The 57671-nt window shown below is 41.1% G+C and carries 41 protein-coding genes and 1 tRNA gene (2 of these 42 cut by a window edge); 25 read left to right on the forward strand and 17 right to left on the reverse strand.

The features are described 5' to 3' along the window. Positions 1-1708, reverse strand: the 5' end (the start) of a protein-coding gene (locus FHT21_RS00530) for a two-component regulator propeller domain-containing protein (protein ID WP_167292860.1). 2357 nt of this gene lie to the left of the window's left edge; only the first 1708 of its 4065 coding nucleotides appear in the window; the start codon lies at positions 1706-1708; its stop codon lies off the left edge, out of view. 316 nt (positions 1709-2024) lie between these two features. Here FHT21_RS00530 and FHT21_RS00535 point away from each other — a divergent pair, with 316 nt between their 5' ends. The 6 genes from FHT21_RS00535 (at position 2025) to FHT21_RS00560 (ending at position 13043) form a co-directional block, all read left to right on the forward strand. Beyond that, a complete protein-coding gene (locus FHT21_RS00535) occupies positions 2025-3293 on the forward strand; it encodes a glycoside hydrolase family 88 protein (protein WP_167292861.1) in 1269 nt (422 codons plus the stop codon). 127 nt (positions 3294-3420) lie between these two features. Beyond that, a complete protein-coding gene (locus FHT21_RS00540; RefSeq protein WP_167292862.1) occupies positions 3421-6570 on the forward strand; it encodes a TonB-dependent receptor in 3150 nt (1049 codons plus the stop codon). Positions 6571-6589: 19 nt separating this feature from the next. Next, the gene (locus FHT21_RS00545; protein WP_167292863.1) at positions 6590-8281 is read left to right on the forward strand and encodes a RagB/SusD family nutrient uptake outer membrane protein; all 1692 of its coding nucleotides are present in this window, start codon (positions 6590-6592) and stop codon (positions 8279-8281) included. Between the two features lie 68 nt (positions 8282-8349). Then, on the forward strand, positions 8350-9939 hold the full coding sequence (locus tag FHT21_RS00550) for a DUF4955 domain-containing protein (RefSeq protein ID WP_167292864.1): 1590 nt from the start codon (positions 8350-8352) through the stop codon (positions 9937-9939). 74 nt (positions 9940-10013) lie between these two features. Beyond that, positions 10014-11489 carry a sulfatase gene (locus FHT21_RS00555; protein WP_208398846.1) on the forward strand — a complete coding sequence of 492 codons (1476 nt, stop codon included), beginning with the start codon at positions 10014-10016 and terminating at the stop codon, positions 11487-11489. Between the two features lie 30 nt (positions 11490-11519). After that, positions 11520-13043 (forward strand): alpha-L-fucosidase, encoded by a 1524-nt coding sequence (locus tag FHT21_RS00560; protein ID WP_167292865.1) that lies wholly within the window; start codon positions 11520-11522, stop codon positions 13041-13043. A gap of 68 nt (positions 13044-13111) precedes the next feature. Here the strand turns inward: FHT21_RS00560 and FHT21_RS00565 are convergent, their stop codons facing one another. The 5 genes from FHT21_RS00565 to FHT21_RS00585 all read right to left on the reverse strand — a co-directional run bounded on the left by FHT21_RS00565 (position 13112) and on the right by FHT21_RS00585 (position 17525). Next, positions 13112-13915 (reverse strand): AraC family transcriptional regulator, encoded by an 804-nt coding sequence (locus FHT21_RS00565; RefSeq protein ID WP_167292866.1) that lies wholly within the window; start codon positions 13913-13915, stop codon positions 13112-13114. Between the two features lie 6 nt (positions 13916-13921). Continuing rightward, on the reverse strand, positions 13922-14569 hold the full coding sequence (locus FHT21_RS00570) for an NAD-dependent epimerase/dehydratase family protein (protein WP_167292867.1): 648 nt from the start codon (positions 14567-14569) through the stop codon (positions 13922-13924). A gap of 4 nt (positions 14570-14573) precedes the next feature. Beyond that, the gene (locus FHT21_RS00575; protein ID WP_167292868.1) at positions 14574-15617 is read right to left on the reverse strand and encodes an aldehyde reductase; all 1044 of its coding nucleotides are present in this window, start codon (positions 15615-15617) and stop codon (positions 14574-14576) included. 537 nt (positions 15618-16154) lie between these two features. After that, a complete protein-coding gene (locus FHT21_RS00580; RefSeq protein WP_167292869.1) occupies positions 16155-16916 on the reverse strand; it encodes a leucine-rich repeat domain-containing protein in 762 nt (253 codons plus the stop codon). A gap of 12 nt (positions 16917-16928) precedes the next feature. Then, positions 16929-17525 carry a prealbumin-like fold domain-containing protein gene (locus FHT21_RS00585; RefSeq protein ID WP_167292870.1) on the reverse strand — a complete coding sequence of 199 codons (597 nt, stop codon included), beginning with the start codon at positions 17523-17525 and terminating at the stop codon, positions 16929-16931. A gap of 231 nt (positions 17526-17756) precedes the next feature. Here FHT21_RS00585 and FHT21_RS24900 point away from each other — a divergent pair, with 231 nt between their 5' ends. Beyond that, positions 17757-17903 (forward strand): SDR family oxidoreductase, encoded by a 147-nt coding sequence (locus FHT21_RS24900; RefSeq protein WP_243853813.1) that lies wholly within the window; start codon positions 17757-17759, stop codon positions 17901-17903. 27 nt (positions 17904-17930) lie between these two features. Here the strand turns inward: FHT21_RS24900 and FHT21_RS00595 are convergent, their stop codons facing one another. Beyond that, on the reverse strand, positions 17931-18278 hold the full coding sequence (locus FHT21_RS00595) for a helix-turn-helix domain-containing protein (RefSeq protein WP_167292871.1): 348 nt from the start codon (positions 18276-18278) through the stop codon (positions 17931-17933). Positions 18279-18374: 96 nt separating this feature from the next. Here FHT21_RS00595 and FHT21_RS00600 point away from each other — a divergent pair, with 96 nt between their 5' ends. Further along, positions 18375-18761, forward strand: a complete 387-nt coding sequence (locus tag FHT21_RS00600) for a DoxX family protein (RefSeq protein ID WP_167292872.1) — start codon at positions 18375-18377, stop codon at positions 18759-18761. Further along, a complete protein-coding gene (locus tag FHT21_RS00605) occupies positions 18758-18979 on the forward strand; it encodes a hypothetical protein (protein WP_208398847.1) in 222 nt (73 codons plus the stop codon). The genes FHT21_RS00600 and FHT21_RS00605 overlap by 4 nt, the downstream gene beginning before the upstream one ends. 1147 nt (positions 18980-20126) lie before the next feature. Here the strand turns inward: FHT21_RS00605 and FHT21_RS00610 are convergent. After that, positions 20127-20203, reverse strand: a tRNA-Met gene (locus tag FHT21_RS00610). Between the two features lie 1102 nt (positions 20204-21305). Here FHT21_RS00610 and FHT21_RS00615 point away from each other — a divergent pair. The 3 genes from FHT21_RS00615 (at position 21306) to FHT21_RS00625 (ending at position 24492) form a co-directional block, all read left to right on the forward strand. Continuing rightward, the gene (locus FHT21_RS00615) at positions 21306-21686 is read left to right on the forward strand and encodes an START-like domain-containing protein (RefSeq protein ID WP_147226470.1); all 381 of its coding nucleotides are present in this window, start codon (positions 21306-21308) and stop codon (positions 21684-21686) included. A 30-nt stretch (positions 21687-21716) separates the two neighbouring features. Then, entirely contained in the window at positions 21717-23141 is a 1425-nt protein-coding gene (locus FHT21_RS00620; protein WP_167292873.1) for an LptF/LptG family permease, read from the forward strand. Positions 23142-23280: 139 nt separating this feature from the next. Next, complete coding sequence (locus FHT21_RS00625; protein ID WP_167292874.1) at positions 23281-24492, forward strand: bifunctional 3,4-dihydroxy-2-butanone-4-phosphate synthase/GTP cyclohydrolase II; 1212 nt, start codon at positions 23281-23283, stop codon at positions 24490-24492. Positions 24493-25140: 648 nt separating this feature from the next. Here FHT21_RS00625 and FHT21_RS00630 read toward each other — a convergent pair. Continuing rightward, positions 25141-29571 (reverse strand): translocation/assembly module TamB domain-containing protein, encoded by a 4431-nt coding sequence (locus FHT21_RS00630; protein ID WP_167292875.1) that lies wholly within the window; start codon positions 29569-29571, stop codon positions 25141-25143. A 74-nt stretch (positions 29572-29645) separates the two neighbouring features. Here FHT21_RS00630 and tsaD point away from each other — a divergent pair, with 74 nt between their 5' ends. The 3 genes from tsaD to FHT21_RS00645 all read left to right on the forward strand — a co-directional run bounded on the left by tsaD (position 29646) and on the right by FHT21_RS00645 (position 33555). Continuing rightward, positions 29646-30647 carry a tRNA (adenosine(37)-N6)-threonylcarbamoyltransferase complex transferase subunit TsaD gene (gene tsaD / locus FHT21_RS00635; RefSeq protein WP_167292876.1) on the forward strand — a complete coding sequence of 334 codons (1002 nt, stop codon included), beginning with the start codon at positions 29646-29648 and terminating at the stop codon, positions 30645-30647. A gap of 277 nt (positions 30648-30924) precedes the next feature. Beyond that, positions 30925-31122, forward strand: coding sequence for a hypothetical protein (locus FHT21_RS00640; protein WP_167292877.1), 198 nt, complete (start codon positions 30925-30927; stop codon positions 31120-31122). A gap of 78 nt (positions 31123-31200) precedes the next feature. Next, the gene (locus FHT21_RS00645; protein ID WP_167292878.1) at positions 31201-33555 is read left to right on the forward strand and encodes a TonB-dependent receptor; all 2355 of its coding nucleotides are present in this window, start codon (positions 31201-31203) and stop codon (positions 33553-33555) included. A 75-nt stretch (positions 33556-33630) separates the two neighbouring features. On the opposite strand, the gene recA is transcribed toward FHT21_RS00645, so the two are convergent. Together recA and nth are read right to left on the reverse strand one after the other, a co-directional pair. After that, positions 33631-34644: a recombinase RecA gene (gene recA / locus FHT21_RS00650; RefSeq protein WP_113950465.1), complete on the reverse strand. Its 1014-nt coding sequence runs from the start codon at positions 34642-34644 to the stop codon at positions 33631-33633. A gap of 135 nt (positions 34645-34779) precedes the next feature. Continuing rightward, on the reverse strand, positions 34780-35445 hold the full coding sequence (gene nth / locus FHT21_RS00655; RefSeq protein WP_029280284.1) for an endonuclease III: 666 nt from the start codon (positions 35443-35445) through the stop codon (positions 34780-34782). Between the two features lie 1630 nt (positions 35446-37075). Here nth and FHT21_RS00660 point away from each other — a divergent pair. Continuing rightward, positions 37076-37552: a DUF3347 domain-containing protein gene (locus tag FHT21_RS00660; protein WP_167292879.1), complete on the forward strand. Its 477-nt coding sequence runs from the start codon at positions 37076-37078 to the stop codon at positions 37550-37552. 16 nt (positions 37553-37568) lie between these two features. Next, the gene (locus FHT21_RS00665; RefSeq protein ID WP_167292880.1) at positions 37569-39860 is read left to right on the forward strand and encodes a multicopper oxidase domain-containing protein; all 2292 of its coding nucleotides are present in this window, start codon (positions 37569-37571) and stop codon (positions 39858-39860) included. A 1-nt stretch (position 39861) separates the two neighbouring features. On the opposite strand, the gene FHT21_RS00670 is transcribed toward FHT21_RS00665, so the two are convergent. Next, the gene (locus FHT21_RS00670) at positions 39862-40821 is read right to left on the reverse strand and encodes a hypothetical protein (RefSeq protein ID WP_167292881.1); all 960 of its coding nucleotides are present in this window, start codon (positions 40819-40821) and stop codon (positions 39862-39864) included. Positions 40822-41028: 207 nt separating this feature from the next. On the opposite strand from FHT21_RS00670, the gene FHT21_RS00675 reads away from it, so the two are divergent. Genes FHT21_RS00675 through FHT21_RS00685 form a run of 3 tightly spaced genes read left to right on the forward strand, consistent with a single transcriptional unit; the run spans position 41029 to position 43830 of the window. Further along, positions 41029-41676, forward strand: coding sequence for a hypothetical protein (locus tag FHT21_RS00675; protein ID WP_167292882.1), 648 nt, complete (start codon positions 41029-41031; stop codon positions 41674-41676). A gap of 8 nt (positions 41677-41684) precedes the next feature. Then, a complete protein-coding gene (locus FHT21_RS00680) occupies positions 41685-42782 on the forward strand; it encodes a fatty acid desaturase (RefSeq protein ID WP_167292883.1) in 1098 nt (365 codons plus the stop codon). Further along, positions 42772-43830, forward strand: a complete 1059-nt coding sequence (locus FHT21_RS00685) for a fatty acid desaturase (protein WP_167292884.1) — start codon at positions 42772-42774, stop codon at positions 43828-43830. Before FHT21_RS00680 ends, FHT21_RS00685 begins: the two co-directional genes overlap by 11 nt. Positions 43831-44000: 170 nt before the next feature. Here FHT21_RS00685 and FHT21_RS00690 read toward each other — a convergent pair whose 3' ends face one another. The 3 genes from FHT21_RS00690 to FHT21_RS00700 all read right to left on the reverse strand — a co-directional run bounded on the left by FHT21_RS00690 (position 44001) and on the right by FHT21_RS00700 (position 47343). Further along, on the reverse strand, positions 44001-45185 hold the full coding sequence (locus FHT21_RS00690) for an MFS transporter (protein ID WP_167292885.1): 1185 nt from the start codon (positions 45183-45185) through the stop codon (positions 44001-44003). 1290 nt (positions 45186-46475) lie between these two features. Beyond that, positions 46476-46670 carry a hypothetical protein gene (locus FHT21_RS00695; protein WP_167292886.1) on the reverse strand — a complete coding sequence of 65 codons (195 nt, stop codon included), beginning with the start codon at positions 46668-46670 and terminating at the stop codon, positions 46476-46478. 88 nt (positions 46671-46758) lie between these two features. Continuing rightward, a complete protein-coding gene (locus tag FHT21_RS00700) occupies positions 46759-47343 on the reverse strand; it encodes a sigma-70 family RNA polymerase sigma factor (RefSeq protein WP_057933765.1) in 585 nt (194 codons plus the stop codon). Positions 47344-47603: 260 nt separating this feature from the next. Here FHT21_RS00700 and uvrA point away from each other — a divergent pair, with 260 nt between their 5' ends. The 5 genes from uvrA (at position 47604) to FHT21_RS00725 (ending at position 55693) form a co-directional block, all read left to right on the forward strand. Then, positions 47604-50417, forward strand: coding sequence for an excinuclease ABC subunit UvrA (gene uvrA / locus FHT21_RS00705; RefSeq protein WP_167292887.1), 2814 nt, complete (start codon positions 47604-47606; stop codon positions 50415-50417). A gap of 8 nt (positions 50418-50425) precedes the next feature. Next, on the forward strand, positions 50426-51079 hold the full coding sequence (locus FHT21_RS00710) for a LysE family transporter (RefSeq protein ID WP_167292888.1): 654 nt from the start codon (positions 50426-50428) through the stop codon (positions 51077-51079). A gap of 449 nt (positions 51080-51528) precedes the next feature. Continuing rightward, entirely contained in the window at positions 51529-52371 is an 843-nt protein-coding gene (locus FHT21_RS00715; RefSeq protein WP_167292889.1) for a metallophosphoesterase, read from the forward strand. Between the two features lie 16 nt (positions 52372-52387). Beyond that, positions 52388-53227, forward strand: a complete 840-nt coding sequence (locus tag FHT21_RS00720) for a hypothetical protein (RefSeq protein ID WP_167292890.1) — start codon at positions 52388-52390, stop codon at positions 53225-53227. Between the two features lie 24 nt (positions 53228-53251). Then, on the forward strand, positions 53252-55693 hold the full coding sequence (locus FHT21_RS00725) for a bifunctional YncE family protein/alkaline phosphatase family protein (RefSeq protein ID WP_167292891.1): 2442 nt from the start codon (positions 53252-53254) through the stop codon (positions 55691-55693). A gap of 254 nt (positions 55694-55947) precedes the next feature. Here the strand turns inward: FHT21_RS00725 and msrA are convergent, their stop codons facing one another. Together msrA and FHT21_RS00735 are read right to left on the reverse strand one after the other, a co-directional pair. Continuing rightward, complete coding sequence (gene msrA, locus FHT21_RS00730) at positions 55948-56436, reverse strand: peptide-methionine (S)-S-oxide reductase MsrA (protein ID WP_167292892.1); 489 nt, start codon at positions 56434-56436, stop codon at positions 55948-55950. A gap of 1153 nt (positions 56437-57589) precedes the next feature. Then, positions 57590-57671, reverse strand: partial view of a hypothetical protein gene (locus FHT21_RS00735; RefSeq protein ID WP_167292893.1) — the end only. The gene runs 794 nt beyond the window's last position; 82 of the gene's 876 nt are visible here — the last part of the coding sequence; the start codon falls outside the window, past its right edge; its stop codon occupies positions 57590-57592.

Here is a 57671-nt window from a genome sequence, read left to right on the forward strand (position 1 = left end):
GGGCTAAACCTTTGTGGTAGGTGCCTAGCCAGATATTCCCTTCACTATCCTGCTGAATGCAATTAATATTCAATTTAAGTGCATGATCTGGTTCACCTTTGTAATTTTCAGGCTGTATGGTCAGGTTAGGCGAGAGGCTATATAAACCTGCTGGTGTACCGATCCAGATCTTGTTCTGACGATCCTGAAACAGTGCCGTAATTTTTTTATTAAACCCGGTGTTGCTCCCCGCTAAATTTAACAGCTGAAAACGTTTGGTTAAAGGATCAAAAAGATTTAACCCTTCATTGGTACCAATCAGTGCCTGCTGCTCACGGCTCACCAGCAAACAGTTCACCTCGTCTGATGCGATATTGTTACTGTTATTTCCGATCCCCTTGCGCTTGTACACTGTGAATTTTCCGGTTTGGGGTTCAAAATAACTCAAGCCTCCAATCGATGTTCCGATCAATAGGTGCTGATATTGATCAATTGCTATCGCCTTAACCAAATTTGAGCTGAGGCTGTTTGGATTGGATGGCGAATTCTTATAGCTGGTAAATTGATTGCGCTGCCTGTTGAAATAGTTTAAACCACCTGCTTCCGTACCGATCCACAGATTGTGCTGCTTATCTTCAACTATAGCGCTTACTATACTGCTGCTGATGCTATTTGGCGAGCGGTTATTTTGATAGCTTTTAAAAGGAGTGTTAACCGCATACACGACATTTACGCCGCCAAAAAAAGTACCTATCCAAACCGAGCCGTCTTTATCCTGAAAAATATCATGAATGGAGTTTTGGCTTAAACTGCTTGCATCGGTAACATCGTGCTGGTAATGCTGAAAAGTAAACGAATCCGGATCACCGATAGAAAGGCCATCCTGTGTGCCAATCCACATCATGCCATTTTTAACTGAAATGATTTTCCGGACGTTATTGTTGATCAGGTTTCTTTTATCAGGACCGTTTTTGGCAAAGTGACTAATCTTTTTGGTGGCCGTATTCAGGATTTGTATGCCATTGCTTTTAGTGCCAAACCACAAATTGGCATTTTTATCCTGTGCAATGGTTTTAACCTGGTTGCCATAAAATACATCAAACGCAGCCTCCTGATGAAACAGCACCTTTAACTTTTTGTTGCTAAAGAAAAGCTCGAATAAACCAATCGAAGTACCCACCCAGATATGCTGATCCTTGTCTTCAAAAATCTCGCTAATCTCGGTATTGCCTTTACCCAGTTGGATGGGAATAATTTTTTTACTGTTTGCTGCAATAAATTTTAATCCGGTTAAGGTGGCTATCCAATATTGCTTTTTTGTATCTGCTACAATTTTGGTTATACCCGTACCTATTGGCATAATATGCTCAAAAGATTCGTTAGCGGGGTTGTAGAGGTCTAAACCACTATTTACCACCCACATATGCTGGTCGTTCCTTATGACCAGGCTTTTAATGAAATCGTTAGAGGAGATTGACCGGGTATTTTGCGGATCGTTTTTGAAAATCCTGAATGCACGTCCATCAAAGCGGTTTAAACCATATTTTGTGCCCAACCAGATATAGCCCGTAGTATCCTGATTAATGGATAACACAGAGTTGTTAGATAAGCCGTTGCTGATATTTAAATGGTTAAAAATGAGCGGGCTGCTTTGGTCCTGGCTTTTAGCGGCATTTAAAAAAATGCTGCAAAGCCCTATCAATACCAATGAAAATCGAAGCGCCTTCAAATTTTTGTCGTTAAGTTCTGCTTGTTATTTGGTTTAAATGCTATTGGGTAGCGCTATTATTACTGGCAATCTTTCCTAATATCTAACCGGGATGAAGCGATTTGCATTAGCTATAATCAAATTTAGGAATGAAAAGGAAATATTTAACCTTTTTAAGGAAAAAAATCACCCTTCAACTGGCAGAACTACAGCAATTTCGAATAAGACAAAGGGCTGGGTAAATCGTTCCGATAAAGGTTTACCGCATTTATACCCCTTTTACAAAACGAAATGACCGGATACACCTGGAAACAGGCATGCACTAACCAAATTAAAAATGATAAAGAGAAATTTACTGATCGCCGCTTTTACTTTTGCTTCGTTAAGCACTTTAACCAGCACAACCAAAGCCCAAACCGAAGAAAAGTTTATTACGTATAACCTGGCCCGGTGCCAAAAACAGGTAAAAGAAATGTTGGCCAGCAAAAGCCTTTCTGCTACAGCGTTTCCGCAAACAACCGATAAAGAGGGGAAACTGCGTAGTGGCGGCCTTTACGAATGGACTACCGGCTTTTTCCCAGGCAACCTGTGGCATGCTTACGAGGCCAAGAAAGATGACGCACTTAAGGCACAGGCCATCCAGTGGACAGAAAAGTTAGCGCCACTGCAAAACTTTACCGAACACCACGACCTGGGATTTATGATGTACTGCAGCTATGGCAATGCCTACAGGCTTACCCGGAACGAAAATTATAAGCAGGTTTTAATTAATTCGGCCAAAGCATTAAGCACCCGCTTTAATCCGGTTACCGGTTGTATTAAATCGTGGAATGTGTTTAAATCGTGGCATGGTAAAGAGAGCTATAATTTCCCCGTAATTATCGATAATATGATTAACCTCGAGTTGTTGTTCTTTGCCTCAAAAGTTTCGGGCGATACCAGTTTCAGGCATATTGCCATTACGCATGCACTTACTACAATGAAAAACCAGTTCAGGCCCGATAATAGTTCGTACCATGTGGTTTGTTACGACGATAAAACAGGGAAGGTACTGACACGCGAAACCGCACAAGGCTACGCCGATAATTCTACCTGGGCGCGCGGACAAGCCTGGTCTATATATGGTTATACCATGACCTATCGCGAAACTAAAGATGTTCGCTTTTTAAAAATGGCACAGGGTTTAGCCAATTATTTTATCGACAGTAAAAACCTGCCTGCGGATTTGGTTCCTTACTGGGATTTTAATGCCAACCAGGCCGGTTATAAGCCGGGTGTAAACTCCAATGCCAATAACATTAACGTAAAATACCGCGATGCTTCGGCAGCAGCCGTTACCGCATCGGCCTTGTTAGAGCTGAGTACCTACACTACCGGCAAAACTGCCAAAAAGTATAAAGATGCAGCCGTAAAAATGCTTCACTCGCTGGCCTCACCAGCATACTTTGCCGTAACAGGTACCAATGCCGATTTTATTTTAAAACACAACGTAGGCTCCATTCCGCACAATAGCCAGATCGATGTGCCATTGGTGTATGCCGATTATTATTTCATGGAGGCATTACTCAGATACAAGAAGCTAAACGCAGGATTAAAACTGTTTTAAAAAAAGCAGCGCAGTGGAAAAGGATAAATTTCACCTTTAAAAGGAAAAAAATACCCCTTAAAGTTAACTTTGAGGGATACATTTGATACCAAACAACCAAGTATAAACAATTTATTGAATGAGTGTTATGAGAAGAATTCTATTATTTTCAGTCTTTCTATTGACTGTTTTTTCGAGTTCTGCCCAGCAGAGTAAGATAATAACCGGAACTGTTACCGATCAAAAAACCGGCGAAACCCTGGCCGGTGTTAGTATAAGTATTAAAGGCACGGCAAAAGGTGGCGTTACCACCAGGGCACAGGGCGAGTACAGCATCAGTGTACCCGCCGATCAACCAGCTGTTCTGGTATTCAGATACGTAGGTTACCATGCCAAAGAGGTAACTGTAAACCAGCAAAAAACGATAAATGTAGCCTTGACCGAGCAGAACAACGACCTGGATCAGGTGGTGGTAGTAGGTTATGGTTCGGTAGCCAAAAAAGACCTTACAGGTTCGGTAAGCTCAGTTAAAATGGCCGAGCTGAACAAAGCCCCTGTACGTTCTTTCGATGAGGCTTTAGCAGGTCGTGTAGCCGGGGTGCAGGTCACCTCAGCCGATGGCCGTCCTGGTTCGGGAGTTGATATTGTGATCCGTGGCAATAATTCGGTTACCCAGGCCAACAGCCCTTTATATGTGGTAGATGGGTTTCCGATCGAAGATCCCAATAACAATGTGGTTAATCCGGCCGATATCGAGTCGATAGATATTTTAAAGGATGCATCGGCAACTGCCATTTATGGTGCCCGGGGTGCCAACGGGGTAGTGGTTATTACAACCAAAAAAGGTAAACAGGACAAACCGGTATTCAGTTTTTCCAGTACGCTGGGCGTACAGCGCATGACCAAAAAAATGGAAATGATGAGCCCTTATGAGTATGTAAAATATCAGCTCGAACTTACCCCTGCTCTGACCGGAACACCAGCTACACCAACGCAGATTTATCTTGCAGATGGAAAAACCCTTGATTATTATAATGGTGTTAACGCGATTGACTGGCAGGATCTGGTTTCGCGTACAGCTTTGTACAACAACAACGATTTTGCGGTAAGAGGTGGAACTAAAAAACTGAAATATGCCATTTCTACTTCAACAGTTAATCAAAACGGTATTTTATTAAATTCAAACTATCAGCGTTATACCGGTCGTGCTGTGCTCGATTATGCCATTACCGATAAGTTAAAGATAGGTGTCAACGCCAATTACAGCTTCCTTAAACAAAAAGGGATTGACCCAACCAGGGGCGAAAATGGTGCTACCACCAACGTAATGACTTCTATTCTGGGCATGAGGCCAGTTCCTTCCGAATTGTTTGATCTGGAAGATGCCTTTCAGGATCCGGACATGAACGCCGCCAACGATTACCGTATCAACCCGGTTATCAACCTGCAGAATTCCTACAATGTGACCAATACACATAATATTACGGCCAATGGTTATGCAGAATATGCAATCCTTAAAGATTTAAAGTTGAGATCATCTTTTGGTATTGTCGAAAATAAAGCTGAAAATGATGTGTTTAACAACACCAAAACCTCTACAGGCCGCCCGGGAGGTACAAACGGGGTAAACGGAAAAATTACCAATAATAACTACAGTAACTGGTTAAACGAAAACACGCTGACCTGGGATAAAAAAATAAGTAAAAAATCAAAATTAAACCTGTTGGGCGGATTTACACTTCAAAAAAGACACACCTGGAGCAATGGACGGTCGGTAACCCAATTGCCCAATGAAGACCTAATGTTTGATGGTTTTGACCAGGGCGTACAGCAAAGGGTCGATCCTTCTGCATCCGACTGGACCATGGCTTCTTTTTTGGGCCGTATCAATTATAATTACGATTCTAAATACTTGTTTACCGTCTCTTACAGGGCCGATGGATCTTCTAAATTCCCAAGCCAAAACCACTGGGGGTATTTTCCTTCGGCGGCTATTGCCTGGAGGTTTGATCAGGAAAATTTCCTCAAAAAATCTAAAATATTATCAGAAGGTAAATTGCGTGTGAGTTACGGACAAACCGGTAACAACCGCGTAGGCGATTTTGATTACCTGACCAATTACTTCAATCCGATTGTAAATACCTACACTTTCAACAACGAATATGTGCCGGGGGTAATCCCTACCAAACTGGGTAACTCCGATTTGAAATGGGAAACTACCGAACAGGTAGACGCCGGGATTGATTTAGGCTTTTTTAAACAAAGAATTAGCTTCAGTGCCGATGTATATAGAAAAACAACCAAAGATTTATTGTTAAATACCCAATTGCCACCATCGGCAGGTTTTGGTACTGCATTAAAAAACATTGGTAGTGTAGAAAACAGGGGCTTGGAGTTAACCTTAACTACTCAAAACATCGTTACCAAGGATTTTACCTGGAGTACCAATGCCAACATTGCCTTTAACCGCAATAAACTAATTTCGCTTGCCGAAGGTCAGAAGACCCTCGAGAGTACCATTAACTGGGATGCCGCCTGGCGTAACGTAAGTGCTTATGTTGCAGAAGTTGGTCAGCCTTTAGGTTCTATGTACGGCTACGAGTGGTTGGGTACTTATAAATATGCCGATTTTAATACATCCGTTAATGGCAGCGGCGTTACTGTTTATACCTTAAAACCAGAGGTAGCAACCAATGGCAATACCAGGACAGCCATACAGCCCGGCGATATTAAATATAAAGACCAAAATGGTGATGGCGTGGTAAATGCCCAGGATTATGTTAAAATCGGAAATGGTTTACCTGCGCATACGGGAGGTTTTTCCAATAACTTTACCTATAAAGGTTTTGATCTGAACATTTTCTTCCAGTGGTCGTACGGCAATGATCTTTTAAATGTCAATAAAATGCTGTTCGAAGGCAATTCAAATAACCTGGGTAATTTTAATCAATATGCGAGCTATGAAAACCGCTGGACGCCGCAGAATTCAGAAGCTGAGATGTTCCGCACCAGGGGCTTTTTTGGTGGCGGATATTCATCCAACTACGTTGAAGATGGTTCTTACCTAAGGCTAAAAACCGTTTCGCTGGGCTATAACTTAGATCCGAAAGTTCTCAAAAAAGTATACCTTAAAACATTAAGATTCTTTGTATCGGCACAGAATTTAGCCACCTGGACCAAGTATTCGGGAGCAGACCCTGAGGTGAATACCTACCGTTCGGTATTAACACCTGGCTTTGATTTTTCTGCTTATCCGCGTGCCCGTACTGTAGTTTTTGGTACAAACCTTACATTTTAATCAAATAAATTATTTCAAGATGAAAAAGATATATGTATTATTAGTTTTGGTGGCCATTGCCAGCAGCTCTTGTAAGAAATTCTTAGATACTGAACCAACCGATAAAATTGCACTTGAACAATATTATACGGATGAAACCGGTTTAACCCAGGCTTTGGCAGGGGTGTACGATCCGCTGGGTTCGGGTAATGTTTACGGCAATTTACCAAACGGTTTCGAAGCCTGTACCGATGAGGGTTATTATGCCCGTTCTGGTCAGGTAACCGGTATACAGGTATTTAATTTTGATCCTTCGAACACCAACGTAACCAATTTATGGACCGATCTTTATACCGGAATTAACCGCGCCAACGATTTGATTGCACACATAGACATACCTCAAATGGATGAAGGAAAGCGGCAGATCATATTGGGTGAGGCTTTATTTTTAAGGGGCTACTACTATTTTATGCTGGTTACCCGCTTTGGCGATGTGCCGCTAAGGTTAGCGCCAACAACAAGCCCCAACGGTGTGCAACTAGCCAGAAGTAAAACTGCTGATGTTTATGCCCAGATATTGAAAGATATGACTACGGCTGAAACAAAGGTAGCAACCTCTACGGCAATCGGTTATCCCAGCCGTGTATCCAAAACAGTAGTGCAGGGTATTCTGGCCAGGGTCTGTTTGCAAATGGCGGGTTATCCGTTAAACGATACCGGCAAATATGCGGATGCACTTGCCTGGACGAAAAAAGTGATCAGCTCAGGAGAACATGCCTTAAACACAACTTTTAGTTCAGATGCTACATTTAACGGTTTCAATGAAACCCTGCCATCGGTACCGGCCAACTCCAATAATGCCTACCGCCAGATATTTATCAATGCTGCGCAAGAAGTTTACAACACCAAAGAGAGCATGTGGGAAATTGAATTTAAGGGCAACCGTGCTGATGGTTATTTCGATCTTGGCCCCTTAGGAAGCCAGGTGGGGATTACCATGACACCATCGGCAGCCAATTCGCCATTGTATAACTATCCGGGTTATTGCTATGGTTTTATAAAGGGAACAGCACGTTTATTTAATAAGTACGATGCAACCGGAAAAGATCTACGCCGCGATTGGGTACTCACCACCTATACCTGGACGGTCAACAATACCGCCAATACCGCTACCAAAACGGCCATCGCCAAAACTGTTCAGTATGGCAGGGATATGGCCAAATGGAGAAGGGAGTACGAACTGCTTACGCCTAAAGATAAAAACCAGACCGGAATTAACTTCCCGGTGCTGCGGTATGCCGATATCCTTTTAATGTTTGCTGAAGCCGAAAACCAGGTGAACGGCCCGACAGCCGAGGCTTTCGATGCCATTAACCAGGTACGCCGCAGGGGCTATGGGCTACCTGTTGCTGCAGCTAGTGCAGTGGCCGATTTGACGGGGCTTAACAAAACTACTTTTCAACAGGCTATAGAGGACGAGCGCATGCGCGAATTGTGTTTCGAGGGGTTACGCCGCATGGACCTGATCCGCTGGAATAAATTTGTATCGACTATGAATTCAGTTGGTGCCGAAATGGGTGCTGCGCCTACCAGTGGTGCACTTACTTCAGGCAACCAGCAGTACGGTGGCTTGGGCGGTAAAAATGTAACCGCAAGAAACTTATTGTTTCCCATCCCTTCTTTGGAAATGGCATCTAATAAACTCATTACAGAAAATAACCCAGGCTGGTAACAAGCTGCAAATAAATGAAACCTGCCGGGCTTAAACGGCAGGTTTTAGTGCATCGTAATCATAAATGTATGGCTATAAAAAGAATTATTTTAGGTTTAATCACCATCAGCAGCTTATCGCTACAGGCGCAGGAAAGCGCGATATGGCAGGATTTTAAAACCGCAAAAAGTACAGGTGCTACACCTGTTTTGCCCGATTTCTCCTATGCCGGTTACCGCTACAGCGAAGAAGCCATACCCACGGTAAATTATAAAGTTTTCGATGTAACCAGCTTTGGGGCTGTTCCAAATGATAACCTGTCTGATAAAAAAGCATTTATCCGTGCCATTGCTGCGGCAGAGGCCAATGGCGAGGGGATTATTTATTTTCCCAAAGGACGATACGTTTTTAATACCGGCAACGACGACCAGGAGGTTATCCGCATCTCGGGATCAAAGATTGTGTTAAGGGGGGAAGGAAGAGGTAATGGCGGTACCGTTTTGTTTTTTGATAAAGATTTGCCACCTGCCAATCCTCTGGAAATGTGGTCGGTACCTATGGCGATAAACATTGGTGCAAAAGGTGCGAATAAAAAACTGGCTGATGTGACCGCTAACGCTCCGCGAGAAAGTCATATCATCGAAGTGAACGATGCCTCAAAAATTAAGGCTGGCGACTGGATTATCCTGGGGGTAATCAATAACAGTCCTGAACTGATTGACTATGATTTGAGGGGCATAAAACCCGATACCAGCTGGACTTCCCTGGTTAAAAAAGGGGTGCAGGTTAATGAACGCCACCAGGTGGCCAAAGTAAAAGGTAACAAACTTACGCTGGTAGAGCCTATTCACTATGACGTGCAGGCCAAACACCATTGGACTATTTTAAGCTTTGTCCATTTAAGCGAGGTCGGGGTCGAGAATATCGCATTCGAGGGCAATTGGCTAAAGAAATTTGTGCACCACCGCTCTGCACAGGACGATAGCGGCTGGAGTATCCTGAGTTTAAACAAATCGGTAAACTCCTGGGTGCGAAACTGCAGCTTCCGCAATGTAAATAACGGTTTAACCATCGGCGCATCGGCAGCCTGTACTGCTATTGATTTGGTTTTTGAGGGCAACATGGGGCATAACTCTGTGGATGCCGCCGGTGGTTCTACTGGTGTTCTGCTGGCCAATATTACCGATCTAACCGGAATGCACCATGCTGTAGGCGTAGGTGGCGGAAGTACTACAGCTACGGTAATCTGGCGTTCAAGCTACCCTGAAAATACCTGTTTCGAATCGCATTCCTCGCAACCCCGCTGTACCCTGCTCGATCAGGTAACCGGAGGCCTGTCTGACGGAAGGGCAGGAGGGGCCATTTTTAATATGCCCAACCATGGCCGTAATCTGGTGTTGTGGAACTACAAGCAGTTAGGCGCTGCCAGAAAGAATTTCGAGTTCTGGCCGGCCAAATCAATCTGGTGGAAAATAGTGCCACCCATTATTGTGGGATATCATGGTGCCGGGACTACCTTTAATAAAGACCAGGTACAGGTATTGGAGAGCCAGGGCAAAGCCGTACAACCCGAATCGTTATTCGAGGCACAATTGGAATTGAGATTAGGTAAATTACCCGAGTGGATAGCCGAAGAGAAAAAGAAAATTAAGGCACAGGATATTTTGGCCGAAAAATAAGATGCGCAATACAAAGGAATGAGCTATACCAGGCACGGCTGTCTATAATGAAAACTTATAAAAACCCAAGGCGAATGAGCAATAAAAAATATCACCCTTATATCCTGTTTTTTCTTTCCCTGTTTGCTGCGTTTCCGGTCATGGCACAAAAGGGCATGAAGGCTAAAACCACTCCAAATTTATTAATTATCATGGCCGATCAGTGGAGAGGGCAGGCCATGGGTTTCGAAGGCCGGGAGCCCGTAATGACCCCGTATTTGGATCAGTATGCCAAAGAGAGTTTGGTGCTGAGCCAGATGGTAAGTAATTACCCGGTTTGTTCGCCAGCCAGGGCCATGCTCATGACGGGGCAATATCCACTCAAAAACCATGTGTACAGCAATGTAAATTCCAGTTCGGCCCCTTTCGGCATCGAACTTAAAAAAGATGCCGTATGCTGGTCGGATGTATTGAAACAGAACGGTTATTCGAACGGTTACATCGGTAAATGGCATCTCGATTCGCCGTACCAACCTTACATCCCTACATCAAACAACACCGAGAAATTAGCCTGGAACGAATGGACTGCGCCCGACCGCAGGCACGGATTCGATTACTGGTATGCCTATGGTACCTACGATGAGCACAACAAGCCCATGTACTGGGACACCAACGATAAACGCGATGATTTTAAGTATGTAAACCAATGGGGGCCAGAGCATGAAGCCGATAAAGCATTGGCTTACTTTAAAAATGAAAAGGGAAAAATCCGTAAAAGCGGGGCCCCTTTCTCTTTGGTGGTTTCCATGAATCCGCCGCACTCTAATTACAAAACTGTTCCGCAGAAATATTATAACCTGTATAAAGATATCCCTTTAACCGATCTGGTAAAAGATCCCAATATACCGCCAGCGGGCACCCCATTTGGCGATCAGTACCGCAAGGATGTGCGTTATTATTATGCCAATATTACGGGCGTAGACGAACAGATTGGCCGCATTTTGCAGGGCTTAAAAGATCAGCAGCTGGCCCAAAATACCATTGTAGTCATCATGGCCGACCATGGCAACTGTTTAGGCAAACATGCAGAAGAATCGAAAAACAATATTTACGAAGAGTCGCTGAGGATTCCGTTTATCGTAAACTGGAAAGGCCATATTTTACCGCGTAAGGATGATACCTTTCTGGGGAGTGTGCCCGATATTTATCCAACGCTTTTAGAACTGATGGGGCTGAAAAACAAAACGCCTCAAAATGTAGATGGTAAAAGTTACGCGCAATACTACCTCAACGGCAAAGGCGAAAAACCTGCCGAACAATATATTTTAGGTGCCATTGGCAGCAACAATGTAAATATCAATACCGGTTTTAGGGGCATCCGCACAAAAGATTATAAGCTGGCTTTTGTGAAGAAAAAAGGAAAAGCAGCCTACGAACTTTACGATTTAAAAGCCGATCCTTTTGAACTGAATAACATTTACCGGGCCGATTTGCCTATTGTTAAAAAGCTGCAACCCGTTTTACTGCAGTGGCTCGAAAAAACAAAAGATGCCTTTGTGCCGGGCCAATAATGGTGTTTGTAATTAACGATTGAAGAAAAAATGAAGAAAAGAAGTTTAATATATGCATTAGTGGCTCACCTGCCCTTGTTATGTGGTCTTAACCGGGTTTTTGCACAAAATAAAGAAACCGATAAAGTAAAAATGGAGCACGCCCAGATTGGTATTGTAGAAGATACCAAATCGGGCTATAAACATACTATCCACCCGGGCGCACAGTGGTTTCCGCAGGCTGGTTTGGGTATGTTTATCCACTGGAGCATTGCTTCTATCAAACAAATAGACCTATCGTGGCCCATGATGGCCGGTACACAGATTGGCTGGCGTTCGCCAAAAATGGATTCGGCATCGGTAAAAAGGATTATGGATTCGGGCAATTATTTTGCCGGTAATGCCTGCGAAAAAACAAACAGCTGTATTACACCGGTTGAATACTGGGCATTGGCCAAAGACTTTAATCCCCAAAACTACGATCCCGAAAAGTGGATTAAAGCAGCAAAGGAAGCCGGTATGACTTATGCCGTGCTTACTGCCAGGCACCATGATGGTTTTGCCATGTGGCCAAGTGCCTATGGTAATTTCAGTACCAAAAATTATATGGGTGGCCGCGATCTGGTAAAAGATTATGTAGCAGCCTGTAGAAAATATGGCTTAAAGGTGGGGATCTATTATTCAGGCCCAGACTGGTACCAAAATGGCGATTTTCAGGATTTTATGTATTATGGTGTAGGTAGAAATTATCCTAATATCCCCGTTCTCGACCAAAATTTAAGGCCACGCACAACGGTAAAAACCGAAGCAGAAAAACAGCAACATTATCATGAAATGGCTGCCTACGTAAAAGGACAGGTTACCGAACTGCTCAGCAATTACGGCCAGATTGATATGATCTGGTTTGATGGCTCGGCTGATATTCCGCGCGGAAACAAAGCCTGGAGCGAATGCATTACTATGGCTGAGATCCATAAATTGCAGCCCGGTATTGTGGTAAGTCCCCGGTTTTATGGTTACGGCGATTATAAAACCTTTGAGTCGGATAAAGCACTGCCCACTACCAAACAAGATGGCTGGGCCGAACTTTGTACCACCATTACCGAGGGTGGCTGGGGTTATACCAGCAGGCCCATGAAACCCGTTTCGCTGGTATTAAACAACCTGATTAAATGCCGGGCCAACAATACCAATATGCTGTTAAATTACGGGCCAACCAAAGAAGGGGTGCTTACTCCCGCCATGTACAGCAGTCTGGCCGAAATTGCCGGCTGGATGAAGGTAAATGCTAGTGCCATAAAAGACGCACAGGCGCTCGACGCCAGCGAATCGGCATCGGTACCCGCTACCTCGGCAGCTAAACACCGCTACCTGTTTTTACTGGCACCTAAAAAAGGCGAAAAAGTAGTTGATGAACAGGTAACTTTTACCACAAAAGGCAGCATTAAAAATGTAAGCCTTGCCGGAAACAGAACTGCCCTTAAATATAGCTTTGAAAACGGACAGCTTAGCGTGCAGGTACCTGCCGCATTGAGAACAGCATTGCCCGATGTAATTGAGCTGGAAATGAAATAAGCATCAAACTGGCTAATTTTTAATAACGATCTAAACTAAAAAAGCGGTTGCCTCATACGGTAATCCCATTAGCGGCTTGTGTTCTTTGATTCGGTCAGTTTTGTTGGCGAATGTCCGAACAGCTTTTTAAATGCAAATGAAAAATGTGATAAGTCCTCAAAGCCTAAGTCAAGGTAAATCTCAGATGGCTTTTTGTTTTTTTTATCAATTAAATGGTAGGCTTCTTCCAACCTTTTTTGCACCAGCCAATGGCTTGGTGTCGCATTAAATATTTTTTCGAAATCCCGTTTAAAAGCGGATAAACTACGTCCGGTCAAATAGGCAAAGCGTTCTATCCTTACATTGAATTTGTAATTGCGGTTCATATATGCTTCAAGGTCTATTTTTTCAGGGGTGCTAAAATCAAATAAAATATTTGCCAGTTCCGGATTGTTTTTCAGCAATACTAAAAGCAATTCGCTGCGCTTTACGTTCAAAAATTGTTCGTCAATTGTTCCGTGTTCATTGAAATAAGGTGTAAGCGATTGGATGAAATTTTTGACTAATGCATTTTTTTTTAACGGTATAATACCACCAGGTGTCTTTTTATCTTCTACCTTAAATTTATAAGTTTCTTGAAATTCTTTCAAAAAATCCTGTTCAAACAAAATGTAGATTTTTTTAAACGCTCCGTTATCAGGCTGTTTAGTGTATTTTGCTAAATGATTTCGCCTTGCCAAGCCATAATCCCCACCCTTTATTTTATATTCTTTACTTCCGTCATAAGCAAGCATGGTGCCTGCAATGAGGTACATAAAACAATGATCGGGAACAAACTGTTCCGTTGATAGTGAGGGGCTTACATAGCAGGCGGATATAGCAGTTTCTTTCATTTTAAATCAATTTTTTGCCAATTGTATGATATCATCCACTTCAAGAATTTGCTTTGGGTATCCTTTTAATACAGCATTAATCATCGCCTGCCCAACTTGTTTAAGTTTTAAAGTTTTTGCAGGGAAAAATGGCGCTATTAAGGGGCCCAATATTTTATAAATCGTCTTTACATTTTTTTGTCCTTTGCTTCCCGTCATTATCGCAGGTCGGAAATTATATTGACCTTTAAAAGGTATTTTCATTAGCGCATTTTCGGTTCGTCCTTTTACCCTTGCCCACATTACTTTTCCTTTTTCCGTACTGTCAGTGCGGTTTCCCGATACATAAATAAAGACCATTGCCGGATTAATTTGAAATAATGATGTGGCAAATGGGACTACAAAGTCGTAGGTCTTTTTGGTAAAACTCTCTTCGTTTTCACCAACTGAACTTACGCCTGCACAAAAAAAACAGCCATCATAATTTTTTAATAGTTTTGAATGATTGCTGATTTCCGAAAAATCTTTTACAATTAGCTCATTTAGTTTTGGATGGATTAAATCATAGGATTTTCTGCCTATAATCAGCACTTCTGTTACTGCTGGATTATCTAAACATTCAAACAAAACGCCCTCACCCACCATTCCAGTTGCACCTGTTATGATTGTTTTCATTTCTTTATTTTTTGATTAGCCCTAATTTCAACAAACTTTCAGCCGTTGCCACTATCGCCTCTTCATTTGTGCGGGGAGACCAATTTAGTAATTTTTTTGCCTTGTCGCCGCTGGCTTGCATATATTGACCCAATAAAGCGACCAGCATTTTTAAATCGGGCTTGCGCCATGCGGCAATGCGTAATACAAAATTTGGAATTTCTTTGGTTGGAACTTTTGTTGCATCATCACCCAATCTTCGTTTAAGTATTTTTGCGACATCTAACATTGATAGGGCATCGCCAGATGTTGCCAAGAATCTTTCGCCGTTTGCTTTTGGATGTGCCATTGCCAGCAAGTGTAAATCGGCAACATCACGGACATCAACATAACAAGAAGTAATTTTTGGACAAGCCTTAATTTCGCCTTCCAGCATCTGTCTTATGGATTGATTGGAATGTGAATAATCCGTTCCTAAAACCGGCCCCATAACACCAACCGGGTTTATAACAGAAAGTTCAAGATTGCCTCCTTCATTTTTTATAAATTCCCAGGCAGCTTTCTCTGCAATGGTTTTAGATTTTTGGTAAGGAGGGATGTTACTGTTTATGTTTGTCCAATCGTTTTCAGTGTATGGCGTAGTGCGGTTTGTATGTCCCATTCCAATTGCACCGAAAGCAGAAGTCAGCACAACTCGTTTTACATTGGCATCTCTCGAGGCGCTCAAAACCCTTAGTACACCATCCTTTGCAGGGATGATTAATTCATCTTCGTGCTTAAATTTAATTGCAGGTGTAGGCGATGCAACGTGTAATACATATTCACAACCTTTAACTGCCTTGTTCCAATTTTTATCGTCAGAAAGATTTGCTTCAATAAATGAAAGATTGTCAAAAGAACTGATGCCACCAACTTTCAACATGTCTTTTACTTCATTCTGTCTGCTTAGCGAACGAAGTGTTGTTCTGACAGTATAGCCTTGTTGCAGTAATTTTAAAATGCAGTGAACTGCTATAAATCCAGAACCGCCCGTTACTAAAACTGTTTTGTCTTTGTTTGAATTTGTCATTTTTTTTAAATTTTGTACTGCAAAGTTCTATCTAAAAAGAATAACTCATTTTGTTGTAAAGTCCAAAGTTGTTGTGTTGAGCAGTCCAGGTGTTGAATGATTCGGTTTTTCTGCAATGAAAGATTCTGCCGGGAAGCAGCTTGAAGACCATACATTGTTTAAGTGGTGACTATTCCAAAAGTGGCCACTTGTTTTTTAGCACAGCAGAAAATACTTTTAATGCGATAGAAAACCCACTTAATGCACCCTTTAAACAAAAAAAAGCCCATCTTTCGATGAGCTTTTGATCCTGTTTGGGGATTTCGCTAAAAGTGGTTGTTCCCCGCTTTTGGTGGTTAGTTGATAATAGCTATGAGGATCAATATTTGGTGGCGTAAATTACCTCTGAAATCTAATCACATTAATGTAAGACAAAAAGCCACTTCACATGGGCTTTACTATATATTGTTGTCTCTGCCTATACTCCATAAACCAGCTCCGGAACTTCCGCGTATAGCAGGTCCATGCTTTGTACCTTGGTTAACCTATCTACTTAACCTACCATATTAGATCGATCAGGTTCTCAGCTCCGCTTAAATTTAATGTTGTAACATTACAATACAGGCAGGAAAAAGACTCCAGTTTTTTTAAGCCATGGATATTTACAGATGAAAGCAAATTGTTGTCTGCAGAAAAAATTTGTAGCGCAGGAAATCCAGTAAGATCTAAATTCCCTGCTATTTTGTTTTTCCGGATGAACAGTGATTGCAGTTTGGGGCAACCACTAATCTTAAAATCGGTAATACTATTGTCAGAAACGTTTAGTGTCTTCAGCTCAGGATAATTGCTTACCTCTATCCTGGTAAATTGGTTGTAATTCAAGCTAAGCTCTGTCAGTTTTTTAAACTTCGTTATATCTATGTCCTTAAGCCTATTACCTGTCAGCGATAAGTGCTCAAGATTCAGGCAGCCTGTTATATTCAATATTTCTATTTCACTGCCCACAAGGTACAGGCGCTTAAGGCTGGTCATCCCTTGCAGATCCACCTGCCTGATTTTGTTTTTGTAAGTGCCGAATTCCTCAAGGTTCCTAAAGCTTTTTATGCCTTCCATAGATGAAAAACCAGTCTCTTCCAGGTATAATTTGGTAACCTTCTCCGCTTCGGCTGCCTGTATCTCCCCATCATTGTTGGTATCCACTTTCTTTTTAATGAGAGCCTGTTTGAAACTCGGGTCAGGGAAATTTACGATTTGAGCGCTGGCCGAGGATAGGCTTAGCGAAAATAAGATACAGCCAAACAGTATTTTAATGGACATCATAATTAGTGTTTTTTAAAGCTTAACATTTACAACCTGTCCCTCTGATGTAATTTCAACAAAGTTTTTCACCAGGTCATTTGTCTCATAGAACAACTTAAAGTCCTCATATATAGGTCGGGAATAAGAAGTGACCGCCTGCCCATATATATTATAACCAACAGAAGTCGAAGTACCTACCTGATTCCACATTTCTTTCATCTTACCTTGACGTACCATTGTTTGCAAGTAGTACCTTCCAGGTTTTAAATTCCGGAACTCGAACCTACCATCCTTATCCGAGGCTTTGGTCAGTATGCGGTAGGAGTAAGCATCGGGTGACATCATTGCAAATGTTTTGCCTTTTTTGTTCTTCTTTTGCAGCTCATACCATTCATCAAAATAGGGTGTGCAGGGGAAAAGTATTACGACAATACCCAAATAGGTATTGTCCGGGTTCTTTTTCTTCTTAGTGACCACGCCATGTAACATAGCTGTTCCTGCATTTAGCATAGCATCTGCTTGATCCCTATTGAACGGCGAGGAAGGGAAAACAGGGACTGGTTCTTCCTGGGCCATTACAATTACACAATAAAAATTTAACAGTGTAAATAAAATACCTATTCGCTTCATAGCTATAATTTTAGATAGGTAAATTTAACTAATCCGAGATAAAAAGAAAATACCGGAAAACTAGAATTTTTCAGGCATCAATGGTTTTTTTACGATTTGGGAGGTGGCTTCGAAAGGTGTCAGGGTGTTAACGGTATCTCCGGGTTGGATCATGACTGATGGTGCCAAGAGAATGATGGAGCGAATATCGCAAAGCTCAGCAATTCAATTGAACAGGCTACCCAAGGTGTGATGGATGCTTTGGGCGGGATTCCGTATGGCAGACCCGCCGAGCCGGAAGAGGTAGCGGAACTGGTAAGCTTCCTTGTTTCTCCAAGGGCGGGTTATCTAACGGGTACAGCATTCGTAATCGACGGCGGCACCATCCCAACCATTTAGTACACCATTCCCGTAACCAGTTCGTGATTATTTTATACCTTGGATGATGTTATTCCTGTGCTGGAATCCCCATTTTTCCATTGCTGTCAATACATCATCCAGGGTTTCGCTGTAAGGCGTGAGTTCGTACTGGACAGTAACGGGTTTAGTGTCGCATACCTTTCGGCTTACCAGTCCGTTCATTTCCATTTCCTGCAATTCCTTGGACAGGATGCGAGGGGATATGGCCGCTTCCCTGGATAACTCATTGAATCCTTTTTTGCCGCTCTGAAGCACTGAAATCAAGACTAATTTCCATTTTCCGCCCACTATGTCCAGCGTATCACGTATTGCCATTTTGGCTTTTGCACAACTTTCGATTGTATGTTTTGCCATATACTATTCTTTTTGTAAGTACTATCCTTTTTGTAACAGATAACAAATGTATAGTATTTGTTCGGAAATTTGTGGCTTAATCAACAGTTGATAGTCATGTCACAGAAAACAATCAAAGTTACAGGATGGATTTTGACGGCCATCTTAGGCCTGCTCCTCACGATGAGTGCCATAATGAAAATTACGCTGAATGATACTGCCCTGGCCCAGGCCGCTGCGTTCGGCATCAATACGGCGACTTATCAGTTCATAGGTGTGATCGAAATCCTTTCGCTACTGCTTTTCATCATTCCAAGAACAGGGATGCCGGGAGCAATGCACTTAGTGGCCTATCTGGGCGGAGCCATTGTAACCCACCTGCAGCACCAGCAACCCATAGCAATGGTAGTTTCTGTCCAGGCTTTACTTTGGGCCACGGCTATCGTGCGTTTTCCTGAACTGGGACAAAGAATTTTTCCGGCAAAAAATATTGAACAATTATGAGAAACAGAAGCATATCCATAATTACTGAGAACCACTGGCACAACGGATTTTTGGGCACTGGACACAAAGCGATGGCTGTCCTCGATGGTGTAAGCTATAAAGATAGCGATCCTTTTATCCTGTTTATGGATGACGTATTGGACCTGCCTGGTGGAAAGCCAGTTGGTGGAGCACATCCCCCTCTATCCGTAGAGTTCCGCAGGAGTTCTACGGATTAGCCAATAAAAAAGAGTCTCTGACTCGGCTTAGATAAAATGAAATAGCTCTAAACAAAAAAAAGCCTATCTTTCGATGAGCTTTTGATCAGTAGCCGTCACTGGACAGATTTCGAATTTTTTCTTGCCTGATTTGCAGGAATTGGCGAAAGTTGCGAACTACTTCAAAACTTAAAGGATCGTTACTAGACAATTTCCGAACTAGAATTATTTGAGAATGTGGGTATTTCGGCAAAAGTGTACGCGCGTTCCGCGTTTAAGCTGACACCCTGTTTCGCTGCAAAGTGACAGTCTATTCCGGACCAAACTGTACGCGCTGATCGAAGGATCAGACTTTTCTCTGGAAGTAATTCCTTTTAATTTTTTAAGTTCAGGCCAGAATGAGGCCTCAGGTGATTAAATCATGCCTGATATGATGTTCGGTATATGGGATAGGTTTTGAGCGTCCTAGGGCGTCTTTTTGAAGATATTCAGCCGTATTTTACTGGTGTGATGCTTTGCCGACCTAATGAAAAGGATCTGATATCGTGCTGAACTCGGTTAATATGGGAGCTTGACGGAGGAGAGAAATTTGAGCTTGGTGATCCTATGCGTTCAGAGGGAAAGTAACAATTTAGGCAATTGCCCGGCAGTCAAATTCGCGTACAGTTTGGCCCGAAACGGACTGACCAGTTTCGTTGAAATACGCAACAGGTTTATCACGCTTTTTCGAGTGAAGATAATAATGAATTATCAAATGTAAAAAAACAGTTGGAGGAGTTTAATAGTAGAATTTCTAAGGCTAGGGACAAGATGCTCAATGATGTAATTCTTGATTTTGAGTACAGGAAAATAAAATCAGACTGTGAAAGAAATATCCTTATTCTTGAAAATAGACTCATCGATTTATCCAGGGGAAAAGAGAATATTGGTGAATTGATCGGAAAAGCGACTGGGTTGCTTAAAAACCTTCATGAAACATATATAGAGGCAGATTCCGAAGGAAAAAGGCGATTAATTAGTTCGATCTACCCCCAAAAACTCACTTTTGACGGAACACAACATCGAACTGTTCGAATGAATGAGGCTGTACGCGTTCTAGGTACTTTAAAGGCCGTTTTTGAGGGTAAAAAAAAGGGGCAAACCAAACAAAAATTTGATTTGCCCACTATGGTAGCGGGGAGCAGGATCGAACTGCCGACCTCAGGGTTATGAATCCTGCGCTCTAACCATCTGAGCTACCCCGCCGGGTAATATTTACTAAACAACGTAAATATCGATGTGGTTATTTTTAAGAGCTGCAAATATAGAATAAATATACATTCTATTAAAAAGAAATTTGAAAAATACTTTAAAGCCTTACTGCTCAGTAAATTTGATTGTTTTTAGGAGGTTGTAATGGTCATTTCAGGCCTTAAGGGAAGCCTGTTTTTAAAAATTAACAACACAAAAAAGCGCAGCATTTCGGCAGATACCCGCAAAATTAACCACAATCCTGGTCTCAAAATACCATCAAGTGCATGCTTACGGTAGGTGTGAGGGATATTTCAGCTAACCATTTGTGCTGAAATTAATGGTTTCAAAAAGATTGATTACCCCTTGTTGGTACCAAGTTATCCCCAAGGTAACCTTAGCTATAGCTAATATTCGCCAATCCTTTACCCTTTAGGTAATAAATTAGGTAACGCCAGGGTAAAGAAAAGGTAACCGTGGGGTAACCCTGGGGTTAACTTGGTGTACAGAAAGGGTAAATAAAAGGTAAACAAAGGGTAAAGAATAGGTAGAGAAAGGTAAACAATGGGGTAGAGAAAGGTAAACAACATTTTGCCTCTGTCTTGTCCGTATATAGCTATACAGTTTGCTGAATTAATTTTGAATGGGCTATACAGTCTGTCCGATACTGAAAGTAGTTGACAGATTTCAACAATTAACCAATAAAACAGTCTTGAGTTGGTAGCCTTAAGTCGATTAAGGGGGAAGGAAGCGTTTGGTGTTATGCGTTTGGCGTGAATCATCTGGCCCCGAATACCGCATGGTTTGTTACCCTGAATGTAATGAAGATCTGTATGGCAAGAATTTTTGTAAAATTGCTTCAGCTGATGAAGGATCGGTTTCGCAATAACGCAAAAGGAGCAGGTTGGAGTTGGGAGGTGCTAGTCCGAAGTCGGTTCGTCAATTTAAACAATCAACCGATTAAGCCCGATAACCACTAAACCAATGGCAAATGAACCCATGAACTAACCCTTGGAACCAATAAAAATTATATTGTTGCAGATATAGAATAAATTACCTTTCTTTAGAAAAATAATATTAAAAAATAGTCCGGAAATTATCCTGGTAGTGTACTAACATGGCAGAAAAGAAAAAATTTACACTAGAGTACGAAGTTAGATCGTCACCAAGAATATTGTATAGTTTTATAAGTGAACCAAACGGCTTATCGCAATGGTTTGCGGACGATGTGAATTTCCGCGATCAGGTATATACTTTTACCTGGGACGATGAGCAGCAAAAAGCAAAACTTGTTTCCGTTAAAGAAAATAAGCTGGTTAAATTTAAGTGGCTGGATGATGAGCCTCAATGTTATTTTGAGATGGAAATTGTGCAGGACGAACTAACCAATGATGTTGCCCTCTCGATTACTGATTTTACGACTGATGAGCTTCTGGCAGAGAAAAAATTAATCTGGGATAACCAGATCGATTATCTGATTAGCGTATTGGGTGCATAATATTATCTTCGTATTGTTTACCTTTGTAGGGTGAAAAAAATACATCTTCTATTAATAAAAGCATTTGTGAAGCCATTCATAGCAACATTTTTTGTTATGATGTTTATTCTGTTAATGTTTTTTCTATTTAAATGGATTGATGATTTAATTGGAAAAGGTTTCGAATGGTACACCATCCTGGAGCTGATGTATTACGCCTCGGCGGCCAACGTGTCGATGGCGCTGCCACTATCGGTATTGCTTTCTTCCATCATGACTTTTGGTACACTGGGCGAAAATTATGAGCTCGTGGCCATTAAATCGGCGGGTATTTCTTTGCAGAAAGCCATGCGCCCCTTATTTGTGGTGATTTTGATGCTCACCATAGCATCCTTCTTTTTTGCCAACTACATGCTACCCAAAGCCAATCTCAAATTTGGCTCGCTGCTGTACGATGTCAGGAACAAAAAACTTTCATTTTTAATTAAGCCGGGGGTTTTTAATAATGCTATTCCAGGTTATGCTATTCGTGTCGATTCTAAAGAAGAAGACGGTACGCTGCATAATATCATGATTTACGATCACCGCGAAAATAATGGTATTCCGAAAGTAATCCTGGCCAGAGAGGGGAAAATGAATAAAACTGCCGATGGTAAGTTTTTGGTGCTTTACCTTAAAAATGGTGTACAGTATGAAGAGCAGGCTTCGAAAAACGGCATGTACAACCCAAGACAGATTTTTACGCGGAACCGTTTTAAAGAAACTTCCCCGCGTTTCGATATGTCGTCTTTTAATGGCAATACTACCGATCCGAATGCTTTCGGAAACAGTACACCCATGTTAAACCTGAAAGGGATTGTTAAAAAGCGCGACTCGCTGACAAAACAATTGGATACGATGAAAATGCGCACCATTGCCAACCTCACCAGTAACTTTAAGCAGTTTAATGTAACCAAAGGTTATACCAAGGTAAAAGCCGTTCCGAAAAAGATTGATGATGTAATACTGAAGAGTATCCCGAACGGATCGCGGAAACTGGCCCTCGATAATGCAAACAATACGGTGGCGAATATTATGCAGCACGTACCCAACTGGGGCCCGCGCCAAACCGATTTAACCGGCGAAATTATATTTACCACAGTAGAGTACCAGCGTAAATTTACCCTGGCTGCATCTTGTATCCTGTTGTTTTTTATTGGTGCACCATTGGGTGCCATTATCAGAAAAGGGGGGATGGGGTTGCCCGTGGTGGTGGCTATTTGTTTCTTCCTGGTGTACCACATTATTACCACAGTAGCCGAAAAATCGGCACGCGAAGGTAATTTAAACCCGATATTCGGGATGTGGATTGCCGTAATTGTTTTATCGCCGCTGGCAGCCTTTTTAACCTATAAAGCTACAGTAGATTCGGCCTTGTTTGATGTAAATTATTACAAGCAGCTGTTCCTTCAACTGTTTAAAAAGAAGGAAAAATAAGGGCTTTTTCCTTTACTTACAGATGATATTTTAATCCAAATATTGCTCAATAAGGTTGTACATTTGTACGGGTTATTGTTTGTGGTATAAATTGGTTTTAATACGCCTTACACACCATTTGCCCCATAATGTTTATAAAATGCAAACAAAATTAAACACAATAGAAGAGGCCATCGCAGATATAAAAGCTGGTAAAGTGATTATTGTTGTAGATGATGAGAATAGAGAGAACGAAGGTGATTTTTTAACGGCAGCCGAAAATGCAACGCCAGAGATCATCAATTTTATGGCAACCTACGGCCGCGGTTTAATCTGTGCGCCCTTAACAGAAGAACGCTGCAAAGAATTAAACCTGAACCTGATGGTGGGTAAAAATACGGCAGCTTACGAAACTAATTTTACGGTTTCAGTAGACCTGGTTGGACATGGTTGTACCACCGGGATCTCAGCAAGCGACCGCTCTAAAACCATGCTGGCTTTGGTTAATCCTAAAACCAACCCTGAAGAATTGGGCCGGCCAGGGCATATTTTTCCTTTAATTGCTAAAGATGGCGGCGTAATCCGTCGCGCTGGTCATACAGAAGCTGCGGTAGATTTAGCGCGTTTAGCCGGTATGAAACCTGCAGGTTTATTGGTAGAGATTTTAAAAGAAGATGGCGAAATGGCCAGACTTCCTGATTTATTTAAAATTGCGGAACAGCACCAGTTAAAAATTATATCAATCGAAGATTTAATTGCTTACCGTTTAACCATAGATAGTTTGATTAAACAAGAGGTTAGCATCGATTTACCTACCGCTTGGGGCGATTTTAAAATGACAGCTTATACGCAGTTAGATAATAATGCTACACATTTAGCCATTTCTAAAGGCGAATGGAATGCCAACGAACCTATTTTAGTACGTGTACACAGCTCATGTGTAACTGGCGATATCTTCGGGTCGTGCCGCTGCGATTGTGGTCCGCAGTTGCACAAAGCATTAGAAATGATCGAAAAAGAAGGTAAAGGTATAGTGGTATACATGAACCAGGAGGGTAGAGGTATCGGGCTGATTAATAAATTACGTTCGTATAATTTACAGGATGCTGGTTTTGATACTGTAGAAGCGAATATTAAGTTAGGTTTTAAAGGCGATGAACGCGATTATGGTGTGGGGGCGCAGATCCTGCGATCGGAAGGGGTGACTAAAATGCGTTTAATGAGTAATAACCCTACCAAAAGAGCAGGTTTAATTGGTTACGGCTTAGAAGTGGTAGAAAATATTCCGATCGAAATTGCAAGTAACGTACATAACGAACGTTATTTAACCACTAAAAGAGATAAAATGGGCCATTCGATTATGAAAGGATAATTCAGTTGGCAGTTAACCGTCTGCAGTTGACAGTTTGGATTGTATGAACTGAAAATTGCTAATTGAAAACTTATACAAAACCAACAGTTGAACAGGTGTTCGATTGTTGGTTTTTTTGTTTTTTATTGGTCAGAGTCTCGCTGACCCAAAAGATAATTATTCTATTTCATCTTGTTCACACTGATTAAGTTTCGGTCGGTGGGACACCAACCGATAGGTAAATTAAAGACTACAATGCAATAGGCATTAAGATTAGCTTCGCTGAGCACTGCGTGGTTCCCGCCTGCGCGGGAATAACGACCGCCATAATCCGAATTAATTTCTTATTTATGCGTCAATCTGCAGTACGCGTCCATCGATCGGTTTTTTCATCATGTAAGACATAAGATCATTAAGTTCCGTATATCGATTATTCACCTCTGTGGTTCATCCTCCTGGACTTGTTTTATTAGTTGTGTTTATTGTTTTTAATGGTCTAATAGCTACTTCGTGGTCAGGATCTGAATGATAGATAGTCTATCAAAGAAGATTGCTTCGTCGTTTCTCCTCGCAATGACGGATGAGGAAGAATGACACCCTGGCCCGAACCAATGACCAATGTACGAATGACTAATGCCCCTAACCCCTCAACACTAAGCCTTAACCTCTCTATCTTCTCTGGTTCCCCTTGCTTTGATTAATAATCGCTTCTTTATTAATCGATTTATTCGTTTTAACAGGGGCCTGGCTTTGCTTTCTTTTCAGGTTTCGGCGGTAAGCACCAGAAATTTTCTGAATAAACTCCTTAAACGTATCAAATTGCTGGGTATACACCAAACCAAAAGAGGTTACGTTTGCGGTTGAACTAATCCCGCTGTTTAAGAATATACTTTGTTGCGTAGGTGGTTTATTTGCCGCTTTTACAGTTAAGCTTCCATCTTTTTTAATCAGGAAAAGTGCCTCAACCTCTCTACCAACATTATCTTTGGAGAAATCGATAACGGTAAAATCGTTCACACTGTTTCGGTCTACAATACCTGCATTAATAATTAAACGATCGTTAAAGAACTTAAACGATGCATTGGCCTCGCTTAATGAACGTACGTTCAGATCGACAAAGTTTAGGTTTAACGAAGAAAGTACGTTGTTAAACTGGTTAAATACCAATTCGGTAGCTGTACTGGTAGCAGTTGAGCTTAGTTGATTCCCAATTGATTGCCCGCCGTTTCCGGGTGCAAAACTTCTTCTGATAATTAAACTGAAAGCCTGTAGGTTCAGGTTGTTCTGATCGCTGAAATAGGTTTGCAGTTCTTCTTTAATGGAAGGCTGTGCAGGGAAATTAATATCAAGCTTAATATCGGGTTTTAATAGTAAACCGGTTAACCCCATTTCTACCTCTGTATTTACCCTTTGGTTGGCATTGCTACTGGCATCGCGGTTGGCGGCCTTGTAAAGGTCGTTTAAACTTGCCCTCAAGGCATATACCGCTTTTAAGTTAATCTGTGCGGCAGTAGGGTTGCCCGTCCAGCGGATGGTTCCACCTTGCCTGATTTCGAATTTTTTGTTGATTACCTCCTGGGCCGTAAAATCGAAACTTCCCGTCTCAATAATATAATCGCCAGACATTTCAAAATCGCCGACACTGTTAATGTTTAAGTTCAGCTCGGCATTACCTTTTCCACTTAAATTGCCCAGGGTGGTAAATATATTCGCTGTGGTATTGGGGTCGATGGTTAATTTAAAGGTTAGGGTTAAACCATCAAAGTTGGTTTTTTTCTTAACCAGTACAGTCGAATCGCGGCTCACAAAATTAATGAAATCTTTATCCGATACGGTTTCTGAACTGTTTAAAGGCAGGTTAAACACCGTTCCTTTTTCCGTTTTCGCCTTAATATCGATCTTCATCTTGTTGGTCGGGCCTGTAAATGTAAATACACCTGTGCCGTATGCACGTCCATAATAGATCGAATTGTCTTTCGCGGTCGTATTTAAGGCCATTAAACTGTTGGCATTGATTTTTACGGCCAATGTGGGGTAATTGATGTTGTTTAAATCAACCGAACCGGTTGCAGTTGCTTCATGTCCTTCCAGATCGTTCAGCGTAAAATCATCAAGTTTAATGACGCTGTTGTTTACCTCTACCTTATCGGTAATTACATAAGTAGTTTTAAGGTAGTTTACCATCAGCTGCCCCTTATCTAATGATACAGTTCCGTTAATTTCTGGTTTATCTAATTTGCCTTTGACGGTTAAATCAGCTGAGATATTGCCTTTTAAATTGGATACCAGTTGTTTAACAAAAGGCTCGAGGATGGTGAGTTTGCTTTCGTTCATTTTTACAGCGAGGTCGATTTCTTTTTCTTTGAGGTCGAGATTTCCCGTCAGTTTAAAAGTCTCCGAATCGTCGGCCATAATGCGTGTAAATACATTAACCTTTTTGCTCTCGTTGTTGTACGATGAGGTATCGGTTAAGGTGCCGATGTAGATATCGTTAAAGTTTAACGAATCGATCTTTAAATCGTCGGCTACCCGAGGTGCTTTTAATACGCCAAACAAATCGGTTGTACCGTTAAGGTTTCCGCCCAGTTTAACGCCAAAGCCTTTGGTAAAAGGGTTGAGGGTTTTTAAGTTGAAATCTTTAAAGCCAACACTAATTAAATCTTTAGGGTCTTCCGAAATTAACCCATCAATAATAACCTGCTGCTTTCCGTTGGTTAAATCGAAATTACTGATTTCGGTTTTACCATTGTTGAGTACGATACGTACTTTCTCCTGGATGCGCCATTCTTCATTATTAATTTTTAAGATCGATGGCAATACGCTTAATCTTGCCGTTGTATCCTGGTTTTTGGTAAATTCTACCAGTCCGTTTAAATCGAGCTGATTGTCTTCGTCGGCATTCGACATTTTTACGTTGAAGGCCAAACTGTCGTTCCGCAGGATATTGGAAATGTTTACATCCTTAATAAACAAACTGTCATTAATCTGCACCCTGTCGGAAGTTATAATCAGTTGAAGCTGTTGTGTAGTGGTATTTTCATCGAGGATGATATTGTTTACTACAATACCGCTGTATTTTAGTTTCTTTACAAAACCGTTGAGCGTTGCGGTATTATTGCGCGAATCGAAATCGCCTGTTAGTGTAGCGCCCTCTTCTAATTCTAGGCCCGGTAGAAATATCTGCGCAAGCGGTTCGAATTTTTTAACCTTCAGGTTAAATTTAAAGATCTGGTTACTGTGTTTTATAATATCGGTCTTTAGCGAGGGCACATAGGTTTTAGCAATGGTTTTGTAATAAGAAACAATAGAATTTAAATCGTATTCACCTTTAATGCTGGCATCCAAAATATCTGATCGGATATCGAGCACGCGGCTGGCACCCGTACCGTTGGCTGTTAACTGTACCGAATCTACACTATAAACACCTTTCGGATTTTGCAGTCTAATTTCTTCGATTAATAATTTGCCCGATATATTGTTCAGGTTGGTGCCCGAGAAATTGGTCTTAAATTTAGCATCAACCTGCAACGAATCTTTCAGGAGTTTTAAAGCCTTTAATTTTGCTTTGGAAATAGTAGCATTAAAGTTAAATACAGGCAGTTTAGGGTTCAGGTTTACCCCACCATCAAAAACCAGTTTCACATTACGGTCGTTAATGCTCAGCTTGCCATCAAAATACTTTTTGTTAAAAGTTCCGTCAATTTTCACATTACGGTAACGGTAATTATTAAAGTCGATATAGTCTACAACGCCGTTTATCTTTTCAGTTAAATCTTTAAGCTCGGTGCCACGTCCTTTAACATATAATGATGAGCTGATGCGGCCTAGGCTTTTTTCATTAAGCAAGTTACCGAGGTTAAAATCGTAACTTTTTACGTTTCCGGTATAAGATGGAACATCGTTTTTATCGATTTTCATGTTCACATCCGAAACAATACGGCCAAGTTTGGTTTTAAATTCGCCATAGGCAATAAAGTCGTTCTGGAAACCCGTAAAACTTCCGTTAAAGTTAATGTTACCGAATTTGTTTACAATTACCGGAACAATTTTTTTCTTGCTGTTGGTAATACCTGCCAGCACTTCATCCAGGTCGGTTTTATTCGTTCCTGCCATTTCAATGTTCAGGTCCATAAAAGTTTCTTTCCATTTCGGCAGTCCCTTTAAAATAAAATCTCCCTTAATGTGTGTAGCTTTTCCTGTTCTTAACGATAGTTTTTTGGCTTTAAGGTTATTTACTAAACCCGTAATCTGTCCGTCAACATCCAGGTCGAGTTTCATGCTGTTCATTTCAGGTGCAAAAAATGCAACATCCCTTGAAGTGATATGGCTATTTTTAAAAATAGCTTTCATCCGCACATTATCTACATAGTGGTTAAAATCTTTATAACTTTTAAAACGCATTTGATAGTAGTCGGTTAACCGGCTCTGGTTGGTTTCGAGCAGCAGGTTTTTCAGCTCTATCGCATTACTGTCTATCGTGGTTTGGGCCGTTAGGTTTTTCAGGTAAAATCCGCTTCGCTCTTTAAAAGTTAAGTTTTTGATATTGGTTTTAATCAAATGTTTTTTAGTATCGAGCCCTTCGAAAATTCCGCTAAGTTCTTTTACATCAATATTCTCAAAATTTACGCTTTTGCCCTGAATGGTATCTTTTGCGCCATAGTTTTTATACCTGAAGGCAAATTTGTTTAAAATAATGCGGCCAATATTGATATTGTATGGCTTACTTTTCTTTTTCTTTACAGTGGGCTTACCAGAATCGAAGTAGTTTATAATGAAATCGAGATTAGAAGACTTATCTTTGAAATCTTTTAGGAAAAACCGCCCGTTGTTGATTTGAATGGTATTGATATCGATAATCTTTTTATCTATAGATAATCGATTAATATCGACCATAAACTGAGGGGTTCTCAATAAAGTGTCTTTTTGTAAATCCAAAACCAATAAATCTTCGAGTACAATAGATTTAAATGGCTTGATGTAGAGGCTCTTGATTGATACGGTGGTTTTAAGCTCTTTTGACAGGTATGCAGCAGTTTTCTGCGCAAAAAAAGTTTGAACGGGCTTAAATTGTAGCGAAAAAATAAGAAGCGCAAGCAGCAAGATTATTGATGCAATTACCCAAAGGAGTATTTTAAATAGTTTTTTAATAATTTTGCAGCTTAAATATTAATAATTTGTCTGTTATACTTGCTATCGAATCTTCTTGCGATGATACATCCGTTGCTATTTGTAACAACGGCAAAATTACTGCCAATGTTATTGCAAACCAAACAATTCATCAAAATTATGGTGGTGTTATACCTGAATTAGCTTCAAGGGTACATCAACAAAATATTGTGCCTGCCGTACAACAGGCTTTAATTAATGCTAAAGTTACAAAACAAGACATTAATGCAGTAGCTTTTACACGTGGCCCCGGCCTTTTAGGCTCCCTGCTGGTTGGTGTCTCTTTCGCAAAATCTTTCGCATTAGCTTTAAATATACCTTTAATTTCTGTCAATCATATGCATGCGCATATCTTAGCGCACTTTATTGACGACCCTAAGCCAAATTTCCCTTTTATCTGTTTAACGGTTTCGGGCGGACATACACAGATTGTGTTGGTAAAAGACTACTTTGATATGGAAATCGTTGGCGAAACATTGGATGACGCTGCGGGTGAAGCTTTTGATAAAACGGCCAAACTGCTGGCCTTACCCTATCCTGGTGGGCCACTGATTGATAAACATGCACAGCATGGAAATCCTTTGGCCTTTAAATTTCCAGAACCACAAATTGCCGATCTGAATTTTAGTTTTAGCGGCTTTAAAACTTCTATTCTGTATTTTATCAGGAAACAGGAAAAGGAGAACCCTAATTTTATTGCCGAAAATTTAGATGATATTTGCGCATCGGTTCAACATAGTATTGTGCAGATTTTGCTGAACAAGTTAAAAAAAGCAGCAAAACAATACGGAATTAAGGAAATTGCCATTGCAGGCGGTGTTTCGGCAAACTCTGGTTTACGGAACGGACTGCAACAGACTGCCGATGAACTGGGCTGGAAGATATATATACCAGCATTTCAGTATTGTACTGATAATGCAGGTATGATTGCCATTGCAGGTTACCAGAAGTACCTGAAAAAGGATTTTGTAGGGCAGGATGTTTCGCCAATGGCGAGGATGGAGTTTTAGGACGAGGGTTCATTGGTCATTAGTTCATTTGTGTAATCGTCTAAGAACTCAGGACTATTGACTTATTGATTATAGTCATTAGTGTAATCGTCATTGCGAGGCTGGGTAGGGTGAGCCGAAGCAATCTTTTAAGAAGAATGATAATTATCCTGAAACAAGTTCAGGATGACGCCCACCTAGGGTACTGTGCTATGCAACTTCGTGTTTCTGTGACAAAAAACTATAAACCGCCAATTGAAAACTGGCAACGAGAATTGTTTAAATTGAATTTATATATATGACTGGAGCATCGTTAATATTTTGGATTGTTTGCGCGATACCGCTAATCGGTATTTTATATTGGTTGATCAGAAATGACAAAAACAAACTAAAAGGAAGCTGGGGTGTGATTATTTTAGGTGCTTTGATTATTGCTGCACTTTTGGTAATTGTATATGTAACCAAAGATTTTAACGCCATTTTTAGCCAGAACTAAAAGATTATTTCTGTTAATCTTATTTAGACCTAATCTATTTAAGGTTGATTATCTATCTTTGCCGCAAATTAAAGATAGATGAAAAAAATTATACTGATCATTGCTGTCTTATGGCTTAATCTCCTTCGCGTGCACGCACAGAACGTTAAGGTTGAAGGACATGTTAAAGACAAAAATAGCGAAATCCCTTATGTAACCGTTTCCCTGTCAGGACAAAAAGTTCAAACAGATAGCAGAGGTTATTATTCCTTATACATCAAAAGCGGTGTTTCTTTTAAAATCGATATCAATGCTATAGGTTACAAAACGTTTACCCAGAATATTTTATCGGTTAAAAACGATACCACTATAAATGTTGCCTTGGAAGCATTAAGCAATATGCTTGATGATGTGGTGATTTCTACTTCCAGAAAACCAGAGGATATTAGAAATGTTACCACTTCGGTAAGTATTGTAAATAAGAAAAAGCTCGAAAAAGAGATTGCCATTAACCCTGATTTGAGTGCTATACTCGCCAATCAGGTGCCTGGTTTTGCCCCTACGGCACAAACCGGGAATAATGTTGGGCAAAATTTAAGGGGCCGCCCAATGCTGGTGATGGTCGATGGTGTATCGCAATCTTCGCCGTTAAGAAATGCAGAAGTAGATTTAAGATCGATAGACCCTTCGGTGCTTGAGCGCATAGAGGTGGTAAAAGGTGCCACAGCCATTTATGGTAATGGTGCCGCTGGCGGTTTAGTTAATTACATTACGATGGTTCCGGATACTGCAGCCAGGTTTGCCGGTAAAACCCAGCTTAATTTAAACGGATCGTTGGTTAAAGTCAAAAACTCCGAAGGTGGTAGAATTAACCAAATGTTTTACGGAAAACTGGGTAAATTTGATTACGTGGTGAGTGGGATGTATGAACAAACCGGTGAATATAAAGATGCAAAAGGCGATGTGGTAGGACCGAACTACAGTTTAGGCGAAACCGACAGTTACAATGTTTTTGCCAAATTGGGTTATGCACCTGCCAAAAACCAGCGGATCCAGTTTAGCTATAATACCTATAGCAGTTTGCAGAACAGTAATTTTACGCTGGTAAACGGTAATGTGGCTACTGGTCAGAAAGCTACTGGTGTATTAGGGAAAGCACTTGGGATTCCGACCGGGGTTGATTATAACCACAATTTAAATCTATCATATAAGATTGATAGTACTTTTCTTCATTCGAGTTTGAATGCAGATGTTTACTACGAAACCCGTAAAGATGTTTTTTATGTTTCTTTAGGACGTTTTGATGGAGGTGATGGCCAGTCGCTTGCCAAAAATGATAAAAAGGGTGCACGTTTATTTTTTGAAACACCAATCCTGAACCTTAACTTTCTAAAAATGAATCTGGCCTATGGTGCCGATTTTATGAAAGATAAAACTGCGCAGCCGCTGGTTGACGGTAGGGTATGGGTACCCACAATGGATATGACCAATATTGCACCTTTTGCACAGGCCGATTTCAACATTCTGGATAATTTGGTATTTAAAACAGGACTCCGTTACGAAAATGTAAGTATTGACGTAGATGATTACCGGACTTTAAGAACTACAGGCGCTAACAATACTACCATTACGCCATCTTTTGATGTAAGGGGAGGAGATTTAAAATACAGTACCTACCTCTTTAATGCGGGTTTAAGATATAATCAATTTAATGTTTTTAATCCTTTTATAAGTTTCTCACAAGGTTTTTCGGTAATGGATATTGGACTGGCTTTACGTGATGCGAAAGTAAACAGCATTGATAAGATCAATACAGATGCGGTAAAGGTGAATAACTATGAAGCTGGCTTTGAAAGCAAAATTGCTGGGTTAACATTTTCTGCGTCGGGTTATATCAGTACATCTAAATTAGGCATTGAGGTGGTTTACGATCCTGCTACAGGTTTGTTCAATACGGCCAGAAATCCTGAAAAAATTTATGGTTTTGAATTGGCGGCCGATTACCGTTTGTTTGATCAGCTAGGTTTAGCCGCAAGTTATAGTTATACAGAAGGCAAGCGCGATATTGACAAAAATGGAAAGTTTAACGATGCTGGTGACTTGTATCTGAATGGCCGCCGCATCTCTGCGCCAAAAGTTACCGCCTCGGTAAGTTATAGCCCTTTAAAGGTTTTGGATTTAACATTGAATTATACCGGCATTAATTCGCGTAATAGGTTTGAGAAAAACAGCAATGGTGTGTATAATGGAAACGAAGGTGCAGTAAAAGCTTATCATTTATTCAGTTTTGCCGGGATTTACCAGGTTAAAAAGAATACGAAGCTTACTTTGGGTGTTGATAATATTTTTAACCAGGATTATTTTCCTGCCAGGGCGCAGTGGTTTATGCAGCCAGGTTTCTACTCAAAGGGGAGAGGTGCTTCGGTAAACTTTGGGATTTCAGTTAGTTATTAACTAAGTTCTAAAACAGAAAAAGCGTCCCGATTTTAAATCTGGACGCTTTTTTATGTCAAACGGAATTGATCCGGTTTATTTTTCTGCGAGGTGTTCGCCTGTAACTTCGGCTTTGATTTTAATTTCCAGCTCTTCTGCAAGTTCAGGATTGTCGCTTAACAATTGTTTTACGGCATCTCTACCTTGGCCAAGTTTGGTATCTCCGTAAGAAAACCATGATCCTGCTTTTTTGATGATACCAAAATCAACACCTAAGTCGATAATCTCACCGTTTTTAGAAATACCTTCACCAAACATCACATCAAATTCTGCGATACGGAAAGGAGGGGCCACTTTATTTTTAACAATTTTTACTTTCACACGGTTACCAGAAACTTCGTCAGAATCTTTGATCTGTGAAATACGACGGATATCTAAACGTACCGATGCATAGAATTTCAAAGCATTACCACCGGTTGTAGTTTCAGGATTACCGAACATTACCCCAATTTTATCACGTAACTGGTTAATGAAAATACAGCAACATCCCGTTTTCGAAATCGTTCCGGTTAATTTACGAAGTGCCTGACTCATTAAACGGGCATGTAAACCCATTTTACTGTCGCCCATTTCGCCCTCAATTTCACTTTTAGGAACCAAAGCCGCAACAGAGTCGATTACAATTACATCTATAGCACCAGAACGGATTAAGTTATCGGCAATTTCTAATGCCTGCTCACCATTATCTGGCTGAGAGATTAAAAGGTTATCTGTATCTACACCTAGTTTCTTGGCATAAAACTGATCAAAAGCATGTTCTGCATCTATAAAAGCAGCAATACCGCCTTTTTTCTGTGCTTCGGCAATAATATGTGTAGCTAAAGTGGTTTTACCAGAAGACTCTGGACCATAAATTTCAATAACACGGCCTTTCGGAATACCGCCAATACCTAAAGCAATATCTAAACTGATTGATCCGGTAGAAATAAAATCTATCGGTTCAATGGCAGTATCGCCAAGTTTCATGATGGTACCTTTACCGTAAGATTTCTCTAGTTTATCTAAAGTAAGTTGTAAGGCTTTTAATTTATCTGGATTTGCAGTGCTCATTTCTTTTTTCATTGATTGCGTAAATATAATCGTTTATCGGCTAATATGCTTAAATGTTGATATTTATAATACTAATATATTTAGCTAAGGTAAATGTTTTTTAGCTAATGTCAATAGTAAAGTAAAAATAATTTTTTAAGCTTTTAGTTTATCTCTTTCGTTTTGGGCGGTTAAACGTTCGAAGTACCTGCACATATAGGTAATTTCACAAACGTCGCATTTGGGGCTTCTGGCTACACAAACATAACGTCCGTGCAGAATAAGCCAGTGGTGTGCAATGTGGATATCGTGTTCAGGAAGGTTTTTCACTAAATCCTTTTCAACCGCCAATGGGGTTTTGCCATTGGTTAGTCCTAAACGGTTGGCCACACGGAAAACATGGGTATCAACCGCCATTGCTGGTGCATTGTAAATTACTGAGGCAATTACATTAGCGGTTTTACGGCCCACACCTGGCATTTTCTGTAAGTCATCAATCCCCGAAGGTACCACATCGTTAAATTCGTTAAGCAAAATATTGGCCATCCCCACCAGGTGTTTTGCCTTATTATTGGGGTAACTGATACTTCTGATATAGTCGAAAACAATATCAGGTGTAGCTTCGGCTAAAGCTTTAGCATTAGGAAAGCGCTGAAAAAGTGCAGGGGTTACCATATTTACCCTTTTATCGGTGCACTGAGCAGAAAGAATTACCGCCACTAAAAGCTGATAAGGATTATTATAATGTAACTCGGTTTCTGCATCAGGCTGCTTGGCCGAAAAATGTTCTACAAAAAGTTTGTAGCGTTCTTTTTTAAGCATGTGCAAATATAGGTTAAAGATAGAAAATGTAACTGCTTAATTGGAAGAAGAGCATGTAGAACAGAAGAACCGGGAGATAAACTGTAATTTGTCGCTATGAATTATATAGGAACCTTTCAGCTCTGACCGGATTTGAAGGGTAAAGTAAAGATATTAATCAGTCCAAGATTGGGAGCGCAATTTGGTGCTAAGATTAAGGTTTTTTCCTGTTTTCCGCTTTTACGCTTCGCTGCCTCGTACCTCGTTGCTGCAGGGTAACGCTGCAACCAGGGCTAGGTGGGCAATACAGTGTTTCATTTGTTGGGTTGCAGGGCGCAAAACCTTTGTTTTCTAAACCCGATTGCAATGCAAAGCCCGTAAGCGAGGAACGAGTGCGGACTTGAAATGGAAAGCGGGACTGCAAACCGCCAAGAACCACAAGCCCTCCATTTCCTAATTTCAATATACAAACAATTGCGTTTTCGGTCGGTGAGACACCAACCGATAGAATAAGCTTATATTTGGAGCGCAAGATCTGTGCTAAACAGGAAGTTTCCTCCCGTCTTTCGCTTTACGCTTCGCTGCCTCGTACCTCGTTGCTGCAGGGTAACGCTTCAACCGGGGCTAGGTGGCCACAATAGTATTTCATTTGTTGGGTTGCAGGGCGCAAAAACCTTTGTTTCTAAACCCGATTGCAGCGAACACGGAGTGCAACGGAGAAAAGCGTAAAGCGGGGCTGTCGCCCTCCAAGCACCACAGGCTACACATTTCCTAACCCTAAAACACAAACATCACTTGAAGCGCAATACTTGTGCAGAACAAAAAGTTCTTTCCCGTTTTGCGCTTTTACGCTTCGCTGCCTCGTACCTCGTTGCTGCAGGGTAACGCTTCAACCAGGGCTAGGTGGGCAATACAGTATTTCATTTGTTGGGTTGCAGGGCGCAAAACCTTTGTTTCTAAACCCGATTGCAGCGAACACGGAGTGCAACGGAGTAAAGCGTAAAGCGGGGCTGTCGCCCTCCAAGCACCACAGGCTACACATTTCCTAACCCTAAAACACAAACATCACTTGAAGCGCAATACTTGTGCAGAACAAAAAGTTCTTTCCCGTTTTGCGCTTTTACGCTTCGCTGCCTCGTACCTCGTTGCTGCATGGTAACGCTGCAACCAGGGCTAGGTGGGCAATACAGTATTTCATTTTTAGGGTTGCAGGCGGCATAATCCCTTGTTTTCTAAACCCGATCTGATAGATATTGGTTGAGCGTGGGATATTACTAAAGCGTTTCGCCGTTTTTGCAGCAACCTTTGTTAAATAAACCCGGTAGGCGCGTGCATTCCGATTTAAGCACGTGTTTATGTTATACTTTGGTGTGCTTGCTTGTTTCGCAGGTTTCTATCGGGATAAAGCGGATAACGGGACTGCTGCTCCCGGAGAATTACTGGACGTCCATTTCCAAAAACAAAAAAAGATATCGTAAGTAACTGCTCGTGTAGAAATACCTTTATAACTGTTTTAATCCGTTTAACTGCTAATGGCTTAACGCCAAACCCGTGGCCCGATGGTAAGGCTATAATTATATAAACATTTTCGGTAAAAGTATAACATCAGGAAAGGCCATACCGCTAGCTTTGTTTAAAATTTAAACACAAAATGAAGACCTTATTTAAATTATGTGCAATCCAGGTTATTGTACTAATGATGGCTGGCGGTTTATCAGCTCAGGAAAAAGCAGCAGCGGTTAGCCCACTACAAGCTTATTACGAAGTTAAAGATGCCTTAGTTGGCAGCAATGCAGGTGTAGCTGGTACCAAGGCTACTGCATTCATTAATGCGATAAAAGCCAACGAAAAAACCAATGCTTCGAAAGTGTTGCGCGATAAAATATTATTTGATGCCGAGCACATTGCCGAGAGTAAAGATATAGAACACCAAAGAGATCATTTTACTTCTTTATCAACCGATTTTTATGCTTTGGTAAAAGCTGTAAAACTGAATGATAAGCCTGTTTATTACGCTTATTGCCCCATGAAAAAAAGCTATTGGTTAAGCGAAGGCGAGGCAATAAAAAACCCATATTATGGGAATAAAATGTTAACTTGTGGTAAGGTTGCCGAAGTGCTTAAATAAAAACACAAGCCACAAAATGAAGTTTATTTTAGTTTGTTGCCTTAGTATTTTGCTCAGTAGTTTTGCTTTTGGCCAACATCAGCACAACGAGGTAAAAGCAGCCGACCCTAAAAAAGCCCCCCAAAAAGGTAACGATGTAGAAACTTTAAGTAACAACAAGCCACCAAGGGTGGTACGTTATGATTTGTACATTGCCGATACAACGGTAACTTTTGGCGGGAAAGCTAAAAGAGCCATTGCGGTTAACGGGCAGATACCTATGCCAACGCTAACCTTTACCGAGGGCGATACAGCAGAAATATATGTGCACAATAGGCTAAAAGAATCAACTTCATTGCATTGGCATGGGCTATTTTTGCCTAATCGGTATGATGGTGTTCCGTATTTAACGCAAATGCCTATTGAACCCAACAAAACCCATGTTTACCGTTTCCCTATTATACAGAACGGTACCCATTGGTACCATAGCCATTCGGGCCTGCAGGAGCAGATTGGGATGTACGGCGCAATGATCTTAAATAAAAGAAAAGAGCCCGCTATACCTACTGTACCTGTTGTTTTAAGTGAATGGACAAATATGATGCCCCACGAGGTGGACAGGCGATTGCACAATGCCAATGATTGGTTCGCCATAAAAAAAGGTACAACACAAAGTTATGCTGAAGCCATAAAAAGCGGACACTTTAAGACCAAGCTCACCAACGAACTGAAACGGATGACTGCCATGGATGTGAGTGATGTGTATTATGAAGCATTTTTAGTAAACGGAAAAAATCAATATCAGGTGCCAAACCACCTTAAAGCAGGTGATAAGGTAAGGTTGCGTATTGCTAACGGAGGGGCATCGACCTATTTCTGGCTCACTTATGCTGGTGGTAAAATAATGGTAGTGGCCAATGATGGTAACGATGTAACGCCTGTAGAAGTAGACAGGCTGATTATTGCCGTTTCCGAAACCTATGATGTAATGGTAACCATCCCCGAAAATAAAAGTTACGAGTTTTTGGTAACACCTGAAGACCGAACCAAATCGGCTTCATTATGGCTGGGTAGTGGACAAAAAGTGCCGGCTCAAAAATTGCCCAAATTGAAATATTTCGAGGGCATGAAAATGATGAACGAAATGATGGATATGAACGGTAATCTGGTGCAGATGGAAGGCATGAAAATGCAGAATCAGGTGATGGATATGAATACCGTAATGTATGCTGAGCTGGATGATGCGGGAGCAGATACTGTAGTTGCTGATGCCCATAAAGACCATAAAATGGGGAATAACCATAACATGAAGGGCCCCATCAAAACATTAAATTACGATATGTTGCGCTCGCCCGAAAAAACGGTTTTGCCTAAAGCCCCAACCCGTGAAATGGAGTTTCAGTTAACGGGCAACATGAACCGTTATGTGTGGACTTTAGATAATAAAACCATCTCTGAGGAAGATAAAATCCTCATCAAAAAGGGCGAAAACCTGCGGATCATTTTATATAACAACAGTATGATGCGCCACCCTATGCACCTGCATGGGCACGATTTTAGGGTAATTAACGGCCAGGGGGATTATGCTCCTTTAAAAAATGTACTCGATATTATGCCCATGGAGCGTGATACGATTGAGTTCAGTGCCTCTGAAAGTGGCGACTGGTTTTTTCACTGCCATATTTTGTACCACATGATGAGTGGGATGGGTAAAATTTTCAGCTATGAAAACTCGCCGCTAAATCCCGAAATCCCAAACCCTAAACTGGCACAGCGAAAACTTTTTGCCGATGATAGGATGTTTCATTTTATGGCCGAAAATGATTTTGCCAGCAATGGAAACGACGGTATGGCCATGTTGGCCAATACACGTTGGAGTATTGGAACCGAGTGGCGCTTAGGTTATAATAAAATGCACGGCTTTGAAACCGAAACTCATATTGGCCGGTATATAGACAGGATGCAGTGGCTAATGCCTTTTGTGGGTTTTGATTGGCGCTACCGGAAAATGGAAGCTGGCGAACCTGAAAGCAATATTTTTGGCCAGAAAAGCACAAAGGATAAAAGAAGTATGTTTAGTGTAGGGCTTGCCTATACTTTGCCCATGTTAGTAATAGCGCAGGCAGAAGTGTACCACGATGGTAATGTGCGTTTACAGTTAATGCGCGAAGATATACCGATTTCTAAGCGATTAAGGGCTAGTTTTATGGTAAACAGCGATAAAGAATTTATGGGCGGACTTAAATTTATTACCACAAAATACATGGGTATTTCTGCGCACTATGATAGCGATATGGGTTTTGGCGCAGGCTTAACGCTTAATTATTAAGCTAACCATTGGTGATCTCCCTCAACAACTTGTCGCATTCGGCAAAGGCATTATACAGGTATTTATTGCGGTGCTTTTCACCCTGACCGCTAAAAGAAACTGATTTCATAATCAGGCCCTGCATCCATTGTTTGGTTTGTTTGCAATAAGCCTGGTCTTCGGTTCTTAAGTAATTAAAAGTATTAAACCTGTTGTAGCAGGCCATGCGGTCTTTAAAATCGACCAGGTAAGCGATGCTTCCCAATACATCGCAATTGTACCAGTTAAAGGTATGATTGGGGTCGATGGTTTTTTTGCTGCTAATGGCGTACATATTCATATCGGTGAGGCAATACCTTACCTGCTCTACAATTTTTACGGCCAGTTCGGTATCGGTAAGGTGCCCGGCTTCGAATGCATACCTGATCTGTTCGAGTGTACCTGTTACGGTGTCTTTAGACCATATTTCGGTGCTTGGTATTTCCAGATAAGTGGCATGCAGCTCTTGCGAAATTTTAATAATCTCATCGGATAAGAAAGAAGAGCTGAACGGCATTTCCAGGTTGTTTGCGCTATTTGCCCAAAAGAACAGTTTAAAACTGGTGAGTTCAGGATACTTGAAAAAATGAAATAAAGGAATATCGTCAGTAGTAATGGTGATGTGTTTCTTGTTGCTGTTCTTGATGGCTTTTATATTGTCCAGTAAATTCCGGAGATAGCCAATCATATCTAAATCTTCATTTACACTTAAATAGCTAAAAGTAACCGATAACGATTGTTTCGGGCTGTACAGAAACGGGACATCAAAACAATCGGAAAGCTTGATGATCTGCTGGAAAGTAAGGTTGCTATCCCCCCTGATTTTCTTATAGGCCTCATTGGTACTTATTCCTAATTCTTCTGCTACACTCAGCGCCAGGTTCTGGTATTCGGGCAGGGCCGCTCTGATGGCCTGAAAAAATAATGCTTGCTGATTATCCATAAAGATTAATTTATAAATGAAATCTTGCCATTTTTAATAATCCGATGGATTATTGTTGGGTGTTAATTTAATAAATATAATTTATAATTATGTTTAGGAAGTATAAATTACCTTTAAGATTAATTTTTTAATAATGTGTAATCTTTGGGGTTAATAGCGCATTGTGGAGTGTTTTAGATTTGATAAACAAATTTAAAATGCATCAAAATGAATGTGCTTATCTCAACTTCAATTCAACCTTATGCCAACGGTAGTAGGCTGAATAATAAAATCCACTACTTTAAGTGGCTTATTTGTATTATTTCTTTCTGTCTATTGTTTTCGGGCTGCGCTTCTTTTTCTGACAGGCCTATCAGGCGCCACAAGGTTAAGCTGAATGAAGGCCAGGTGTCAAAACTTTCGGGTACCTACCAGTTATTTCCTGATTTAGCTTATAAAAAGAATGGAATAGCCGAAACACTCCGTTATCAACCGATAATCGAGCGCTTCCATCACTATATCAGCAAGCAAAAAATCGATTTTAAAGCTTCTGAAAATCTGACCGTAGATGTAAGGGTGATGGATAATAACCAGATCAGTTTTAATTTTAAAAAGGACAGCATAATCGTAGACAGTATAACCTTATCTGCCAAGCTGCAGTCAAGAGGTTTACTGCTTTTGGGAAATAAATATGTTGAATTTCACGGAGTACCCTACATTTTAGGTGGGTCAAAAAGTGAGAAGACGCGAATAGGACTTGCTAGCGACGGGGGGCTTATCTTAAATCATGCCTATGACAGTTCAGGTGCACTTTTATTGTTTATCGGGGTAGGTGTTTCTTACGATTCTGCTTATCATTTTAAAAGGATTAAATAAATAACGACATGAACAAATTAAGATTTATAAAAGATGAGGGCTCCGAATTCTACAAAGAATTGAACAAGCAGATAGAACAATATTTTATTCAAAGCGGAAAGAGAAAGACGGGAAACGCAAAAATGTTTTTCAAGATCTTCCTTTACTTCGGTTTAGACATCCTGTTTTACGCCTTAATGATCACCAGCGATTCTGTATTTGCATTTTACGCTTTTTACCTGCTGATGGGGCTTTCGGTTTTGTTCACTGCTTTTAATGTTTCGCACGATGCTGCCCATGGTGTAGCGGTTAAAAGTAAATTTTGGAACCAGTTGCTGTTTTCGTTGAGTTTTAATCTGCTGGGCAATAATGCTTATGTATGGGGTAAGAACCACAACGAATCTCACCATTTATATACCAATATAGAAGGTAGTGATATTGATGTGCTCAATAACCCGCTGTTTAGGATGACTGAATCGCAACCTTTAAAAAGGTACCACCGGTATCAGTTTATTTATGCGCCGTTTTTGTACCTCTTTTATTCTATTAACTGGTTCTTTTTTAGGGAAGCCCTGATGTTGTTCAATTTATCGAGTCGTACCATTAAAGTGGTGATTCCCCGCATTGAAGCCATAAAGCTGGTCGTATATAAACTCTTGTATATAGGTTATATGATCGTTTTGCCTATTTATCTGTTGCCTTTCGGTTGGGCAGTAGTGCTGATGGCTTTCCTGTTGAACCATTTTATTATTTCGCTGCTGCTTGTATCGGTGTTAGGTGTTGCACACTTATCAGATTATGTATCTCATCCGATGCCTGATAAAGATCATAAATTGAATATGAGCTGGCCGAAACTGCAGTTTCTTACTTCTATAGATTATCATGCTGAAAGTAAATTTCTAAACTGGACATTGGGTGGTTTTAATGCCCATGCGGTGCATCACTTGCTTCCGAACGTTTGCCATGTGCATTACCTTGATATTATTCCAATTTTTAAAGCGCTGGCTAAAAAGCACAAGCTTACTTATATGGAAATGTCATACGGCGAATCTTTAGCCTCACATTTTAGGTTTTTGAAAATAATGGGCAGAAGTGAGCACTTAATCCCGATGCCATATGAAGGATAAACATATTCATGTAGCGGCTGATAGTCAGTTGCTAAAAGCAATATACAAGCGTGTAGCGCAAGAGCTGGTAATCGATAAATCTGCTTTTATAAGGATAATTGCGGCTAAATTCGTTGTATATTTCTCGCTCACTCTCTTGGCCTATTTAGCTTTGTACCGTATTGTTAATCCAATTGGTTTTATAGGCTGTTTTATGGGCTATGGTTTTATCTCATTGCTCTTTGCCTTTAACTTTTCGCACGATTTTTCGCACAATACCATTTTTAAAAGCAAGCGGCTTAACCATATCTGTTTTGTGGCTATTTACACATTGGTGGGTGCACATGCTGAAGCATGGAAACTGCGGCATGTTAACTCACATCATTATGCACCAAATGTAGAAGATTATGATTCAGACCTTAAAATTTCGAAGCTGATCCGCGTAGTACCCGATAGTAAACAGTATTGGTTTCATGCTTACCAGCACCTGTATGCGCCATTGGCTTATACGACCTATTCGCTGTTCTGGATTTTTATTAAAGATTTTGTGATTCTTTTTGGCAATGATGGCTTTTCGGTTAAAAAGAGTTTTAAGTATTATCTGTCTTTTGTACTTCAGAAAATTACTTATATCAGTTTATTGCTGGTGCTGCCCATATTTTTTTCGGGCCAGCAGTGGTATGTGATAGTGCTTGGCTTTTTGATGATGCATTTAAGCCAATCGTTGTTTTTATTGTTTACATTTTTTATGACGCACCATGTAGAGGAAACGCAGTATCCGAAAACAGATGCGCAGGGTTACATCAATGCTTCGTGGCTGATGAACCAGGTAAAAAGTTCGAACGATATGCATCCTTTTAGTAAAACGGCAAACTTTATTTTGGGTGGCTTTAACAATCATATCGCCCATCATTTATTTCCGCACTATCATCATGTGTATTATCCGCAGATCAGTAAAATATTGTACGAAATGTTAAACGAAAGCGGCATAACACCCAATTGTACCAGTTATTTCGGAGGGATAAAATCTCATTTAAGGTTGTTGAAGAGAATGGGCGAGGCAGCGTAATTTTCACTCATTCGAAAATTGTGTGCTGGGTTTTTAATTAACGGCACAGCCTTTCATTGTAAACCTGATGGGAACGGTAGCCCGAGCTTTTTCTGCGAGGCTATAGTGTACAGCAGGGCTGAAATTTTTGCTTGCACTAACCTTTGTTTTCCAAACAGAATAAAAAGGAATTAGTGAAAAGAGGTAGCTGGAACTTTAACCTGTTCCGTTACGCCCTGATTACTTTTGATCAGCCAGAATGCAAAAAATGCGCCTACCAGAGCCATTGCTGCGCCAACGTAAGCCGGCGAGGTATAATCGAAGCCATATACTAACGGAAGGCCGCCGAAGAAAGCACCGAGCGCATTGCCGATATTAAAACTGGCCTGACTTGCTGAAGCGGCTAACATTTCGGAGCCTTTAGCACTCTGGATCATTAACATCTGGATAGGGGCGGCCAATGAGAAAGCAACTGCACCGGTAACAAAAGTCATAATTAAAGCTAATGGCTGACTTGCGGATACGAAGTGCACAATGGTTAGGGTAACAACCATGGTGAGCAATAATGCTGCAGATGCTTTTGCCGGAGAGAATTTATCGGCCAAACGCCCACCAATATAATTACCGAACATCATGCCTAAACCAGCCAGCATTAATATATAAGTTACAGCATTTGGCGAGAAACCGGCAACATCTGTCATTAATGGGGCAATATAACTGTACCAGGTAAATAATCCACCCGTTCCGATAGAGATCATGAAAATAATGATCCATGCTTCTCTTTTTTTGAAGAAACTTAATTCGGCTTTTAAATCGCGGTTTTTTGTGGCTTCTAAAGCTGGTAGCCATAATTTTAAACTTAACAAAGTAACCAGGCCAACAAGTACGACAACAGCAAAAGATATGCGCCAAGAAAAGTTATGGCCAATAAAGGTACCCAATGGTACGCCTACAATATTGGCAATGGTTAAGCCCATAAACATGAGCGATACGGCTTGAGCTGCTTTCCCTTTTTCGGCTATTCTGCTGGCCACTACCGATCCTACGCCAAAAAATGCGCCATGTGGTAAGCCCGAAAGCAATCGGGCAATAAACAGGGTATTAAAAGTTGGAGCAAAAGCAGAGAAAGCATTGAAAACCGTAAACATAACCATCAAAGCAATCAATATCATTTTTGGCGGGTATTTACCTGCAATCATAATCAACAAAGGGGCGCCGATTACCACACCCAGTGCATAGGCTGAAATTAAATGTCCAGCCTGCGGGATGGTTACGGCTAAATCTTTTGAGATATCGGGCAATAAGCCCATCATCACAAATTCTGTAATCCCGATGCCTAAACCGCCTAAAGTGAGTGGAAGTAAATTCTTGTTCATAGTACCCTTAGTGTTAAAATTACACTATGCAAAGGTAAGGCTTTTTTTGGTAGGGGATTGTAAAAATTAGGCCATTTATAGGTGAGGGAAAATGTGGGGGTGGCATATAATGTGGAATATGTGATAGGATGATTCACTGCTAAATTTCTTCATTTCCTAATCACTTAAATTCGATTGTTTTGTGTTTACAGGCCAGCCGAAAGAAATTGCTTCGCCGTTCCTCGCAATTGACGAAATACAATCGGATTCAGGTTATACTAAGATACTTTTCGCATTTGGAGCGCAAGGCCTGTACTAAAGAATAAATTTCTTCCCGTTTTACGCTTTTACGCTTCGCTTCCTCGTACCTCGTCGCTGCAGGGTAGACGCTTCAACCGGGGCTAGATGGCCAGTGCGGTATTTTATTTGTGGGGTTGCAGGGTGCACAAACCCTTGTTTCTAAACCAGATTGAGCGGAATAGCCCGGAGCGCAGCGAGGACTATAAGCGAAAGCGGGGCTACAAAATGCCAAGAACCACAGACCGCTCATTTCCTGATCACCTAAATCCGATTGTTTTTATACGTCCCTAGATCCTCCATCTTATTTTTTTGATTTGGAGCGCAAGGCCTGTACTAAAGAATAAATTTCTTCCCGTTTTACGCTTTTACGCTTCGCTTCCTCGTACCTCGTCGCTGCAGGGTAGACACTTCAACCGGGGCTAGATGGCCAGTGCGGTATTTTATTTGTGGGGTTGCAGGGTGCACAAACCCTTGTTTCTAAACCAGATTGAGCGGAATAGTCCGGAGCGCAGCGAGGACTATAAGCGAAAGCGGGGCTACAAAATGCCAAGAACCACAGACCGCTCATTTCCTGATCACCTAAATTCGATTGTTTTTATACGTCCCTAGATCCTCCATCTTATTTTTTTGATTTGGAGCGCAAGGCCTGTACTAAAGAATAAATTTCTTCCCGTTTTGCGCTTTTACGCTTCGCTTCCTCGTACCTCGTCGTTGCAGGGTAGACGCTTCAACCGGGGCTAGATGGCCAGTGCGGTATTTTATTTGTGGGGTTGCAGGGTGCACAACCCCTTGTTTCTAAACCAGATTGAGCGGAATAGCCCGGAGCGCAGCGAGGACTATAAGTGAAAGCGGGGCTACAAAATGCCAAGAACCACAGACCGCTCATTTCCTGATCACCTAAATCCGATTGTTTTTATACGTCCCTAGATCCTCCATCTTATTTTTTTGATTTTTCAAAAAAAAAGCTTGCCCCACCCTGTGGAACAAGCTTTTTTGCTCATGTAAAATTTACTATTTTGTTCGGCTGTAAGCTAAAATCTTGTTGATGGTTTCATCTTGAGGATTTTTAGCCAGCCTATCCAACTTACCTTTTATTTGATCATAAAATAAGTCGATTTCTGCGTCCGATTCAATATCAGTTTTAGGCTGAAACATGTTGGGTGTAGATAAATTTACATTGTTTTTTGATGTAGAGGTTTTTGTCATAAGCAACTAAATGTGATAAGTTTTATTAACTTAACGATAGTTCAGATGCTTTATTTCAAGCCCTAAAAAAAAATATGTAACATTTATGCTACCCTTTATAGGTCATCTCTTTTGTTTTAAGCATTTTGCGCAAATTACTGAGGGCATAACGCATACGGCCCAAAGCTGTATTAATGCTTACATCAGTTAAATCTGCTATTTCTTTAAAGCTTAAATCTGCGTAATGACGCATGAGGAGCACTTCTTTTTGCTCATCAGGCAATAAATGGATCATTGCTTTTAAATCTTTATGGGTTTGATCGCGAAGCATTTTATCTTCTGCGCTCTCATCATAAAAGTGTAGCATATTGAATACATCCATGCCATCAGCACTGGTAATGATGGGTGTTCTCTTTTCTTTTCTGAAATAATCGATAACCAGGTTATGCGCAATACGCATTACCCAAGGCAAAAACTTGCCTTCTTCGTTATATCTTCCTGATCGCAGGGTATTAATTACTTTTATAAAAGCATCCTGAAAAATATCCTCCGCCAGATATTGGTCTTTCACCAATAAGTAGATAGAGGTATAAATTTTACTTTTATGTCTTCTTAAAAGTTCCTGCAATCCATTCTCGTTCCCGGTAATATATACCTTTACCAGGTCCTGATCATTATATGATTGTAAATTCATAGGTTTACCTACACTAAATCCCGTACTATTTGCTAAAAATTAATTTGTAGATGTTTAATTTCTATAGCTGCTCTCCTATGTTTTTTGATATGTGTTAGTTTGGTTTTGAGGTTGTTAATGTTCAAAGAAAGTTATTTTTTTATCAAAAAACAAAAAATAAAATGTTAAAAAATAAATTAACCGTCTCAGTACCCTATTTTTGTATGTTCTTAAAACCCTAACAACATTATGGGGTTATATATTTATATTCGTTACCATACATGAGCAAAAAAGAGGCCGAAAAAGATCCACATAAAAATATTATCATAAAAGGTGCCCGTGTGCACAACTTAAAAAACATCGATGTTGCCATTCCAAAGAATAAACTTGTGGTGGTAACGGGTATGTCTGGTTCGGGGAAATCTTCGCTTGCATTTGATACTTTATATGCCGAGGGGCAACGCCGATATGTAGAAAGTTTATCATCGTACGCCCGTCAGTTTATGGGCAGGATGAATAAACCTGATGTTGATTATATTAAAGGTATTGCTCCGGCAATTGCCATAGAACAAAAGGTTATTACTTCCAATCCACGCTCTACCGTTGGTACCTCTACTGAAATTTACGATTATCTGAAACTGCTTTTCTCGCGCATAGGGAAAACCATTTCGCCTGTTTCGGGCAAAGAAGTGAAAAAGGATTCGGTAAGCACGGTGGTAGATTACGTAAATGCCATGCCCGAGGATACAACAGTAACGATTTTTTGCCCCTTATATCCGCATAACAACCGTACGATTAAAGAAGAACTGGCTATTTTATTACAGAAAGGATTTTTACGTGTGCTGATCAACGATAAAATAGAAAAGATAGAAACGGTTTTAGACGATGCTGATTTTAAAGATGCAGAACTGACAGATGATAAAACCGTTCAGATCCTGATCGACCGTATTGTAACCAACCAGGAAGAAGAAACATTAAGTAGACTGGCCGATTCTGCACAGACCGCTTTTTTTGAAGGTAAAGGTGACTGTTATGTAGAGGCTCAGGGTAAAACGAAACATTTTAGCGACCGTTTTGAACTGGATGGAATAAAATTCGAAGAACCTACGCCAAATTTTTTCTCTTTTAACAATCCTTACGGCGCCTGTAAACGCTGCGAAGGTTATGGAAACGTAATCGGTATTGATGAAGACCTGGTTATTCCTGATAAGAGCAAAAGTATTTACGATAATGCTATTGCGCCCTGGCGCGGCGAAAAAATGAATGTATGGTTGCAGAATTTTATTAAAGCTGCCCCGAAATTCGAATTCCCGATCCACCGGCCTTACAGTGCGCTAACAGAAACAGAACAGCAGTTACTTTGGACCGGAAATAAATACTTTGCAGGTTTAGATGCTTTTTTCAAAGAGCTGGAAGAGCAGACCTATAAAATTCAGTACCGCGTAATGTTATCACGTTACCGGGGTAAAACTACTTGTCCTGATTGTAAAGGTTCGCGTTTACGTAAAGATGCATCTTACGTAAAGATTGCTGAAAAATCGATTATTGATGTGGTGCTGATGCCTTTGGCCAAAGCCCTGGTTTTTTTTAAAGAGCTAAAATTAAATACCAACGATACCAAAATTGCCAAACGTTTGCTGGCAGAGATTGATAACCGCTTTCTTTATTTAAACAATGTAGGTTTAGGTTACCTTACCTTGAACCGTTTATCGAATACCCTTTCTGGTGGAGAATCGCAAAGGATTAACCTGGCAACTTCGTTGGGAAGTAGTTTGGTGGGCTCTATTTACGTTTTGGACGAACCGAGTATTGGTTTGCACCCACGTGATACGAACAAACTGATCGAAGTGTTGATTTCGCTCCGTAATGTGGGCAATACCGTTTTGGTGGTAGAGCACGAAGAAGAAATGATGCGCGCAGCCGATCATATTATCGATATTGGCCCCGAGGCAGGTACCCATGGAGGTAATTTGGTTTTTAGTGGTAATTATGAGGAGATTCTAAAAGATAAAAATAGTTTAACTGGCCGGTACCTATCGGGATTAGAAAAAATTGCCATCCCGGATAAACGACGGAAATGGAAAGACCATATTCTGATTAAAGGTGCAAGAGAAAACAACCTGCAAAATATTGATGTTAAATTTCCGCTAGGGGTATTTACCGCAGTAAGTGGGGTTTCGGGTTCGGGTAAAACAAGCTTGGTTAAAAAGATTTTATACCCGGCATTGCAAAAAGCAATAGGAAACTATGCTGGTGAACAAACTGGTGCTTATGATGGTATTTTTGGCAATTATGATCTGGTCAGTGCAGTAGAATTGGTCGATCAGAATCCGATTGGCCGTTCGAGCCGTTCTAATCCGGTTACTTATGTTAAAGCCTGGGATGATATCCGGGCACTGTTTTCGGGTTTGGCTGCTGCAAAAGCTGCTGGCTTAAAACCTGCTGCTTTCTCTTTCAACGTAGAAGGTGGCCGTTGCGATGTTTGCCAGGGTGAGGGCGAGGTAAAGATTGAAATGCAGTTTATGGCCGATATTTACCTGCCTTGCGAGGCCTGTAACGGTAAGCGGTTTAAACAACAGGTTTTAGATGTAACCTATAAAGAGAAAAACGTATCCGAGATTTTGGATATGACCATCGACGAAGCGGTTGAGTTTTTTAAGGATGAGCAGAAGATACTCAATAAATTAAATCCTTTGGTTGATGTTGGTTTGGGCTATGTGCATTTAGGCCAATCTTCTAATACCTTATCGGGTGGTGAGGCGCAGCGGATCAAACTGGCTTCGTTCTTGATTAAGGGTAACAATGCCAATAAAACGCTGTTTATTTTTGATGAGCCCACCACTGGTTTGCACTTCCACGATATTAAAAAACTCTTGAAAGCATTAAATACACTGATAGAGCAGGGTAATACCATTTTGGTGATTGAACACAATATGGATATGATTAAATGCGCCGATTGGGTGATCGATATTGGTCCTGAAGGTGGCGATGGTGGCGGTAATGTGGTGTTTGAGGGTATACCCGAAGATTTGGTTAAGGTTGAAAAATCGTACACTGGAAAATATTTAGCATCGCATTTAAATTTAAATCCATAATTTCGGCAATGCTTTTTCTAACGTTTTTCATCGGCATCATTCTCAATGCCATGGGGTATATTCCTCCCGGTAACATTAATCTCACTGTTGCACAGCTTGCCATTAACAAGGGTATGCGGCAGGTTTGGTACTTTATTCTTTCCTTCTCTTGTGTAGAAGTGTTTTTTACCTTCGGTATGATGCGCTTTGCCCGCTGGGCCATGAGTGATATTAATCCGAATGAGGCTGTAAGTGAAGTTCGCTTAAGTACTCTGGTGGATTGTTTTATGATTGTGATGTTTTTGGTAATGGGAACCATTACCTGGAAAAACCGCAAAAAAGTACCTAAAACCAGTAATGCGAAAGAGGATAAACGCAGTGGAAGTGTTTTGTATGGATTAATTTTAGGGGTGTTAAACCCCGTCCAGATTCCATTCTGGTTGTTTTTTGGCAATTATGTAATTTTACACCAATGGATTGAGACGGATTACCTCTCATTAGTGATTTTTAGTCTGGGCTCGGGCGTTGGTTCTACGCTTGCCTTATATTTATATGCACACTTCGCCACTTACATCCAAGAAAAATTTGCCCTTAGCAGCCTGATTATCAATAAATCTATCGCCATATTTTTATTTGCACTTGCGGGATATTTAATGGTGAAACAAGCGATTGTTATTCTATAGCCTAATCCAGGGGCTGTGTCCTCACAGACCTTCCAGTTGGCTTTTATCAAGTATTCAATAGGCAGAAATTATTTGCTTTCCGTTCTGTGAGGACACAGACCGGGGAATAAGCCTGTATGGTCATAAAGCAGGCGGTTATTATTCTTTAGGGTTTACTACAGGAAGAACTTCTTAAATGATCTATTAATGGTCCTTCGACAGGCTCAGGATAACATATGCTTTTGTATTTTACAAAAAAATAAATCCTTTTTTAACTGTCAGTCTGAGCTTGTTGAAGACTCATGATACTGTAGTTAAATGATCTCAACATAGCAATCGTTAAATCTTTCTGTTATAAAATTGATACACAGATAAGGTTCCATTAACCTAATCATAACATTAAATTTATGTTTAAGAAGCCTGACTGGCCGAATTTTGCCAGTTGAAACAAAACATATTTATTTAATATTATGTCTAACAGACGGTTTTTTCTAAAAAGTGGCTTAGCTGCTGCAGTAGTGGCAGGTTTATCACCAGTTCTCCCTTCATTTGCTGAAGAACACACTGCGCCTGCCAGATTGGGCAAAGTACCTAAATTGCGTTTCGCCATTGCATCAGATGGACATTATGGTCAGCCTGGAACAGATTACAAACTGCACCATGAGAATATTGTAAAGTGGTTAAATGAATCGCACGATAAAAATCCATTAAACTTTGTAATTATCAACGGCGATCTGGTGCATGACAGGCCTGAATTACTGAAAGAAGTAAAAAAGGATTATTACGACCGTTTAAAGGTTCCTTTTTATGCCGTACCGGGCAACCATGACCATGCAGATACCCCACTCTGGAAATCGGTTTTTGGTTATGAGGATAACTTTTCTTTCGAAAAAAACGGGGTTGGCTTTGTTCTGGCCAATACTTCGGATACAAAAGGCGCCTATCTGTGCCCGAACAACGATTTTTTAAAGCAGGAACTGGATAAGTTTAAAGATTTAAAAACGGTGTTTGTGGTATTGCATATCCCGCCACATTTCTGGGTGCCAGAGAGCCCCTTTGTTGAGTGCCCTGATACCCTTAAACTTTTGCACAGCTATACCAACGTGAAAGCTGTATTTCATGGCCACGATCATAGTTTAGATGCTGTATTTTATACCGATAAGCTGCCGCATTTTTTTGATGCTCATATTGGCGGCAACTGGGGCACAGCCTATAAAGGTTACCGGATAGTAGAGGTAGATGAAAATGATAAGATCCAAACTTATCAGGTAAATGCAAGTGGATCGCCATTGTTAAATGAAACGAAATTCTAGCTATTAAACAATAACCATGAAAAAAACATTTTTGATGCTCATTTTTGCAGGTACCATTTTAAACTGTGCTGCACAGAAAATAGGCGAAACCAAGCAGGAAGTTAAAACCGGCACTGATGCTGCTCAACCCTTTATGTTTTCGCTGAATACATTAACTGCTGAGAATCCGCGCTGGAATATTCATTATTCCGGAAGTTACGGCGAGCGGACAAACGGGCAGTTCGGATACGATGGCTTGGGACAACAGTTTGGGGTTAAAGGTTATTTAGGCAGCAGATTTACCTTGTATGCCACTGCGGCAATCGGTTTTGCCAATTCAGGAGGCGTAACATCTGCGCAGCAGGCTGAAGTAATTAGAGATTTAGTGGGAGGCAAAGGCATAAGTGGTTTTAGGTTAGGTGCTGGTTTAGGTTTAAGCAGAGATTGGTCGAGTGTTGGTTCTGCCATTAGCAGGATTACCGCTTCATTCGACAAGACAAATTGGAGAATGGCGGGTAATCTTCGTTTCGAAAAAGCCTTTAATAGAACCAGAGATAAGCTTGATTTTATTAGCAGTTTTGGATATCAACATCGCGTTTCTAACGTTTTATACCTTGGCTTCGAAGCCTTAGGGCAAGATTTAGAAGGCTTTTGGGAACAAGACGAGGCAGAAGGTGGCGCAAAGGTAATGATCGGGCCATCAATCAACCTGGAACCTAACCACTCGAAACTTTCGTTCTCTATTTCTGGTGGACCTGTTTTCTACGCCACCCGTAGTCAGGTAATCCCATCAGAGGCTATCCGCGAAATCGGTTCTGTCGCCTCAGGCAATGGCTATACCATCAGGGCCCTGGTTAATTTTAATCTTCACCGCTAATGCGGCAATCCTTAACTTAAGAAAATGAAAAAATCATACATATTTATATTACTCAGCTTCCTGTTCATCCAAAAAGGGTTTGCACAATGGCCTGGCAAAAACGAAAGCACCCAGCAAATTTTGTTGCCCAACGGTTGGAAATTAAGTCCGGCGGGGCATTCGTTACAGTTAGGCGATTTGCCCTTAAATATGCAGCTTAGTGCATCGGGCAAATACCTCGCCGTTACCAATAACGGTCAGAGTACGCAGTCGCTACAGCTTATCGATCCTAAAACCGAACAGATTATCGACGAAAAGGTGCTGGCCAAATCGTGGTACGGGATAGCTTTTAGTAAAGATGAAAAACATCTTTATGCATCAGGTGGTAACGACAATTGGATTTTAGATTTTAATATCCAGAATGATAAGTTCGTAAAAAGCGACACCATTAAACTTGGTCCGGTTTGGCCAAAAGGAAAAATAAGTCCGGCAGGGATTGTGGTCAATAAAAATAACAGTAAATTATATACTGTAACTAAAGAAGACAGCAGTTTGTATATTATTAATCCTGTTGAAAGGCAGATCGTTAAAAAAATACAGCTTCCTGCCATTGCTTATAGCTGTACCCTGGCTGCCGACGAGCGTAAACTGTATGTTTCGCTTTGGGGCGGAAAAGCGGTAGCTGTTATCGATTTACAATCAGAAAGCATTATTCAGCAGATTCCCGTTGGCGATCATCCGAATGAGCTTCTGCTAAATAAAAAAGGAAATATTTTATTTGTAGCCAATGCCAACGATAATACGGTTTCGGTAATCAATACTGTAAATAACAAGGTAATCGAAACCATTGCCACCACGCTTTATGCCACTCAGTTAACAGGTTCTACCACCAATGGCCTGGCTTTAAGTGCCAATGAGAAAACTTTGTACATCGCCAATGCCGATAACAATTGCTTGGCTGTTTTTGATGTAAGCAAACCAGGGGTAAGCCAAAGCCAGGGTTTTATTCCGGTGGGCTGGTACCCAACAAGTGTTAAGGTTTTGGGTTCGAAAATTTTGGTTACCAATGGCAAAGGCAATACTTCTATGGCCAACCCAAAGGGACCACAACCCATTTCTAAAGTAGATAACAGTGGTTATCAAATGGGAAGCACAGCCAACAGCAGGCTGCAATATATTGCTGGCTTGTTTAAAGGCACTTTATCCTTTATTGATGCACCAAAACCCGAGCAGTTAAAATTATATACCAAACAGGTTTATGCCAATACACCTTTTACGGATAAGCGCGCAATAACTGCCGATGGCGAAGCTGGAAACCCTATTCCACGTAAGCAGGGAGAAAAATCGCCTATGAAGCATGTTTTTTATATCATTAAAGAAAACAGGACATACGATCAGGTGCTTGGCGATATGCCAAAAGGTAACGGCGATTCCAGCTTAACGCTTTTTGGCAGAAAGATTACGCCTAACCAGCATGCCTTTGCCGAAAACTATGTACTACTCGATAATTTCTATGTTGATGCAGAGGTAAGTGCAGATGGACACAACTGGAGCATGGCTGCCTATGCAACTGATGTTGTGGAAAAAACATGGCCAACCAGTTATGGTGCACGTGGCGGAAGCACCACCTTCGAAGGTGGTAGGCCCGTTACTTATCCTAAAGGTGGTTTTATCTGGGATTACTGTCAGCGGGCAGGAGTAAGTTACCGCAGTTATGGCGAATTTGGCGATTATGGTAAGGCTAATATTAAATCGCTACAGGGCCATATGTGTGCTGCGTCACCAGGATTTGATATGGATATTAAGGATCAGGTAAGGGTAGATGCCTGGCAGCACGATTTCGATTCGTTATTGGTAGCAGATGCGGTGCCTCAATTTAATACTTTAAGGATATCTAATGACCACACCAGTGGGCAAAAAAAAGGTAAATATTCGCCACAGGCGGCAGTTGCCGATAACGATTTAGCCGTAGGCCGTATTCTGGAGCATTTATCACATAGCTCGATCTGGAAAGAGTCGGTTGTTTTTATTTTGGAAGATGACGCACAGAATGGGCCAGATCATGTTGATGCACACCGTTCGCCAGCTTATGTGGTTGGACCATACGTAAAAAGGCATACGCCTGTTCATACGATGTATTCTACTTCCGGGTTTTTAAGAACGATGGAACTTATTTTAGGTTTGCCGCCAATGAGCCAGTACGATGCTGCTGCCATGCCGCTGTATGAGTGTTTTACCGCTACGCCTGATTTTACACCTTATAATGTGATTCAGCCGCTTATTGATTTAGATACCAGGAATGTGGCGGTGAATGAGAGCAGCAGACGTTCTGAACTGTTCAATTTTGCAAAGGAAGATTCGGCCCCGGATTTAGATTTAAATGAAGTGGTGTGGAAATCGGTTAAAGGCGAACAATCGGTAATGCCAGCGCCAAAACGGAGTGCTTTTGTGATTTTGGAGAAGAAGAAAAAAGATGATGATGATTAGTGATCTGTTATGATTATGTTTTAAACAAAAAGGCAATTTTCGATTAAGAAAATTGCCTTTATATAATTTTTTTCCATGGTCTGTGTCCTCACAGACCATTTTGTTTTTATACGTTACATCAAGGATTTCTCCACAATGGAAATGAATCTATATCGTCATTTCCTGAAGTGCAACGAAATGGATAAATCTTTTCTAAGAATCTAGGCGGTCTGTGGGGACACAGACCACGGGGATTAGTCGAATGACGATCTTATCTATAATTTCCAGTCTGGCCTTTCGAAATGGCAGGTATAACCGTAAGGGTTTTTCTGTAAATAATCCTGGTGTTCTTCTTCAGCATTCCAGAAATCTGTTTCAGGTACTACCTCGGTTACAATTTTGCCAGGCCATTTGCCAGACGCATCTAACTCGGCAATTAATGCATTTGCGGTGTTTTTCTGTTCTTCACTATTGTAGAAAATAGCTGAGCGGTATGAGGTACCCACATCATTTCCCTGTCTGTTGCGCGTACTCGGATCGTGGATCTGAAAGAAGTATTCCAATAATTTGCGGTAGGTTAAAACAGTGGGATCAAAAGTAACTTCAATGGCTTCGGCATGTGTGCCATGGTTCCGGTAGGTGGCATTGGGAACATCGCCACCGGTGTACCCCACAACTGTTGAGATAACGCCAGGGTAATGACGGATCAGTTCTTCTACTCCCCAAAAGCAGCCGCCTGCAAGAATGGCTTTTTCAGTATTCATATATCTTCTTTTTTTTGATTAATAAAGATACGACGAAGATGTGTAAAGGGAAAGTAAAGAAGGGGGCGCTATTTAATTGTATGATTTCGCCATATATGTTAAAGCACAATAAAATTTATATTTGGAGCGCAAGATCTGTGCTAAACAGGAAGTTTCCTCCCGTCTTTCGCTTTTACGCTTCGCTTCCTCGTGCCTCGTCGCTGCAGGGTAACGCTTCAACCGGGGCTAAGCAGTTAAGGTAGTTTTTCATTTGTGAGGTTGCGGGGTGCACAAGCCCGTGTTCCTAAACCCGATTGCAATGCAAAGCCCGTAAGCGAGGAACGAGTGCGGACTTGAAATGGAAAGCGGGACTGCAAACCGCCAAGAACCACAAGCCCTCCATTTCCTAATTTCAATATACAAACAATTGCGTTTTCGGTCGGTGAGACACCAACCGATAGAATAAGCTTATATTTGGAGCGCAAGACCTGTGCTAAACAGGAAATTTCCTCCCGTCTTTCGCTTTTACGCTTCGCTTCCTCGTGCCTCGTCGCTGCAGGGTAACGCTTCAACCGGGGCTAAGCAGTTAAGGTAGTTTTTCATTTGTGAGGTTGCGGGGTGCATAACCCATTGTTCCTAAACCCGATTGCAATGCAAAGCCCGTAAGCGAGGAACGAGTGCGGACTTGAAATGGAAAGCGGGACTGCAAACCGCCAAGAACCACAAGCCCTCCATTTCCTAATTTCAATATACAAACAATTCGTTTTCGGTCGGTGAGACACCAACCGATAGAATAATGGGACACTGCGAGCTTATTTTGGAGCGGAAGGCTTCTGCAAACACACTAAATTTCTTCCCGTCTTCCGCTTTTACGCTTCGCTTCCTCGTACCTCGTTGCTGCAGGGTAACGCTTCAACCGGGGCTAATAGGTTAAGGTAGTTTTTCATTTGTGAGGTTGCAGGGTGCACAACCCGTAGCTTATAAACCCGATTGCAATGCAAAGCCCGTAAGCGAGGAACGAGTGCGGACTTGAAGTGGAAAGCGGGACTGCAAACCGCCAAGAACCACAAGCCCTCCATTTCCTAATTTCAATATACAAACAATTCCGTTTTCGGTCGGTGAGACACCAACCGATAGACGACATGTTATTTATTGTTGAGCTTAGCACCAAACGCTACCCGCCAACCGCAAAATCCATAAAACTTACATTGTTTTTGCGTGAAGAACTTACGGCAATCCCTTTGCCGGCCTGATCT

Origin of the sequence: Pedobacter sp. SG908 (genome assembly GCF_011759615.1) — a bacterium.
Classification (GTDB): Bacteria; Bacteroidota; Bacteroidia; order Sphingobacteriales; family Sphingobacteriaceae; genus Pedobacter; species Pedobacter riviphilus.

Coding starts and splice junctions, on each gene's coding strand:
- FHT21_RS00645 (WP_167292878.1), top strand. CDS start 31,201: ATGAAAAAAATTATACTGATCATTGCTGTCTTATGGCTTAATCTCCTT.
- FHT21_RS00535 (WP_167292861.1), top strand. CDS start 2,025: ATGATAAAGAGAAATTTACTGATCGCCGCTTTTACTTTTGCTTCGTTA.
- FHT21_RS00560 (WP_167292865.1), top strand. CDS start 11,520: ATGAAGAAAAGAAGTTTAATATATGCATTAGTGGCTCACCTGCCCTTG.
- FHT21_RS00685 (WP_167292884.1), top strand. CDS start 42,772: ATGAAGGATAAACATATTCATGTAGCGGCTGATAGTCAGTTGCTAAAA.
- recA (WP_113950465.1), bottom strand. CDS start 34,644: ATGAGCACTGCAAATCCAGATAAATTAAAAGCCTTACAACTTACTTTA.
- FHT21_RS00565 (WP_167292866.1), bottom strand. CDS start 13,915: ATGAAAGAAACTGCTATATCCGCCTGCTATGTAAGCCCCTCACTATCA.
- FHT21_RS00605 (WP_208398847.1), top strand. CDS start 18,758: ATGAGAAACAGAAGCATATCCATAATTACTGAGAACCACTGGCACAAC.
- FHT21_RS00715 (WP_167292889.1), top strand. CDS start 51,529: ATGTCTAACAGACGGTTTTTTCTAAAAAGTGGCTTAGCTGCTGCAGTA.
- nth (WP_029280284.1), bottom strand. CDS start 35,445: ATGCTTAAAAAAGAACGCTACAAACTTTTTGTAGAACATTTTTCGGCC.
- FHT21_RS00680 (WP_167292883.1), top strand. CDS start 41,685: ATGAACAAATTAAGATTTATAAAAGATGAGGGCTCCGAATTCTACAAA.
- FHT21_RS00570 (WP_167292867.1), bottom strand. CDS start 14,569: ATGAAAACAATCATAACAGGTGCAACTGGAATGGTGGGTGAGGGCGTT.
- FHT21_RS00580 (WP_167292869.1), bottom strand. CDS start 16,916: ATGATGTCCATTAAAATACTGTTTGGCTGTATCTTATTTTCGCTAAGC.
- FHT21_RS00550 (WP_167292864.1), top strand. CDS start 8,350: ATGGCTATAAAAAGAATTATTTTAGGTTTAATCACCATCAGCAGCTTA.
- FHT21_RS00575 (WP_167292868.1), bottom strand. CDS start 15,617: ATGACAAATTCAAACAAAGACAAAACAGTTTTAGTAACGGGCGGTTCT.
- FHT21_RS24900 (WP_243853813.1), top strand. CDS start 17,757: ATGGATGCTTTGGGCGGGATTCCGTATGGCAGACCCGCCGAGCCGGAA.
- FHT21_RS00640 (WP_167292877.1), top strand. CDS start 30,925: ATGACTGGAGCATCGTTAATATTTTGGATTGTTTGCGCGATACCGCTA.
- FHT21_RS00675 (WP_167292882.1), top strand. CDS start 41,029: ATGAATGTGCTTATCTCAACTTCAATTCAACCTTATGCCAACGGTAGT.
- FHT21_RS00660 (WP_167292879.1), top strand. CDS start 37,076: ATGAAGACCTTATTTAAATTATGTGCAATCCAGGTTATTGTACTAATG.
- FHT21_RS00585 (WP_167292870.1), bottom strand. CDS start 17,525: ATGAAGCGAATAGGTATTTTATTTACACTGTTAAATTTTTATTGTGTA.
- FHT21_RS00720 (WP_167292890.1), top strand. CDS start 52,388: ATGAAAAAAACATTTTTGATGCTCATTTTTGCAGGTACCATTTTAAAC.
- FHT21_RS00595 (WP_167292871.1), bottom strand. CDS start 18,278: ATGGCAAAACATACAATCGAAAGTTGTGCAAAAGCCAAAATGGCAATA.
- FHT21_RS00600 (WP_167292872.1), top strand. CDS start 18,375: ATGTCACAGAAAACAATCAAAGTTACAGGATGGATTTTGACGGCCATC.
- FHT21_RS00690 (WP_167292885.1), bottom strand. CDS start 45,185: ATGAACAAGAATTTACTTCCACTCACTTTAGGCGGTTTAGGCATCGGG.
- FHT21_RS00545 (WP_167292863.1), top strand. CDS start 6,590: ATGAAAAAGATATATGTATTATTAGTTTTGGTGGCCATTGCCAGCAGC.
- FHT21_RS00665 (WP_167292880.1), top strand. CDS start 37,569: ATGAAGTTTATTTTAGTTTGTTGCCTTAGTATTTTGCTCAGTAGTTTT.
- FHT21_RS00710 (WP_167292888.1), top strand. CDS start 50,426: ATGCTTTTTCTAACGTTTTTCATCGGCATCATTCTCAATGCCATGGGG.
- FHT21_RS00625 (WP_167292874.1), top strand. CDS start 23,281: ATGCAAACAAAATTAAACACAATAGAAGAGGCCATCGCAGATATAAAA.
- uvrA (WP_167292887.1), top strand. CDS start 47,604: ATGAGCAAAAAAGAGGCCGAAAAAGATCCACATAAAAATATTATCATA.
- FHT21_RS00725 (WP_167292891.1), top strand. CDS start 53,252: ATGAAAAAATCATACATATTTATATTACTCAGCTTCCTGTTCATCCAA.
- FHT21_RS00615 (WP_147226470.1), top strand. CDS start 21,306: ATGGCAGAAAAGAAAAAATTTACACTAGAGTACGAAGTTAGATCGTCA.
- FHT21_RS00555 (WP_208398846.1), top strand. CDS start 10,014: ATGAGCAATAAAAAATATCACCCTTATATCCTGTTTTTTCTTTCCCTG.
- FHT21_RS00700 (WP_057933765.1), bottom strand. CDS start 47,343: ATGAATTTACAATCATATAATGATCAGGACCTGGTAAAGGTATATATT.
- FHT21_RS00695 (WP_167292886.1), bottom strand. CDS start 46,670: ATGACAAAAACCTCTACATCAAAAAACAATGTAAATTTATCTACACCC.
- FHT21_RS00540 (WP_167292862.1), top strand. CDS start 3,421: ATGAGAAGAATTCTATTATTTTCAGTCTTTCTATTGACTGTTTTTTCG.
- FHT21_RS00670 (WP_167292881.1), bottom strand. CDS start 40,821: ATGGATAATCAGCAAGCATTATTTTTTCAGGCCATCAGAGCGGCCCTG.
- msrA (WP_167292892.1), bottom strand. CDS start 56,436: ATGAATACTGAAAAAGCCATTCTTGCAGGCGGCTGCTTTTGGGGAGTA.